General features: G+C 72.4%; 56 protein-coding genes (1 of these 56 only partly in view). 18 read left to right on the top strand and 38 right to left on the bottom strand.

Annotated elements, in window-relative coordinates; genetic code table 11:
- The 9 genes from ABZV00_RS29905 to ABZV00_RS29865 all read right to left on the bottom strand — a co-directional run.
- Positions 1–1,031: the 5' portion of a sigma-70 family RNA polymerase sigma factor gene (locus ABZV00_RS29905; RefSeq protein WP_355612236.1), read on the bottom strand. It extends 184 nt beyond the left edge of the window; only the first 1,031 of its 1,215 coding nucleotides appear in the window; the start codon lies at positions 1,029–1,031; its stop codon lies beyond the left edge, outside the window.
- 95 nt (positions 1,032–1,126) lie between these two features.
- On the bottom strand, positions 1,127–1,462 hold the full coding sequence (locus ABZV00_RS29900) for a YciI family protein (protein WP_355612218.1): 336 nt from the start codon (positions 1,460–1,462) through the stop codon (positions 1,127–1,129).
- 96 nt (positions 1,463–1,558) lie between these two features.
- Positions 1,559–2,170 (bottom strand): ATP/GTP-binding protein, encoded by a 612-nt coding sequence (locus tag ABZV00_RS29895; protein ID WP_328418715.1) that lies wholly within the window; start codon positions 2,168–2,170, stop codon positions 1,559–1,561.
- Positions 2,151–2,537 carry a DUF742 domain-containing protein gene (locus ABZV00_RS29890; protein ID WP_328418716.1) on the bottom strand — a complete coding sequence of 129 codons (387 nt, stop codon included), beginning with the start codon at positions 2,535–2,537 and terminating at the stop codon, positions 2,151–2,153. The genes ABZV00_RS29895 and ABZV00_RS29890 overlap by 20 nt, the downstream gene beginning before the upstream one ends.
- Positions 2,538–2,542: 5 nt before the next feature.
- On the bottom strand, positions 2,543–2,962 hold the full coding sequence (locus ABZV00_RS29885; protein WP_355612215.1) for a roadblock/LC7 domain-containing protein: 420 nt from the start codon (positions 2,960–2,962) through the stop codon (positions 2,543–2,545).
- An 89-nt stretch (positions 2,963–3,051) separates the two neighbouring features.
- Complete coding sequence (locus tag ABZV00_RS29880) at positions 3,052–5,628, bottom strand: nitrate- and nitrite sensing domain-containing protein (protein WP_355612212.1); 2,577 nt, start codon at positions 5,626–5,628, stop codon at positions 3,052–3,054.
- A gap of 124 nt (positions 5,629–5,752) precedes the next feature.
- On the bottom strand, positions 5,753–7,381 hold the full coding sequence (locus tag ABZV00_RS29875) for a prenyltransferase/squalene oxidase repeat-containing protein (protein ID WP_355612209.1): 1,629 nt from the start codon (positions 7,379–7,381) through the stop codon (positions 5,753–5,755).
- Positions 7,374–8,291 carry a terpene synthase family protein gene (locus ABZV00_RS29870; RefSeq protein ID WP_355612206.1) on the bottom strand — a complete coding sequence of 306 codons (918 nt, stop codon included), beginning with the start codon at positions 8,289–8,291 and terminating at the stop codon, positions 7,374–7,376. The genes ABZV00_RS29875 and ABZV00_RS29870 overlap by 8 nt, the downstream gene beginning before the upstream one ends.
- Complete coding sequence (locus ABZV00_RS29865; RefSeq protein ID WP_355612233.1) at positions 8,288–9,625, bottom strand: cytochrome P450; 1,338 nt, start codon at positions 9,623–9,625, stop codon at positions 8,288–8,290. Before ABZV00_RS29865 ends, ABZV00_RS29870 begins: the two co-directional genes overlap by 4 nt.
- 455 nt (positions 9,626–10,080) lie before the next feature.
- Here ABZV00_RS29865 and ABZV00_RS29860 point away from each other — a divergent pair, with 455 nt between their 5' ends.
- Positions 10,081–10,329 (top strand): DUF2630 family protein, encoded by a 249-nt coding sequence (locus ABZV00_RS29860; protein ID WP_355612203.1) that lies wholly within the window; start codon positions 10,081–10,083, stop codon positions 10,327–10,329.
- Between the two features lie 49 nt (positions 10,330–10,378).
- On the opposite strand, the gene ABZV00_RS29855 is transcribed toward ABZV00_RS29860, so the two are convergent.
- The 3 genes from ABZV00_RS29855 to ABZV00_RS29845 form a co-directional block, all read right to left on the bottom strand.
- Entirely contained in the window at positions 10,379–11,311 is a 933-nt protein-coding gene (locus ABZV00_RS29855; RefSeq protein ID WP_355612200.1) for an RIO1 family regulatory kinase/ATPase, read from the bottom strand.
- A gap of 220 nt (positions 11,312–11,531) precedes the next feature.
- Positions 11,532–12,176 (bottom strand): HAD family hydrolase, encoded by a 645-nt coding sequence (locus tag ABZV00_RS29850; protein WP_328418723.1) that lies wholly within the window; start codon positions 12,174–12,176, stop codon positions 11,532–11,534.
- A gap of 65 nt (positions 12,177–12,241) precedes the next feature.
- Positions 12,242–13,102: a carbon-nitrogen hydrolase family protein gene (locus ABZV00_RS29845; protein ID WP_328418724.1), complete on the bottom strand. Its 861-nt coding sequence runs from the start codon at positions 13,100–13,102 to the stop codon at positions 12,242–12,244.
- Positions 13,103–13,192: 90 nt separating this feature from the next.
- On the opposite strand from ABZV00_RS29845, the gene ABZV00_RS29840 reads away from it, so the two are divergent.
- The 6 genes from ABZV00_RS29840 (at position 13,193) to mug (ending at position 17,580) form a co-directional block, all read left to right on the top strand.
- A complete protein-coding gene (locus ABZV00_RS29840) occupies positions 13,193–13,765 on the top strand; it encodes a helix-turn-helix domain-containing protein (protein WP_328418725.1) in 573 nt (190 codons plus the stop codon).
- 87 nt (positions 13,766–13,852) lie between these two features.
- A complete protein-coding gene (locus tag ABZV00_RS29835) occupies positions 13,853–14,767 on the top strand; it encodes a TIGR04222 domain-containing membrane protein (RefSeq protein WP_355612195.1) in 915 nt (304 codons plus the stop codon).
- Positions 14,764–15,582, top strand: a complete 819-nt coding sequence (locus tag ABZV00_RS29830; protein ID WP_355612193.1) for a DUF692 domain-containing protein — start codon at positions 14,764–14,766, stop codon at positions 15,580–15,582. The genes ABZV00_RS29835 and ABZV00_RS29830 overlap by 4 nt, the downstream gene beginning before the upstream one ends.
- Complete coding sequence (locus tag ABZV00_RS29825; protein WP_355612190.1) at positions 15,579–16,166, top strand: hypothetical protein; 588 nt, start codon at positions 15,579–15,581, stop codon at positions 16,164–16,166. Before ABZV00_RS29830 ends, ABZV00_RS29825 begins: the two co-directional genes overlap by 4 nt.
- A complete protein-coding gene (locus tag ABZV00_RS29820; protein ID WP_355612187.1) occupies positions 16,151–16,912 on the top strand; it encodes an SDR family oxidoreductase in 762 nt (253 codons plus the stop codon). The genes ABZV00_RS29825 and ABZV00_RS29820 overlap by 16 nt, the downstream gene beginning before the upstream one ends.
- Before the next feature lie 62 nt (positions 16,913–16,974).
- On the top strand, positions 16,975–17,580 hold the full coding sequence (mug, locus tag ABZV00_RS29815) for a G/U mismatch-specific DNA glycosylase (protein WP_355612184.1): 606 nt from the start codon (positions 16,975–16,977) through the stop codon (positions 17,578–17,580).
- Between the two features lie 24 nt (positions 17,581–17,604).
- Here the strand turns inward: mug and ABZV00_RS29810 are convergent, their stop codons facing one another.
- From ABZV00_RS29810 to ABZV00_RS29800, 3 genes are all read right to left on the bottom strand, one after another.
- A complete protein-coding gene (locus ABZV00_RS29810; protein WP_355612230.1) occupies positions 17,605–19,581 on the bottom strand; it encodes an ABC transporter ATP-binding protein in 1,977 nt (658 codons plus the stop codon).
- A gap of 113 nt (positions 19,582–19,694) precedes the next feature.
- On the bottom strand, positions 19,695–20,462 hold the full coding sequence (locus ABZV00_RS29805; RefSeq protein ID WP_355612182.1) for an enoyl-CoA hydratase/isomerase family protein: 768 nt from the start codon (positions 20,460–20,462) through the stop codon (positions 19,695–19,697).
- Positions 20,463–20,508: 46 nt separating this feature from the next.
- The gene (locus ABZV00_RS29800) at positions 20,509–20,736 is read right to left on the bottom strand and encodes a helix-turn-helix domain-containing protein (protein WP_007462679.1); all 228 of its coding nucleotides are present in this window, start codon (positions 20,734–20,736) and stop codon (positions 20,509–20,511) included.
- A 219-nt stretch (positions 20,737–20,955) separates the two neighbouring features.
- On the opposite strand from ABZV00_RS29800, the gene ABZV00_RS29795 reads away from it, so the two are divergent.
- Complete coding sequence (locus ABZV00_RS29795; protein WP_355612179.1) at positions 20,956–21,555, top strand: cadmium resistance transporter; 600 nt, start codon at positions 20,956–20,958, stop codon at positions 21,553–21,555.
- A gap of 45 nt (positions 21,556–21,600) precedes the next feature.
- Here ABZV00_RS29795 and ABZV00_RS29790 read toward each other — a convergent pair whose 3' ends face one another.
- On the bottom strand, positions 21,601–23,205 hold the full coding sequence (locus ABZV00_RS29790) for an ABC-F family ATP-binding cassette domain-containing protein (protein ID WP_328418733.1): 1,605 nt from the start codon (positions 23,203–23,205) through the stop codon (positions 21,601–21,603).
- Between the two features lie 262 nt (positions 23,206–23,467).
- Between ABZV00_RS29790 and ABZV00_RS29785 the strand changes: the two genes are divergently transcribed.
- The gene (locus tag ABZV00_RS29785) at positions 23,468–24,388 is read left to right on the top strand and encodes a neutral zinc metallopeptidase (RefSeq protein ID WP_355612176.1); all 921 of its coding nucleotides are present in this window, start codon (positions 23,468–23,470) and stop codon (positions 24,386–24,388) included.
- 116 nt (positions 24,389–24,504) lie between these two features.
- Here the strand turns inward: ABZV00_RS29785 and ABZV00_RS29780 are convergent, their stop codons facing one another.
- The 11 genes from ABZV00_RS29780 to ABZV00_RS29730 all read right to left on the bottom strand — a co-directional run bounded on the left by ABZV00_RS29780 (position 24,505) and on the right by ABZV00_RS29730 (position 33,719).
- Positions 24,505–25,158, bottom strand: coding sequence for an acVLRF1 family peptidyl-tRNA hydrolase (locus ABZV00_RS29780; RefSeq protein WP_355612173.1), 654 nt, complete (start codon positions 25,156–25,158; stop codon positions 24,505–24,507).
- A gap of 52 nt (positions 25,159–25,210) precedes the next feature.
- Complete coding sequence (locus ABZV00_RS29775) at positions 25,211–25,843, bottom strand: LysE family transporter (protein WP_355612170.1); 633 nt, start codon at positions 25,841–25,843, stop codon at positions 25,211–25,213.
- 311 nt (positions 25,844–26,154) lie between these two features.
- Positions 26,155–26,754, bottom strand: coding sequence for a TIGR03086 family metal-binding protein (locus ABZV00_RS29770; RefSeq protein WP_355612167.1), 600 nt, complete (start codon positions 26,752–26,754; stop codon positions 26,155–26,157).
- A gap of 207 nt (positions 26,755–26,961) precedes the next feature.
- A complete protein-coding gene (locus ABZV00_RS29765; protein ID WP_355612164.1) occupies positions 26,962–27,438 on the bottom strand; it encodes a metal-sulfur cluster assembly factor in 477 nt (158 codons plus the stop codon).
- A complete protein-coding gene (gene sufU, locus ABZV00_RS29760; RefSeq protein ID WP_328418739.1) occupies positions 27,435–27,908 on the bottom strand; it encodes a Fe-S cluster assembly sulfur transfer protein SufU in 474 nt (157 codons plus the stop codon). Before sufU ends, ABZV00_RS29765 begins: the two co-directional genes overlap by 4 nt.
- On the bottom strand, positions 27,908–29,212 hold the full coding sequence (locus tag ABZV00_RS29755; RefSeq protein ID WP_328418740.1) for a cysteine desulfurase: 1,305 nt from the start codon (positions 29,210–29,212) through the stop codon (positions 27,908–27,910). Before ABZV00_RS29755 ends, sufU begins: the two co-directional genes overlap by 1 nt.
- 20 nt (positions 29,213–29,232) lie before the next feature.
- A complete protein-coding gene (gene sufC / locus ABZV00_RS29750) occupies positions 29,233–30,006 on the bottom strand; it encodes a Fe-S cluster assembly ATPase SufC (protein ID WP_328418741.1) in 774 nt (257 codons plus the stop codon).
- On the bottom strand, positions 30,006–30,332 hold the full coding sequence (locus tag ABZV00_RS29745; RefSeq protein ID WP_328418742.1) for a non-heme iron oxygenase ferredoxin subunit: 327 nt from the start codon (positions 30,330–30,332) through the stop codon (positions 30,006–30,008). Before ABZV00_RS29745 ends, sufC begins: the two co-directional genes overlap by 1 nt.
- Positions 30,332–31,474 (bottom strand): Fe-S cluster assembly protein SufD, encoded by a 1,143-nt coding sequence (gene sufD, locus ABZV00_RS29740; protein WP_355612159.1) that lies wholly within the window; start codon positions 31,472–31,474, stop codon positions 30,332–30,334. Before sufD ends, ABZV00_RS29745 begins: the two co-directional genes overlap by 1 nt.
- Before the next feature lie 95 nt (positions 31,475–31,569).
- Positions 31,570–33,000, bottom strand: a complete 1,431-nt coding sequence (gene sufB, locus ABZV00_RS29735; protein ID WP_007462707.1) for a Fe-S cluster assembly protein SufB — start codon at positions 32,998–33,000, stop codon at positions 31,570–31,572.
- Positions 32,997–33,719 carry an ArsR family transcriptional regulator gene (locus ABZV00_RS29730; RefSeq protein ID WP_355612227.1) on the bottom strand — a complete coding sequence of 241 codons (723 nt, stop codon included), beginning with the start codon at positions 33,717–33,719 and terminating at the stop codon, positions 32,997–32,999. The genes sufB and ABZV00_RS29730 overlap by 4 nt, the downstream gene beginning before the upstream one ends.
- Positions 33,720–33,895: 176 nt before the next feature.
- Here ABZV00_RS29730 and ABZV00_RS29725 point away from each other — a divergent pair, with 176 nt between their 5' ends.
- Positions 33,896–34,861, top strand: coding sequence for a COX15/CtaA family protein (locus tag ABZV00_RS29725; RefSeq protein ID WP_355612156.1), 966 nt, complete (start codon positions 33,896–33,898; stop codon positions 34,859–34,861).
- A gap of 581 nt (positions 34,862–35,442) precedes the next feature.
- On the opposite strand, the gene ABZV00_RS29720 is transcribed toward ABZV00_RS29725, so the two are convergent.
- From ABZV00_RS29720 to ABZV00_RS29710, 3 genes are all read right to left on the bottom strand, one after another.
- A complete protein-coding gene (locus ABZV00_RS29720) occupies positions 35,443–36,363 on the bottom strand; it encodes a hypothetical protein (protein ID WP_355612153.1) in 921 nt (306 codons plus the stop codon).
- 14 nt (positions 36,364–36,377) lie between these two features.
- Complete coding sequence (locus tag ABZV00_RS29715) at positions 36,378–36,713, bottom strand: hypothetical protein (protein ID WP_328418746.1); 336 nt, start codon at positions 36,711–36,713, stop codon at positions 36,378–36,380.
- Positions 36,714–37,024: 311 nt separating this feature from the next.
- Positions 37,025–37,978, bottom strand: a complete 954-nt coding sequence (locus ABZV00_RS29710) for a heme o synthase (protein ID WP_355612150.1) — start codon at positions 37,976–37,978, stop codon at positions 37,025–37,027.
- Between the two features lie 267 nt (positions 37,979–38,245).
- Here ABZV00_RS29710 and tkt point away from each other — a divergent pair, with 267 nt between their 5' ends.
- From tkt to pgl, 6 genes are all read left to right on the top strand, one after another.
- A complete protein-coding gene (gene tkt / locus ABZV00_RS29705; RefSeq protein ID WP_355612146.1) occupies positions 38,246–40,384 on the top strand; it encodes a transketolase in 2,139 nt (712 codons plus the stop codon).
- A 15-nt stretch (positions 40,385–40,399) separates the two neighbouring features.
- Positions 40,400–41,578 (top strand): transaldolase, encoded by a 1,179-nt coding sequence (gene tal, locus ABZV00_RS29700; RefSeq protein WP_328418749.1) that lies wholly within the window; start codon positions 40,400–40,402, stop codon positions 41,576–41,578.
- Positions 41,575–43,224 (top strand): glucose-6-phosphate isomerase, encoded by a 1,650-nt coding sequence (locus ABZV00_RS29695; protein ID WP_355612143.1) that lies wholly within the window; start codon positions 41,575–41,577, stop codon positions 43,222–43,224. The genes tal and ABZV00_RS29695 overlap by 4 nt, the downstream gene beginning before the upstream one ends.
- Before the next feature lie 2 nt (positions 43,225–43,226).
- Positions 43,227–44,777 carry a glucose-6-phosphate dehydrogenase gene (gene zwf, locus ABZV00_RS29690; RefSeq protein WP_355612141.1) on the top strand — a complete coding sequence of 517 codons (1,551 nt, stop codon included), beginning with the start codon at positions 43,227–43,229 and terminating at the stop codon, positions 44,775–44,777.
- 31 nt (positions 44,778–44,808) lie between these two features.
- Complete coding sequence (locus ABZV00_RS29685; protein WP_355612139.1) at positions 44,809–45,825, top strand: glucose-6-phosphate dehydrogenase assembly protein OpcA; 1,017 nt, start codon at positions 44,809–44,811, stop codon at positions 45,823–45,825.
- A gap of 154 nt (positions 45,826–45,979) precedes the next feature.
- Positions 45,980–46,750: a 6-phosphogluconolactonase gene (gene pgl / locus ABZV00_RS29680; protein WP_328418752.1), complete on the top strand. Its 771-nt coding sequence runs from the start codon at positions 45,980–45,982 to the stop codon at positions 46,748–46,750.
- A 48-nt stretch (positions 46,751–46,798) separates the two neighbouring features.
- Here pgl and ABZV00_RS29675 read toward each other — a convergent pair whose 3' ends face one another.
- The 8 genes from ABZV00_RS29675 to rapZ all read right to left on the bottom strand — a co-directional run bounded on the left by ABZV00_RS29675 (position 46,799) and on the right by rapZ (position 53,947).
- Positions 46,799–47,140, bottom strand: a complete 342-nt coding sequence (locus ABZV00_RS29675) for an RNA polymerase-binding protein RbpA (protein WP_328418753.1) — start codon at positions 47,138–47,140, stop codon at positions 46,799–46,801.
- Between the two features lie 137 nt (positions 47,141–47,277).
- Complete coding sequence (secG, locus tag ABZV00_RS29670) at positions 47,278–47,538, bottom strand: preprotein translocase subunit SecG (protein WP_252420214.1); 261 nt, start codon at positions 47,536–47,538, stop codon at positions 47,278–47,280.
- 95 nt (positions 47,539–47,633) lie between these two features.
- Entirely contained in the window at positions 47,634–48,425 is a 792-nt protein-coding gene (gene tpiA / locus ABZV00_RS29665) for a triose-phosphate isomerase (RefSeq protein ID WP_355612135.1), read from the bottom strand.
- Entirely contained in the window at positions 48,426–49,625 is a 1,200-nt protein-coding gene (locus ABZV00_RS29660) for a phosphoglycerate kinase (RefSeq protein ID WP_355612132.1), read from the bottom strand.
- Entirely contained in the window at positions 49,622–50,626 is a 1,005-nt protein-coding gene (gap, locus tag ABZV00_RS29655; RefSeq protein ID WP_328418756.1) for a type I glyceraldehyde-3-phosphate dehydrogenase, read from the bottom strand. Before gap ends, ABZV00_RS29660 begins: the two co-directional genes overlap by 4 nt.
- A gap of 262 nt (positions 50,627–50,888) precedes the next feature.
- A complete protein-coding gene (gene whiA / locus ABZV00_RS29650; protein ID WP_074312802.1) occupies positions 50,889–51,869 on the bottom strand; it encodes a DNA-binding protein WhiA in 981 nt (326 codons plus the stop codon).
- A 54-nt stretch (positions 51,870–51,923) separates the two neighbouring features.
- On the bottom strand, positions 51,924–53,048 hold the full coding sequence (locus tag ABZV00_RS29645; RefSeq protein ID WP_355612129.1) for a 2-phospho-L-lactate transferase CofD family protein: 1,125 nt from the start codon (positions 53,046–53,048) through the stop codon (positions 51,924–51,926).
- Positions 53,045–53,947, bottom strand: coding sequence for an RNase adapter RapZ (gene rapZ, locus ABZV00_RS29640; protein ID WP_355612224.1), 903 nt, complete (start codon positions 53,945–53,947; stop codon positions 53,045–53,047). Before rapZ ends, ABZV00_RS29645 begins: the two co-directional genes overlap by 4 nt.
- Before the next feature lie 253 nt (positions 53,948–54,200).
- Between rapZ and ABZV00_RS29635 the strand changes: the two genes are divergently transcribed.
- Both ABZV00_RS29635 and recQ read left to right on the top strand, forming a co-directional pair.
- Entirely contained in the window at positions 54,201–54,545 is a 345-nt protein-coding gene (locus tag ABZV00_RS29635) for a hypothetical protein (protein ID WP_355612126.1), read from the top strand.
- Positions 54,546–54,622: 77 nt separating this feature from the next.
- Complete coding sequence (gene recQ, locus ABZV00_RS29630) at positions 54,623–56,476, top strand: DNA helicase RecQ (RefSeq protein ID WP_355612123.1); 1,854 nt, start codon at positions 54,623–54,625, stop codon at positions 56,474–56,476.
- The last annotated feature ends 116 nt before the right edge of the window (positions 56,477–56,592 follow it).

Genomic DNA, 56,592 nt, shown 5'->3' with positions numbered 1-56,592 from the left:
TCGAGCACCGTCAACCCGGCGGCCGGACCGTGCGCGTAGCCATGCGCCACCGCGCGGTTCAGCGCGACCACCGGCGAGGGGCGGATCCCGGCCAGCGCGTCGTAGGCCCGCGCGATCGCCGGCCAGTCGGTGGCCTCGGCGGAACCGGCGGTGGCGTGGCAGGCGGCGATCCGCGCCTGCCACGCGTACGGCCCGTCGTGGCGTACCCGGGCCAGCGCGCCGAGCCCTTCGGCGATCGCGGTGTGGTCCCACCGGCGGCGGTCCTGCCGATCGAGGGTGAGCAGGTTGCCGGCGGCGTCGCGGCGGGCGTCCCGGCGGGAGTGCTGGAGCAGGAACAGAGCCAGCAGCGCGGCCACCTCGGACTGCTCCGGCATCAGCCGGTCGAGCAGCCGGGCCAGCCGGATCGCCTCGTCGGCGAAGGCCGGCTCGCCGTCGGCTTCGTAACCCCGGGTGAAGAGCAGGTACAGCACGGCGAGCACTCCGGGCAGCCGCTCGGCCAGCGCCGGCCCGTCCGGCACCCGGTACGGGATGCCGGCCTGCGCGATGCGGGTCCGGGCCCGGGTCAGCCGTCGGGTCATCGTCGACTCGCTGACCAGGAGGAGTCGGGCGATGGCGGCGGTCGGCACGCCGCAGACCGTGCGCAGCGTCAACGCCACTCGGGCCTCGATCGCGAGCGCCGGATGGCAGCAGGTGAAGATCAGTTTCAGCCGGTCGTCCACCACGTCCCCGCCCACGCTCGGCTCGGGCTGCCCATCGGCCGGCGTGAGCACCGCCAGGTCGTGCAGCTTGCGGCGCTCGACGGCGGCCCGACGCAGCACGTCGACCGCCCGGTTGCGGGCCACCGTCATCAGCCAGCCGCCCGGGTTGGCCGGCACGCCGTCGCCGGGCCAGCGCTCCAGGGCGACGGCCAGCGCCTCCTGGGCGCAGTCCTCGGCCAGCGCCCAGTCCCCGGTCACCCGGATCAGGGTCGCGACGATCCGGGGGTACGCCTCGGCGCTGGCGGCCGCGACGGCGTCCGCCGCCGCGACCACCCCCGTGCCGGTCACCCGGCCGGCGCTCACGTGCCGCTCACCGGTCGGCGCTTCCGATCCGGTCACCGGCCGTCGCTTCCGATCCCTTCACCTGGCTAGGCGGAGAGGTCGATGAGCGGGCGCAGTTCCAGCCGGCCGTGGCGGGCCATCGGGTGGGTGCGCGCCACCTCGATCGCCTCGTCCAGGTCGGCACAGTCGAGCAGGTCGAAGCCCACGATCACCTCCGTGGTCTCGGCGAACGGTCCGTCGGAGACGAGCAGTTCACCGCCGCGCACCCGGACCGTGGTGGCCGCCGTGGTCGGCGCCAGTTCGTTGCCCTGGAGGCGGCGACCACGGGCATCGTTCTCGGCTACCCACGCGTGGATGTCCGGTACGTCGGTCGGGTCGGTGTCCGGCTCGGTGTCGGTGCAGACGAACATCATGTACTTCATCTGGGCGCTCCCTGGGTGTGTCCGGGTATCGCCAGCATGACGAACGGCCGCGGCCGTTCCGGACACCGGGTGCCGGGAAATCTCGCCGGCCGTCGGTCAGTTCGCGCCGGCGGCGCGGCGGCGGGCCTCCCGGGTCTTCATGGCGTGCTCCATGAGCGTCACGAGCACCTCCTTGCTGGACTCGCGCTGGCGGGCGTCGCAGAGCAGCACCGGCACCCCCGGGTCCAGGTTCAGCGCGGCCTGGACCTCGTCGAGCCGGTACTGCCGGGCTCCCGCGAAGCAGTTCACCGCGACCACGAACGGGGTGCCCCGGCCCTCGAAGTAGTCGATCGACGGGAAGCAGTCGGCCAGCCGACGGGTGTCGGCCAGCACCACGGCGCCGATGGCACCCAGCGCCAGCTCGTCCCAGACGAACCAGAACCGGTCCTGCCCGGGCGTGCCGAACAGGTAGAGCACCAGATCGTCACTGATGGTGATCCGGCCGAAGTCCATCGCCACGGTGGTGGTGGTCTTGCCCTCCACCCCGGACAGGTCGTCGATGCCGACCCCGGACTCGGTCAGCACCTCCTCGGTGCGCAACGGTCGGGTCTCGCTCACCGCGCCGACCATGGTCGTCTTGCCCACACCGAAGCCACCGGCGACCAAGATCTTGATCGCGGTGGGCAGTGGGGGCGCTCCCGCCGGCCGGTCAGAGTGCCCGTAGTCCATTGATTACCGCCTCGAAGATGCTGTTGTCGGGAAGACCGGCCGTGGTCTGCGGCTCGCGGACCTGCACCAGGCTGCGAGCCGCCAGGTCACCGAGGAGCACCCGGATGGTGCCCACCGGCAGGTCGAGATGGGCGGCGATCTCGGCGACGGACTGAATGCGCTGACACAGTCCGACGATCGCCAGGTGCTCCGGACCGAGACCGACCTCCGGTGTGACGTCGGCTCGGGTCGCGGTGACCAGGGAGATGAGGTCGAACGTGCCGGTGATCGGGCGCGCCCGTCCACGCGTCACCGCGTACGGGCGCACCACCGGGCCCGCATGGTCATCCACCCACTGATGGTCCGCGGATTCTCCCTGCACCGTCATGGCCGCTACTTCTCGCCGGCCGGCTGATCGACGCGGGATGGTGAGGCCACGTACTTGCCGACCCGGGTGACCAGCATCGCCATCTCGTAGGCGATCAGGCCGACGTCGGCGTCCTCACTGGCCAGGACCGCCAGGCAGGCGTTGCGGCCGGCCGCGGTGACGAACAGGAAGGACGACTGCATCTCGATGATGGTCTGCTGCACCTGCCCGCCGCCGAAGCGCTTGCCGGCACCCCGGGCGAGGCTCTGGATGCCGGCCGCCATCGCCGCGAGGTGCTCGCCGTCGTCCCGGCTCAGCCCCTGCGAGGAGGCCATCAACAACCCGTCGGTCGAGAGTGCGACCGCATGCTCGGCCTGCTTCACCCGGCCCACCAGATCATCCAGCAACCACGTCAGGTCGGCACTCGAAGCCGTCTTCTGGCCCACTCGTCGTCCTCTTCTCCCCCGGCTGTTGTCGCCGTGCTCGTCTGGGGCTGACCGTCACACCGCGCGGAAACCCGCATCATCGGCGCCGGTCAGGTAGCTTGCGGTTCCTCGTCGGTCGGCTCGGGCGTCGCCGCCGGCGGCGCGCCGGACGCGCCGCCGAGCAGTCGCGCCGCGTCGGTCCGACCGCGCTGGGTGCCGGTCTGGTAGGAGCTCATCATCCGGCGCACCTGCTCGGGCGGACGCGCCACTTCCTCGTCGTCGGCGGTCTCCGTCGCCGCCGGGTCGTCGCGCAACTCGGGCACGATGTTCGCCTGCCGGATCCGGACCGGCAGGCCCGAGTCGGTCCGGTCCGTCTCGGCCCGGACCGGCGCCGGTCCCCCGTCGCCGTCCGCGCCCGGTGTGCCGGCGCTGTCCGCCGGCCCGGCGCGGTCGAGCGCGGGCAGGCCGGTGGGCATCGTCGGGCCCTCCAGGGCGGGCTGGCCCAAATCGCGGCGTGCCCGGCTGGGCAGCTCCGGCGTTGCGGTCGCGGGCGTCGTCCGCTGTCGGGTGGGCAGGGAGGCCACCTCGGTGCCGTCGGCCTGCACCGTCGGGGTGCTGGTGTCGGCCGCCCCCGGGGTGGCCGGGGTCACCGGCTCCGGTACGTCCGGCGTCGCTGGCGCGGCGGCCAACGCGATGGGCGCGACGAGGGCCGGGCGGCCGGTACCCGCAGGGCCGGCGGTCGGGGCGGAGGGCAGCGGGATGGCCGGTGACCCGGTCTGGAACGAGTCGGAGTCCTCCGGGCTCACGCCGTTCTCGGTGACCAGGTCCACCGGGATCAGCACGACCGCGGTGGTGCCGCCGTACGCCGACTCCTTGAGCCGTACCCGCACGCCGTGTCGTTCGGTCAGCCGGCTCACCACGTAGAGCCCGAGGCGGGCGGCGTTGGCGAGGTTCAGCTCGGACTGGTCGACGATCCGGTGGTTCGCCGCGGCCAGGTCCTCCTCGCTCATGCCGAGACCCCGGTCCTCGATCTCGATGGCGAACCCGTTGGCCACCAGCTGGCCGCGAACCTCCACTGTGGTGTGCGGTGGGGAGAACGACAGGCCGTTCTCGATCAGCTCGGCGAGCAGGTGGATGATGTCGCCGACCGCGCGGCCGGCGAGCGAGACCGGCCCGAGCGGCAGCACGTTGACCCGGGTGTAGTCCTCCACCTCGGCCACCGCGCCGCGCACCACGTCGACCATCGGCACGTTGCGCCGCCAGGCCCGGCCCGGGGTGGAGCCGGAGAGCACGATCAGGTTCTCCGCGTTGCGCCGCATCCGGGTGGCCAGGTGGTCGACCCGGAACAGGTCCTCCAACTCCTCGGCGTCGTGTTCGCGCCGCTCCATCGCGTCCAGCAGGGTGAGCTGGCGGTGCACCAGCGCCTGGGTGCGTCGGGCCAGGCTGAGGAAGACCTCGCGGACGTTGCGACGCAGGTCGGCCTGCTCGACGGCGGTACGCAGAGCGGTCTCCTGGACCGCGTTGAACGCCTTGCCGACCTGGCCGATCTCGTCGGTGCCGAACTCCAGCGGAGGCGCCTCGGTGGCCACGTCGACCTCCTCGCCACGGCCGATTCGCTCCACCACCCGGGGCAGCCGCTCGTCGGCGAGCTGCCAGGCGGCCTGGCGCAGCCGGTCCAGCTGGCGCAGCAGGGTCCGGGCCGTGGTGATCGAGACGACGACGGAGGCGATGACGGCGAGCAGGCCCAGGCCGGTGGCGAGCACCAGCCGGACGACGACCATCACGGCGACGCCGGTTGCCCGGCCCACGATGCCCTCACCGCCGGCGACCACCGCTTCGTTCACCTCGGCCAGCGCCGGCTCGACGGTGCCGCGCCACTGCTCGGCGCTGATCGGCAACTGGGTCGCGGGGCGTCCCTCGCGGATGATGCTGTCCTGCACGGCGCGCAGCCGGGTGAACGCCTCCCCGTCGACGAGCTGCTGGTAGCGGCGCTGGTCGGCGTCGCCGAGCCGGGCCCGGGTCTCCTCGCCGAGGAAGCGCTCGGCGCCGACCAGGGCGACGTACCGGGCGTACTCCGGTCCGCTCATCCGGCCGTTACCGAACAGGCCGCTGAGCAGAGCGTCCTCCTGGGAGATCAGCTCCTTCGTCCGGTTGAGCTGGATCAGGGCGGCGGCTTCGCCAGCGATCGTCTTGTCGTCCAGGCTGCCGGTCACGTCGTAGATCTTGAAGATCGACTCGATCGCGTCGGTGTAGGCGGCGGCGGCGGCGATCCGGTCGATCTTGCGGCCCAGCACCTCGGCGCGGGTCTGCTCAAGCGCGTCGATCCGGGCGATCGACGTGGCGAGCTGGGCGTCGAGCGCCGAGCTGCCGGCCACGTCGACCTGCCAGTTGCGGGCCGAGGCGGCGAAGTCTCCCGCCAGCTGCGCGGTCTTGCGCTGCTCGGCCTCCAGCGCCGCCCGCTGTTCGGCGTCGGGGTTGCTCAGGTACGCCTGGGTCAACCGCCGCTCCAACTGGAGCTCCTGGAGCAGCGGTTCACTCGGCGCATAGACCTTGCTGTTGAGCAACTGGACACCGAGCAGGTTGAAGCCGTCACGCAGGGTCACCCACGCCGCGAACATCCAGAGCGCGACAAGGGAGAGGAGCAGGGCGACGACCTTGGTGCGGATACTCGTACCGCGAGAACGCATTGAACCGTCCCAGGCAGGGCGTTGACTCAGCTCATCAACGGGTGATCATGGAGGGCGATGTCCCACCGCAGCGGGGCATACGGGGCTGAGGCTCTGCGTACGCTAGCAGTGTCCACACAACCCCTCAAGTTGTTGTTTTTGTTGCCCGGTAACCACAATCCACCACCGAATGACCGAGACCCGTGGCGCGGATGGCGGCCAGCCGGCAGGCGGCCAACACCGCCGAGCGGACGATGGCGGTAGGACAGTAGAGCTCCTTGCCGTACCACAGTGGAGGGTGCTCCCGGGTGGCCGGTTCGTGCAGGTAGGAGTGCCCACGGGCCAGCGCGTCGTCGACCCGCGGCACCGCCGTCGGTGCCGCCAGCAGGACCTGCAGGGCGTACGCCGTCTCCTCGGCGGTGCCGACCCACCGCCCCCACGAGCCGTCGGCGCGCTGGGTGTCCAGCACCCACCGGGCCGCTCGGTCCACCGCCTCGGCCGCCGCCGCGCCCCGGCCGAACTCCACCAGTGCCTGCACGCAGCAGGCGGTGGCGTAGTACGGCGAGGCGTGCCATCGGTCCTGCCAGCCGCCATCGGCGCGCTGGCGCCCGGGCAGCACGACACTGAGCCGGTCGACCGCCCTCCGGTACCGCGCCTCGGCGTCCGGGTGCGCGGCCAGGTGCTGGCCGAAGGCGTCCAGCACGTGCGCGTTGGTGGTGACCGAGAAGCCGTCCTCACCCGGCCAGGTGCAGAAGCCGTCCGCCGTCTCGTACGCCCACAGGCTGGCCGGATCGGCCGGGCGGCCGAGCCGGGCCAGCGCGTCCAGCGCCACCGAGGTGGTGTCGGCGTCGGTCGGCAGGCCGGCACCGGTGGCGATGCCCTCGGCGCCGGCGGCCCCGGTCAGGCTCTCCAGCACGGCGGCCGGCGGGTTGACCGCGACACCGGCGCGACACAGTCCACTGAGCACCCAGGCCCGCTCGAACACGGTGATCGGGGCCGGGCAGGGCACCGGGCCGCCACCGTCGCGGATCAGCTCCCGCAGGAAGGCGTGCGCGGCGGGGCCGGCGTCCGGGCCGGCCGTGGTCAGCCAGGCCGCGGTCGCGGCGGGTGACGCGCCCACGGCGGTGAGGCTGGGCCCGGCGTCGGTCGGCGTCGCGTCCAGCACCTCGTAGAAGTGGGCCAGTTTCGGCGGCAGCGGCGCACCGGCGGCCACCGCCGTTCGCACCGCGAGCAGTCGGTCCGGGCCCAGCCCGGCGGGCAGCCCCAGCGGTGGGCGGGGCAGCCGATCCGCGGTCGCCCGGTCCAGCCCGGCCAGCCGCTCGTTGATCGAGTCGACCAGCGCCGGGACGATGAGGTCCAGCGCCGGGGTGTCCGGCAGGACCCGGGCGTCGCTAGCGAGCAGGGTGCGGGTGAGCGCGCCCAGCCCACGCGCCACCGGGGCGAGCAGGTCCGTTCCGGCCCGGCCGTCGGCCAGCGCGGCGAGCAGCGCGTCGGTGGCGCTCAGGGTGGGCACCAGGGCGTACCCCTCGGGTGGGCCCCACGCGCCGTCCGGGCGCTGGCCGCGCAGCAGGAACCCGATCCGCTGGTGGTGCCCCGCCAGCCAGGGGGCGTCGGCGACCAGCCGGCCGGTCTCGTACACCGAGGAGGCGACCTGCCCCCAGGGCCGCAGCGCCAGGCCGGCGATCAGCTCGCGGGCGGCGTCCGTGGCCGGGTCTGCCGCCGGATCGCCGCCAGTGGCCCGGTCGTCCAGCACGCGGTACGCGCCGTCACTCATCGCGCACCCCCCAGAAGTCCGACACCTGGTAGAAGCCGCCGGTGAAGGAGATCTGCCGGTGCAGGTAGTCCGCCTGGCGCGGGCAACGCTCGCCGAGGGTGGCCAGTTCCGCCCGGGACCGGGTGGTCAGCTCGGCCAGCCGGGTGTGCACCTGCGCCGGGTCGGCGACCAGCAGCAGCGCGTTCAGGTCACCCCACTCGGTGTCCCGGCCGTGCGTGGCCAGGTCGTTGACCAGCCGCAGTACCTGCTGCACGCCGCGCCCGACGGCCAGCAGGTCGGTCAGCTGGGCGAGGGTCTCGTCGTCGCCGGTGGCGATCCAGTGGGTGACGTTGACGAAGGAGCAGGCGAGGTTGTCGGCATTGTCCAGGTAACCGTCCAGGTCCGGCAGGCGCTGCCCGGTGGCCGGGTCGGTCGGCAGCTTCTTCCAGTCCCACTCGCGGGCCACGGCGGCGAGCATCCGGGCCAGTTCGTCGCGCCAGACCGGGCGCAGCCGGGCGAAGGCCGGCACGGCGGCAAGCTCGTCGCGCAGGTCGGCCAGCAGCCGCGCCAGGTGCCGTCCCGGTGGTGGGGTGCCGCCGTCGGCCACCGCCAGGCAGTCGGTCACCACCGCCCGGACGTCGTCCGCGGACTTGGCGAGGTAGTCGACCTGCCAGTCGGCGGCGAAGACCCAGAGCAGGGTACGGGTGGTGATCCGCAGCTCGGCGGCGGTGTGCCAGGGCGCGGTGAAGGCGATCGCGGTGGCCACCGAGCTGAGTAGCGCCGGGTCGAACGGCCCGGCCTCGAACAGCTCGGGGTGGGCGGCGGTGACGTCCTGCAGGTCGCGTACGCCCCGCACGGCGAGGGCGCTCACCCTGCCCTGCTCGGCGACGGCGTCCAGGTCGGCCCGCACCGGCCGCGGCGCCCCCGTCACGATACGACCGGGCGCTCGACCGGGGTCAGGATCAGCTCGGCTCGCTGCTTGGGTTGCAGGGAGGCGCCCATCCGGGGCGTCAGGTCGACCGGGTGGCGCAGCCGGAAGCGGTAGCGGCTCAGCACGGTGCTGACGATGAGCTGCGCCTCCAGCAGGAACAGGTACTGCCCGAGGCACTGGTGCGGGCCGCCGCCGAACGGGAAGTAGGAGTAGCGATAGGGCCGCCGGGGCCGCTCCGGGTCGAACCGCTCCGGGTCGAAGAGCTCCGGGTCGTCCCAGAACGTCGACATCCGCTGGGTGACGTACGGGCTGACCAGCACGGTCCCACCGGCCTTGATCCGCACCCCGCCCAGCACGTCGTCGCCGACCGCGGTCCGCGGGATCATCCAACCGGCCGGGTAGAGCCGCAGCATCTCGTCGAGCACCATCCGGCCGTAGCGCAGCTCGGGCAGGTGCTCGCGGCGGACCTGGTCGCCGCCGACCACCCGCTCGATCTCGTCGGTCATCAGTTCGGCCACGTCGGGCCGGGACGACAGCACCGGCCAGAGCCAGGAGAGCAGGGCGATGGTGGTCTCGGTGGCGGTGGAGAACATCGCCACCACGTCGCCGCGGATCGCGTACTCGTCGGGGACCTGGCCGTCCGCCCGGGGCCGGCAGAGGGTGGAGATGATGTCGTCGCCGTCGGTGGGCCGGGCCCGGGCTTCCCGGATGATCGGCAGCACCACCTCGTCGATGGTCCGCACCGCCTCGCGGAACGGCCGGTCGCCGGGCATCGGCACCGAGTACGGCACGAAGGGCACCAGCAGGCGCGGGAGCATCGCGGTGGTGACGGTGTCCAGTGCGGCGCTGATGCGCAGCGCGTCCGGCACCGAGATCCGGTCGGCGAAGAGCACCCGCATGGTGGTGCGCAGCACGATCCGGGTCAGCTCGGCGCCGCCGTCGATCGGGCGCCCGTCCCGGGCCGGCTCCAGCCACTCGTCGACCGCCTCGTTGATCGCCTCGGCCATCTTGTCGACGAGCGTCTCGGCGCGCTTGGCGGTGAACAGCGGTTGCAGCGCGCCCCGGCTGGACTCCCAGACCTCGCCCTCGGCGACCAGGATGGCGTCGCCGACGATCCGGCGGACCGGCCGCCAGAGCAGGCCGTCCCCGTCGCGGGTGTAGTTGGCAACGTTGTCCCGCAGCACCCTCTGCAGGTGCTCCGGGTGACTGACCAGGTAGGGGCGAAACGAGCCGAGGTTCAGTCGGACGACTTCGCCGCCAGCGGCGTCCGCGAAGCCGACCAGTGCGCCGAGCGGGTCGCGGACCATCGCAGGCAGGACGCGGCGCAGCGGGATCGTCCGGGGTTCGGTGCTGACGGGGGCGGGGCCGGCATCGGACACCTGGGACATCGAAACCACGTCTCCTCGTCGTACCGCCGGCCGCAGCGGTCCACTTCGGCCGGTCGGGACTGTGGAACTTTCACCTTCTGGGCGACGGAAGCATCTCACCAAAAGCGGGGCACCTCCAGACCTGCGGCCAGTGAGATTCCACCGCCACGCCAGACCTCCGTCGATGGCACAGCCCTCGGTCAGTCCTGAGTGGATAGTCAGGAGAGGCTCCGGCGCAGGTCGGGACGTGACCCACCCTGGCGGCCTGGTCGCGCCGGTCCGGTCGCCCCGCACCGCCGGGCGACCACGACACCGGGACGGCGGCACGACGTCGCACCGGCCGTGCCCGCGCCGGTGAGCGGGGACGCACCGGTACCCCCGAATCCGGGCGATGCCGGGCACCCTGTGCCAGGCTCTGTGGCATGGACGACAAGACCATCCTGAACCGGATCTCCGAGCTGGTCGACGAGGAACACAAGCTGCGCGCGGCGGCCCAGGCCCACGAGTCGGGCACCGAGGGCGAGGCCAGCGAGCGGCTGCGCAACCTGGAAGAGTCCCTCGACCAGTGCTGGGACCTGCTGCGCCGCCGCCGGGCCGCCCGGCAGACCCACGGCGACCCGGATTCCCAGGGAGAACGCCCCAAGCCCGCGGTGGAGCGCTACCTGCAGTGACCCGCGCGGGCGGGTCGGACGGCCGACCCGGCCGTCCGACCCATCCCGGTCAGCGGACGCCCGCCTCGCGCAGCAGCTCCCCGGTCAGCACGCCGGGATCGGCCTGCTCAGCCGGCAGCCCACGGGCCACGAACCAGGCGCCCACGACCCGCACGTCGCGGGCCAGGAACTCAGGCCCCTGCGGGTTCGCCACCACGTCGACCACCTGCGGCAGGTCGATCACGACCAGCCGGCCCCGGTGCACGAGCAGGTTGTACGGCGACAGGTCGCCGTGCGCGTAGCCGGCCCGGGCCAGCACCCGCAGCGCCTCCACCAGTTGGGCCCAGAGGTCGCGCAGCTCGGCCGGGCCGGGCCGCAGCTGAGCCAGCCGGGGCGCGGCCTGCCCCGACTCGGCGTCGCCGACGAACTCCAGCATCAGCTCGGTGCCGCGTAGCTGCACCGGGTACGGCACGGCGATCCGGTCGTGCCCGGCGCCGATCTCCCAGAGCCGGGCCAGCGCGGCGAACTCGGCCGCCGCCCACTGCCCGGCGATCATCTGTCGGCCGAACGCCGTCCGGCCGGCCATCGCCCGGTTCTCCCGGGAACGGCGCACCCGGCGGCCCTCCAGGTAGCCGGCATCCCGGTGGAACAGCCGGTGCTCGGCGTCCCGGTACCGCTTGACCGCCAGCAGGCAGGAACGGTCGGTATCGGGCACCGCCCGGCGGACCAGGTGTACGTCCGCTTCCTTGCCGGTCTTCAGCACACCCAACTCGATGTCCTTGGCGGCCAACTCGGTGATCAGCCAGTCCGGGTACGGCTGCGGACCGTGCACGGCGTCGTCCCAGGACGACCAGCGCTCGCCGGTGTCCGGGTCAGGTTCGCCGTCCGGGTCGACGGGCGGCTCGGCTGGCCGCCCGCGCTTCAGAAACTGCGGTTCGTCGTCGTCAAAGCGGCTCTTGCCGCGGCTCCGGCGCTCCAGCGCCGGAAGGTCATGATCGCGCACTGTGGTGAGGTTCCCTTGGTCGAGGCTGATGAAGGCAGCTGGAAGCGACCTGCGAAGACGGCCATGACCGACCCCCTCTCCTCGACCGGGCGCACGCCCGGGTGCACGATGCGCCGACAATGCTCGCTGCCGCCCCGGCAGCCGGTCAACCGAATTATTCGAGCGCCGCTGCCGGCCGGCGCGGTCCCGAGCGGCGGCAGAACGCGCGGCCGGCGACCCGTCAGCCGGCGAGCACGGTGGCCACCGCGGCGATCAGCCCGTCCACGGTGCGGCTCGGCGCGAACCTGACGTCCGTCCAGGTACGCCCCCGGTGCAGCCAGACGCTGGGCAGCCCGACCGCGGCGGCACCGCCGATGTCCGCCTCCGGACTGTCACCGACCACCCAGGCGCCACGCAGCGGCATCCGGACCCGCTGCGCGGCGAGCGCGAAGATCCGCGGGTTGGGCTTGCTGACCCCGGCCTCCTCGGAGATCACCCAGTCGGCGACGTAGCGGTCCAGGCCGGTCTGGCGGATCTTGGCGTCCTCCACCCGTACCGTGCCGTTGCAGACCACCACCGGCACCCAGCCGGCGTCGTCGGCGATCCGCAGCGCGCAGGCGGTCAGCGGATCGAGCCGGGTCTGCGCCACCACCCCGTCGTGCAGCTCCTCCACCAGGTCGATCGAGGGGATGCGCAGCTCGTAGCGGTCCCGGATGGCGTCGGCCAGATCCCAGCGATCGGTCAGCCCGTCGGCGTCGATCGAGATCAGCCAGTCGATGTCGGTGGAGGGCGCGCCGACGCCGTCCAGGAAGCGCTGACCCCAGCGGCGGAACGGCCCGGCCCGATCCAGCAGGGTGTTGTCCAGATCCAGCAGGAGCAGTGGCACTCGGGCACCCTACGGGACCCACGTGTCCGCCAACAGATCCGGCCGGTATCGACCTGACGACGGGCTCAACCGGGCAGCGACACCCGCGGGCCGCCCTGGTGCGGCAGCCGATCGGCGAGCATCGAATGAGCCGCCCGGGTGGCCGCGAGCTCGGCCGGGTCCAGGGTCGCCACCAGTACCGAGGTGCCCTCGTCGGCACCCCGGGCCAGCACCCGTCCCTGCGGGTCGTAGATCGCCGCGCCGCCGTTGAACCGCCACGGGTCGGCGCCCCCGACCGCGTTGGCGAAGACCACGAACATGGTGTTGTCCAGGGCACGAGCGGCGTAGTACAGGTCCCGGCGGTGCGCGGAGCCGGCCAGGTAGCCGCTGGGGCACAGGTAACCGTGTGCGCCATCGAGGGCGGCGGCGCGGGCGTGCTCGGGGAAGCAGCCGTCGTAGCAGATGCCCAGGCCGAGCCGCCAGTCGTCGACGAGCAGCGTGGCACCCCGCCCGCCGGGGCTGAACAGCTCGCGTTCGTCGCCCCACAGCTGCTGCTTGTCGTACCCGACGCGGACCGCGCCGGCACGGTCGACCACCAGCGCGGCGATGGTCCGCCGGCCGTCCGGGTGCCGGGCCGCGGCGCCGACCAGCACGGTGACGCCGGCCTCGCGCGCCGCGGCGCGCAGCGGGTCGAGCCGGGGGTCGGCGACCATTCCGGCCGGGTCGACCGCGACGTCGGTGCCGGCCGGGTCGGCGGCGAGGGCCGGCGGGTGGTACGCGCAGAGGTACAGCTCGGGCAGGACGGCCACCCGGGCGCCCTGCCCACCGGCCCGGCGGACCAGGTCGGCGGCGGCGATCGCGTTGCCGGCGACGTCGCCGGGCGTCGGCGTTGCCTGGACGGTGGCCACGGTCAGCGGAGCGGCGGGCACGGTGCGGGGCGGGGTCACCGGGCGATGGTAGCGGTGACCCGCACCGGCCGGTATACCAAGCCGTACGTACGGTTTGCATCACCGGGGGTGACCTGCAACGATCGACGCGTGCCCAGAGTAAGCCAGGATCAGCTCGACGCGCGCCGGCAGGAGATCCTCGCCGCCGCGCGCGCGTGTTTCGCCCGGCACGGTTACGAGGGGGCGACCGTACGCCGCCTCGAGGAGGCCACCGGGCTCTCCCGGGGCGCCATCTTCCACCACTTCCGGGACAAGGACTCGCTCTTCCTCGCCGTCGCCGAGGACGACGCGGCGGCCATGGTGGAGACGGTGGCCCGCAACGGTCTGGTGCAGGTGATGCGCGACCTGCTGGCCGGCGCGGTCTCCCCGGACACCACCGGCTGGCTCGGCAGCCAGTTGGAGGTCTCCCGCCGGCTGCGCACCGACCCGGCGTTCGCCAAGCGCTGGGCGGAGCGGTCCGCCGCGATCGCCGAGGCGACCCGGGACCGGCTGGCCCGCCAGCGCGACGCCGGGGTGCTGCGCGAGGACGTACCGATCGACGTGCTGGCCCAGTTCCTGGAGCTGGCCTACGACGGCCTGGTGCTGCACCTGGCGATGGGCCGGCCGGCCGGCGACCTGGGGCCCGTGCTTGACCTGGTCGAGGAGGCGGTCCGCCGCCGCTGAGCGGTCCCGCCGCAACACCGGGGCGCCGACCGTGGCGGCGCTGCTCCACAATGGGGCCGCCGATCCCTCCGGCGACAGGAGCAGCCGATGACCAACCTCGCCGCGTCGGGCGACACCTGGGGCATCCCCGGCCCGACCTTCCTCCGGCTCTACCTCGTGGCGACCGCCGTCATGATCGCGCTCGCGGTGTGGCACCGGGTCCGCCGGCCAGCCAACGCCCCGGACACGGTGTCAGGGCCGCTCAGTCCCCAGGAGGCCGCATACCTCAACGGTGGTCCCCGCCTCGCGGTGCACGCCGCGGTCGGTGGCCTGCGCGGTGCTGGGGCGATCGGCGTCGGCCCGGACCGCCGGCTGCTCGCCACCGGCTCGGCGCCGACCGGCCTCACCCCGCTGGACCAGGCGGTGTACTGGGCCGTCCATCAGCGCGCCCGAGCCGGTGAGCTGCCCCAGGACCAGCGGGTCCGTACCGCGCTCAACCAGCTCCGCACCGGTCTCGAACAGCGTGGACTGCTGCTCAGCGACGAGCGGCGGGCCGCCTCCCGGCACTGGACCCTGGGCCTCGTCGGCCTGCTGGCGATCGGCGGGTACCGGCTCTTCGCCGGGCTGTCCAACGGGCGCGCGGTGGGCTACCTGGTGCTCACCATGGTCGCGATGCTGCCGGTGCTGCTGGTGCTGTGGCGGGCGCCGGTACGTACCCGGGCTGGTCGCGCCGCGCTGCGCGACCTGCGCCGCCAACACACCCACCTGGGCCCCGCCTCGTCCCCCGCGTACGCCACCTATGGCGCGGCCGGCGCCGCGATGGGCGTGGCCCTGTTCGGCACCGCCTCGCTCTGGGCACTCGACCCGGGCTTCGCCGAGCAGGCCGAGATCCAGCGCCAGGCGGCGTCCGGCAGTGGCTGGTCGTCCGGCTCCAGCGGCGGGGATGGCGGCGGGGACAGCTCCGGCGGCGGCAGCTCCTGCGGGGGTGGCGGGTGCGGTGGTGGCGGCGGGTGCGGCGGATGACCGGCCCGTCCGGCGTCGGCATCGGCTGGCGTCCGGAGATCGCAGGCTTCGTGGCCGAGCTGCCCGGGCTGCGCTTCGTCGAGGTGGTGGCCGAGTCGGTTTCCGCGACCGGGCCCCTCCCGCCGGGCCTGGCGCAGCTGCGCGAGCGCGCGGTGACGGTCGTACCCCACGGGGTGCGGCTCTCCCTCGGCGGCACCGAGCCGGTCGACCCCGCCCGGGTCGCCCACCTGGCCGCGGTGGCGCAGCGGGTCGACGCCCCGCTGGTCAGCGAGCACATCGCCTTCGTCCGGGCCGGCGGCCTGGAGGCCGGGCACCTGCTTCCGCTGCCGCGCAGCCGGGAGGCGGTCGACGTGGTCTGTGCCAACGTGGCCCGAGCGCAGGCCGAGCTGCCGGTGCCGATCGCCCTGGAACCGATCGCCGCGCTGGTCGACTGGCCCGACGACGAGCTGGACGAGGGGGACTTCCTCACCGAGATCCTGGACCGGACCGGGGCGCTGCTGCTGCTGGACGTCGCCAACGTGTACGCCAACGCCCGCAACCGGGGCACCGACCCGCTCGCGCTGCTGGACCGGCTGCCACTGGACCGGGTCGGATACGCGCACGTGGCCGGCGGCGCCGAACACGGCGGTTTCTACCACGACACGCACACCGACGCGGTGCCCCCGGCGGTGCTGGAACTGGTCGGCGCGCTCTGTGCCCGGCGGCGACCGCCGGCGCTGCTGCTGGAGCGCGACGGCGGGTACCCACCGGCAGCGGAGCTCCGCGCCGAGCTGGACGCCCTGGCCGCCGCTGCGGGCTTCCCGGCCGTGACATGACCGGCGCGTCCTCGCCCGCCGACACCGGTCCGTCGGTGGCCGGTGACCGCGCGAGCGACGCGCGCGCCGGCCGGCTCGCCGAGCGACAGGCGGAGCTGGTCGCGGCGCTGGTCGCCGGAGGTCCGTCGCCGGAGGGGTTCGCGCCGGCGCCGTTGGCCGCCACCCGGGCGGCGCTGCTGCGTAAGCGGGCTGGCGAGGTGGCCCGGCACTGGCCGCTGCTCGCCGCCGGCCTCGGCGCCGGGTGGTCGTCGACCTTCGCCGGCTGGGCCGCCGGCCGCCCCACCGCTGGCTCGCTGCGGGATGGTTGGGACCTGGCCCGGGCGCTGCGCGAGCGCGGCGCGCTGCCCCCGGCGGGCGCCGAGGAGCTGGCTGCCCGGGAAGCCCGTCTGCGCTATGACGGGCGCCGGGCGCCGAGTCCGCGCCGGCTGCCGGCGATGGCCCGCGCCGGCGGCGCCGTGGCGGTGCAGATCGCCGGCCGGGTACGCCTGCTGCGCCCCGCCCCGCGTCCACCGGCGGCACAGCCCGCCGCCGATGGCGACGGCGCACCGGATGCGGCAGGATCGGCGGCATGGATCTCGGACTGACCGACCGGGTGTACGTGCTCACCGGCGCCTCCCGCGGCCTGGGCTACGCGACGGCGCAGTGCCTGGTCGCCGACGGGGCCCGGGTGGTGCTCTCGGCCCGGGACGCCGACGGGGTGGCCGCCGCCGCACAGCGGCTGGGTGGACCGGAGCGGGCGGTCGGGCTGACCGCCGACCTGGCCGACCCGGAAACCCCCGATCAGCTCGTCGCGGCGGCCCGGGAGCACTTCGGTCGGCTCGACGGCGCACTCATCTCGGTCGGCGGCCCGCCGCCCGGCAAAGCCGCGTCGGTCACCGACGAGCAGTGGCGGCACTCCTTCGAGACCGTCTTCCTGGGCACCGTCCGCGCGGTACGCACGGTCGCCGGCGCGCTGCCCGAGGGCGGCGCGATCGGGCTGGTGCTCTCCACCTCGGCCCGCGGGCCGGTGCCCGGCCTCGGCATCTCCAACGGCCTTCGGCCCGGTCTGGTCGGGGTCGCCAAGGACATCGCCGACGACTACGGCCCACGCGGCGTACGGGTGGTCGGCCTGCTGCCCGGCCGGATCCTGACCGATCGCAACCGCGAACTCTTCGCCGCCACCGGCGACCCGGAACGGGCCCGCGCCGAGGCGGAGGCCAGCATCCCGTTGCGGCGCATCGGCGACCCGGCCGAGTTCGGCCGGGTGGCCGCGTTCGTGCTCTCCCCCGCCGCGAGCTACCTGACCGGCCTCACCGTGCCGGTCGACGGTGGCGCGCTGCGCGGGCTGTGACAACCGGCGCGGGCCGCCGGGCCCCGGCCGTGCCGCCCGACGCCGCCCGAGAAGCCCGTGCGGTGACGCCCGGCCCGGACCGGCGAGCCAGCGACGTTGCCGGACATCCCCGGCCGACGCGGGCGGAGCTGGCCGCTGCTGCGGACCGGACCATCCCCGATGTGCTCGCGCCGGGCCTGGCGGTGCTCTTCGTCGGCATCAACCCGGGCCTCTGGTCGGCCGCCACGGGCTGGCACTTCGCCCGGCCCGGCAACCGGTTCTGGCCGGCGCTGCACCGAGGCGGGTTCACCCCCCGGCTGCTGCACCCGAGCGAGCAGGACGAGCTACCCGCCCTCGGCCTCGGCATCACCAACATGGCCGCCCGGGCCAGCGCCCGTGCCGACGAACTGACCACCGAGGAGTTGCTCGACGGGGCTCGGCTGCTGACCGCCGCCGTGGCCCGGTACCGGCCGCGCTGGGTGGCGGTGGTGGGGGTGACCGCGTACCGGATCGGTTTCGGTCGGCCGAAGGCCACCTTCGGGCCACAGCCGGAGCCGCTGGCCGGGGCGCGGCTGTGGGTGCTGCCCAACCCGAGCGGCCTGAACGCGCACTTCACGCCGGTCACCCTGGGCGCCGCGTTCGCTGAGCTACGCGTCGCGACCGGCCTGCCGGACCGCCGCCCGGGCTGAGTCGGTGGCGCTGCGGCGGGTAGGTCAGTTGGCCGCGGCCGGTGGCAGCGCCTCGTCGGCGATGTAGGTGCCCAGCGGCATGACCACCGGCTCGGGGCCGGTCGCATCCACGTACGGGGTGGGCGAGTCGGCGACCGCGAACTGGGTCCGGTACAGCTCGGCGTAGAGCCCGCCGACCGCCACCAACTCGTCGTGCCGTCCTCGCTCGACGATCCGCCCGCCGTCCAGGACCAGGATCTGGTCGGCGTCGCGGACCGTGGAGAGCCGGTGCGCGATCACCAGCGCCGTCCGCCCGGCCAGCGCCACCGACAGCGCCCGCTGCACCGCCGCCTCACTCTCCGAGTCGAGGTGCGCGGTCGCCTCGTCGAGGATCACGATCGACGGGGCCTTGAGCAGCAGCCGGGCGATGGCGATGCGCTGCTTCTCGCCGCCGGAGAACCGGTAGCCGCGCTCCCCCACCGTGGTGTCCAAGCCGTCGGGCAGCGACCGGACCAGGTCGGCGACCTGAGCGCCGGCCAGCGCGGCCCAGATCTCGTCGTCGGTGGCGTCCGGCTTGGCGTAGCGCAGGTTCTCGGCGATCGTCTCGTGGAACAGGTGCGAATCCTGGGTGACCACGCCGATCTCGTCGCGCAGGGAGGCGAGCGTCGCGTCGCGCACGTCCACCCCGCCGACCAGCACCTGCCCGTCGGTGACGTCGTAGATCCGGGAGATCAGCATGGACAGCGTCGACTTGCCGGCGCCGGACGGGCCGACCAGGGCGACCATCTGGCCCGGCTCGACGCTGAACGAGACACCCTTGAGCACCGGCTCGTTGACGGTCCGATCGAGCGTGGCGACCTCTTCCAGCGAGGCGAGGGAGATCTCGGCGGCGCTCGGGTAGCGGAACCGCACGTCCCGGAAGTCGACCCGGCCGGTGCCCCGGGGCACCGGCACCGCGTCGGGCTTCTCCACGATGCCCGGCTTGAGGTCGAGCACCTCGAAGACCCGGTCGAAGGAGACCAGCGCGCTCATCACGTCCACCCGGACGTTGGAGAGCGCGGTGAGCGGGCCGTACAGGCGGGTGAGCAGCAGCGCGAGGGTCACCACCGTGCCCGCCGTGACGCCGCCGGTCACCGCGAGCCACCCGCCGAGGCCGTAGGTGAGGGCCTGGGCCAGCGAGGCGACCAGCAGCATCGCCACGAAGAAGGTGCGCGAGTACATGGCGGACTGGATGCCGATGTCCCGTACCCGCTCGGCCCGGCCGGCGAACCGGCTGGCCTCGATCTCGGGCTGGCCGAAGAGCTTCACCAGCAGCGCGCCGGCCACCCCGAACCGCTCGGTCATGGTCGCGTTCATCTTGGCGTCGAGGTTGTACGACTCGCGGGTGATGTCGGCCAGCCGGCGGCCGACGCGGCGGGCCGGGATGATGAAGATCGGCAGCAGCACCAGCGAGAGCGCGGTGATCTGCCAGGAGAGGGTGAACATCACCGCGGCGGTGAGCACCAGTTGGATGACGTTGCTGACCACGCCGGACAGGGTGGAGGTGAACGCCCGCTGGGCGCCGAGCACGTCGTTGTTGAGCCGGCTGACCAGCGCGCCGGTCTGGGTGCGGGTGAAGAACTGCAACGGCATCCGCTGCACGTGGTTGTAGACCCGGGTGCGCAGGTTGAGGATGATGCCCTCGCCGATGCGGGCCGAATACCACCGCTGGGCCAGTGAGAGCAGCGCGTCGGCGACCGCCAGGCCGGCGATGAACAGGGCCAGCCGGATCACCAGCCGGCCAGCCTCGGTGCCGCCCCGGTTGATCGCGTTGATCACGTCACCGGCGAGCACCGGGGTGGCCACGCCGATGATGGCGGCCAGCACCACGGTGGCCAGGAAGACGCCGATGTCGCGCCGGTAGGGGTGGGCGAAGGCCACGATCCGCCGGGCCACCCCGTGCTTCAGCCGGTGGGTGGAGACCTCGTCGCGGTTGCGCATCGACCGGAGCATGCTCCACCCCGCCATGCCACCGCCGGACATCGGGTTGGACACCGCTCACCTCCGGGTTGTCGGGCAGACCGCACCGTCAGGTCAATTCTCCCGACGACTCTGACAACCTCGGTCGTAACCCGGATCTTCCCGAATGGTCCTTACTATTCTCCCCGGCCGGCGAGGTCACGCAGCCGGCGGGTCTGCGCCTCCCGCTCGGCGCGCTGCTGGTCGGCATGCGACCGCCCGGACGCGCCGGCGATCAACGCCTTGATCTCCACCACGGCGTCGCGGGCACCGGCGAGCAGGCCGGCGGTCAGGTCACGGACCGCACCGTCCAACTCGGCGGGTGGTACGACCAGATTGGCCAGCCCGATCCGGTCCGCCTCGGCGGCGTCCAGCCGACGGCCGGTCGCGCAGATCTCCAGCGCCCGGGCATAGCCCACAAGCTCGACGAGGCGCTTGGTGCCGGCCAGGTCGGGCACCAGGCCAAGGGTCACCTCGGCCATCGACAGCTTCGCGTCGGCGGCCAGGACCCGCAGATCACAGGCGAGCGCGAGCTGGAAACCAGCGCCGATGGCGTGGCCGTGCACGGCCGCCACGGAAATGATGTCCGGCCGGTGCAGCCAGGTGAAGGCAGCCTGGAACTCGGCGATGTGGTCAGCGCAGTCCTGCTCGGGCAGCGTGGCCAACTCGGCGAAGGACCCCGGGCCGGAAGCGCCGGCCACCGCGAGGTCGAGGCCGGCGGAGAACGCACGCCCCTCACCCCGGACCACCACCACCCGCACGTCGCCGGGCAGGTCGCGGGAGAACTCGCTCATCGCGCGCCACATGGCGGGCGTCTGAGCGTTGAGCACGTCGGGCCGGCACAACGTCACCGTGGCAACCGGCCCGTCGCAGCTCAGCCGGACCCCGGTCGCCTCGGCGGTCACCGGGCGGCCCGGGGTGCGGCGCTGGTCGACGACGCTGGGGGGCAGGTCACGCCTTCTTGCGGCGCCGGGCGCCGCCGCGCTGGCGCAGTTGCACCCCGGACTCGGTGAGCACTCGGTGGATGAACCCGTAGGAACGGCCCGTCGAGGCCGCCAGGGCGCGGATGCTCTCCCCCGAGGTGTACCGCTTTACCAGGTCCTTGGCGAGCGTCTGACGCTCGGCTCCGACGATCCGGCGACCCTTCTCAGTGCTGGTGGCTGTGCCAGTGGCTGCCATGCTGTGTCCTCACGTCCCAGACTGTGCGGTTCGGATACGGTCCCACCTATTAGACCGCCTCGGACGATCATGCGCCAGATATCAACTCTTCGCCAACCGACACGCTATGCAATGTCAGCTTCCCGATAGCGTGATGCTGGCAACCGGCCCCGTCACACCGGCCGGGCGTACCAACGCGGCCGCTCGGCAGCGCCCGTCGACGACCCGTACCCTGCGGTCGTGATCGACCTGTTGGGCACGGCGGCCGGGGCGGCCGTGGTCTTCGCCGCCACCGACATCGACGACATCGTCATCCTGACCCTGTTCTTCGTCACCGCCCGCCGCACCGGCCGACCGCGGCCATGGCAGATCGTCGCCGGGCAGTACCTCGGCATCGGGACGCTGGCGGTGGCCAGCGCGGTGGTCGCCGCCGGCCTGCTGGTGGTGCCCGACCCGTGGACCGGGCTGCTCGGGCTGCTGCCGATCGCGCTCGGGGTCCGCGCCCTCGTGCGGCGCGACGACGACGAGGCACCCGCCGTGGTGGCCTCCACGCTCGGGGTGGCCGGGGTGACGATCGCGAACGGCGCCGACAACGTGGCCGTCTACGTACCCGTGTTCCGGGCCCTCGGCCCCGCCGACAGCGCGGTCTTCCTGCTGGTCTTCGTGCTGCTCATCGCGGTGTGGTGCGCCGGCGGAGCCTGGCTGGGCGGGCACCGGAGGGTGGTCCGGCTGGTCGAGCGCGCGGGCCACTGGCTGGTGCCGGCGCTCTTCGTCGGCATTGGGGTGGTGATCCTGGTCAGCTCCGGCGTACTCGGCCGGCTGGTCGACCAGCTCGGCTGAGAACGGCCCGGTCGGACCGCCCGCAGGGCACGTCGACCGGGGCGGTCAGGCCAGCTCGACCAGCTCGAGCAGGTCGTCGCTCCAGGCGTCCTCGTCGCCGTCGGGCAGCAGGATGGCGCGGTCCGGCTTGAGCGCAAGCACCGCCCCCGGGTCGTGGGTGACCAGCACGATCGCGCCCGGGTAGTTGGCGATCGCGTCGAGCACCTGCTCCCGGCTGACCGGGTCGAGGTTGTTCGTCGGCTCGTCGAGCAGCAGCACGTTGGCACCGGAGCAGACCAGGGTCGACAGGGCCAGCCGGGTCTTCTCGCCGCCGGAGAGCACCCCCGCCGGCTTGTTCACGTCGTCGCCGGAGAAGAGGAACGCGCCGAGAATCTTGCGCAGGTCGGTGTCGGACTGCTCAACGGCGGCGGCGCGCATGTTCTCCAGTACCGTCCGCTGCACGTCCAGCGTCTCGTGCTCCTGGGCGTAGTAGCCCAGCCGCAGCCCGTGCCCGGCGTGCACCTCGCCGGTGTCCGGCGTGAGCAGCCCACCGAGCATCCGCAGCAGCGTCGTCTTGCCGGCGCCGTTGAGCCCGAGGATGGCCACGCGGGAGCCGCGGTCCACCGCCACGTTGACGTCGGTGAAGATCTCCAGCGAGCCGTACGACTTGGACAGGCCGGTCGCGGTCAGCGGGGTCTTGCCGCACGGCGCGGGGTTGGGGAAGCGCACCTTGGCCACCCGGTCGGAGACCCGCACCTCCTCCAGGCCGGAGATCAGCTTCTCGGCCCGGCGGGCCATGTTCTGCGCGGCGACTGTCTTGGTGGCCTTGGCCCGCATCTTGTCGGCCTGCGCCATCAACGCGCCGGCCTTCTTCTCCGCGTTGGCCCGCTCCCGGCGGCGGCGCCGCTCGTCGGTCTCGCGCGCCTCCAGGTACGCCTTCCAGCCCAGGTTGTACACGTCGACCACGGAACGGGTGGCGTCCAGGAACCAGACCTTGTTGACCACCGACTCCAGCAGTGCGCCATCGTGGGAGATCACGATCAGACCGCCCTTGTGGTTGGCGAGGAAGCCGCGCAGCCAGGTGATCGAGTCGGCGTCGAGGTGGTTGGTCGGCTCGTCGAGCAGCAGGATGCCGCCGCCGTTCTCACCGGCGTCGCGGAACAGGATCCGGGCCAGCTCGATGCGCCGGCGCTGACCGCCGGAGAGGGTGCCGATGGTCTGTGCGAGCGCGCGGTCCGGCAGGCCGAGGTTGGCGCAGATCCGGGCGGCCTCGGCCTCGGCGGCGTACCCGCCCAGGGCGGCGAACTGGTCCTCCAACGCGCCGTAGCGACGGACCAGTTTCTCGTCGGTGTCCTCGGCGAGCTGGGCCTCGAGCTGCTGCATCTGGGCCATCAGCACGTCCAGGCCGCGGGCGGAGAGCACCCGGTCGCGGCCGGTCGCCTGCAGGTCGCCGGTACGCGGGTCCTGCGGCAGGTAGCCGATGGCGCTGCGCTGGTCGATCTGCCCGGCGTACGGCTGCCCCTCACCGGCGAGCACCTTCAGCGTGGTGGTCTTGCCGGCACCGTTGCGGCCGACGAGACCGATCCGGTCACCGGGCTGCACCCGCAGGGTGGTGTCGGACAGCAGGATCCGTGAGCCGGCACGGAGTTCCAGGCCGGTGGCAGTGATCATTTCTTCGGGCTCGCTCTCGGGGAGTGGAAGGCTGACTCGGGGCACGCGAAACGGCCGGCGGGCCCAGTGGCCCGGCGGCGCGGGGCGGTTCAGCCTTCGCAGCGCAGCACCTGACAAGTGTACCGGGCGCTCCCGGGCGGCCCGCCGCGATTACCACTCAAGATCATCGGGTACCGGAACGGTTGTCCGGACCCGGTCCGGCATTGAGGCGACACGGCGACATCGAAACGACACTGACGGACATACGGCGATCGGGGTCAGCATGGAACTCAACGAGCGGGCCGAACTCGACACCTCCCAGGTCAACGACCGGGGCCGAGGCGGCGGGGCAGGCGGCGGACTCGGCATTCCGCTGCCCGGCGGCGGTGGTCGCGGCGGGCTGATCGGCATCGTGGTGGCCGTGCTGGTCGCCCTGCTGGGCGGCGGGTTCGGCCTGAACGCGATGACCAACGGCGACGAGGGCGGGCAGGCCGGCGGCACCGACCTGGAGCAGCTGTGCTCGCGCGACAACCCCCAGCGCTTCGACGACGCCCGCTGCCGCAACCTGCTCTTCGTCAACAGCATCCAGGCCTACTGGCAGCAGGCGTACCCGGAGCTGGGCAACGGGAAGTACGAGCCGACCGACACCAACTTCTTCCAGGCCGCCGTGAACACCGGCTGCGGGCAGGCCGACTCGGGTGTCGGCCCGTTCTACTGCCCGGCCGACCGGCAGGTGTACATCGACCTGAGCTTCTACGACGAGCTGGCGTCCCGGTTCGGCGCCAAGGGCGAGTTCGCCCAGCCCTACGTGCTCGCCCACGAGTACGGACACCACATCCAGAACCTGCTCGGCACCAACGAGCGGGCCGGCCAGGGTGACCAGAGCGGCCCCCGCTCCGCCTCCGTACGGCTGGAGTTGCAGGCCGACTGCTACGCCGGCGCCTGGGCCAAGCACGCCACCGAGAGCAAGGACAAGACCGGCCAGGAACCGCTGTTCAAGTCGATCACCCCGACCGACATCAGCGAGGCTGTGCAGGCCGCCGAGGCGATTGGCGACGACAGCATCCAGGAACGCTCCGGTGGGCAGGTCAACCCGGACCAGTTCACCCACGGCACCTCCGCGCAGCGGCAGCGCTGGTTCCAGCAGGGCTTCGACCGTGGTGACCCGAAGACCTGCGACACCTTCGGCACCGACCAGCTCTGACCTCCCCTCCCCTCCCCCGACGAGGTCTCCGCCCGGCGGGGGGGGTGGGGCGGGGGGCCGGGGCTCGCCAGGAACCCGGCCTTTCCCTCTCTCAGCACCACCGTCGACCGCTGAGGTCAGTCGGGTGCCGGGTCGCGCAGCCGGATCCGCACCGCACGGGCCGCAGCCACCGCAGCGACGAGCACCGCGTGTCGAGGCTCCGGAACGTCGAGCAACCGCTCGGCCCGCAGCGGCACGAGCGGGGCCAACCGCCGATCGGCCAGCACCAAGTCCACCGCCCGCCGGTCACCACCGCAGACCACCGCGGTCAGCGCCGCCGCCTCCGGCAACAGCAGCCGTACGGCCAGCTCCGCCGCATCACCCAGCGCCGCCTTGGCCTGGTTGTCGCGCCGCCGGGCGAACCGCTGCTGTGACCATCCCCCCGCGGCGGTGCGCCCCTGCACGTACCGGGTGTCCACCTTGGAGACGACGAGGTCGGCGCCCTCGGCCACACCGACGGCCGCCGCGCCCTTGCGGGCCAGGAGCAGGCCGATCCGGCGGGGCGCGACGGCGGCGGCAACGAACCCGGCGACGTCGCCGCTGGCCGGCGACCCGGGCGGGGCGTACAGCTCGGCGGTGGTCCCGTCGGGGGCGGTGAGCAGCAGACCGTACTCCCGCGCGGTGATGGTGTGCGGGCCGTGCCGGTCGGCGAAGCCCTCCACCCAGCGGCCGACGCGGGCCGGGTCGACCTCCACCCACCGGCCTCCCCCGGCTGCGGGTCGACTGGTCACCGCCCGACGGTACGGCACGACGAGGCAGATCGGGCGGTCAGGCGGGGACCGCTCAGCCCGGCAGCAGCGCGACCACCGCCAGCGCGGCGATCAGCGCGCTGGAGACCAGGCCGGTGACCAGCCGCCCGCGCGGGCTGCTCAGCGCCCGGCCGACCACGGTGCCACCGCCAGCGATGAGCATCTGCCAACTCGCCGACGCCAGGAACACGCCCGCCACGAAGAGCGCCGCGTCGCCCGTCTCCGCGTCGGCGGTGTCCCGACGACCGAGCACCAGCGCGGTGAAGTACAGCACCGTCGCCGGGTTCAGCAGGGTCAGCCCGAGCAACGCCGCGTAGGCCCGCCCGGGAGTGCTCATACCCCGACCGACGGGTGCCGTCGGGGTCTGCCGCGAGCGATGGGCGGACCAGGTCCGCCACAGGCCATGCGCGGCGAGACCCAGCAGGACGACGGCCGCGACCACCCGCAGCGGCCCGGCGACCGGCGCGATGACCCCGGCCAGGCCGGCGCCACCGAGCGCCGCGACCGCCGCATAGAGCCCGTCGGCCGTCGCCACCGCGAGCGCCGCGGCCGCGCCGACCCGAAACGAGGTACGAGCACTCAGGCCCAGGATGAGGATCGCGATCGCGCCGACGGGAATGGCGACGCCGTAGCCGGCCACCAGACCGGCCAGGAACGCCCCGCTCACGGACGTCGGTGTCGGGCCGAGGCTCGTCGCCGGACCGGCCGCTGTCGACGCACGGCAGTCGCCGCACGAACAAGGACCTGCATCGGGTACGCCTCAGTCACACGCGCATCCTGCGCGCCGAAGCCACACCCCCGCCACCGGATTTCCGCGCCCCGCGCCCCGCGCCCGACGCCCGACGCCCGACGCCCGACGCCCGACGCCCGACGCCCGAGATCGTGCTCGATCCAGGAAGTAGTGGGCTCACCAACTGGCGGCAGGCACTCTTTCCGGGATCGAGCACGATCATGGGGCTGACTGGGCCGCCAGGCCGATCAGGGCTTTCCGACGGGCCAGTGGGGGTGGCGACCGAGGTAGGAGAGCAGGACGCTGACCTCGTCGGCCTCCGGACCGGGGTCGATCGCCGGGTCGTACGCGCCATAGGCCCGCAGCGGCTCGACGATCTGCCGAGCGACCACCAGCAGGGGACGGGCCAGTTCGTCGCCGAGCGGGGACGGCTGGCCGGTGGCCGTCGCGATGTCCCAGGCGTGCACCGCCGCGTCGAGGGCGCACGCGACGGCACCAACCTGGGCAGGCAGCTTGCCCTGGGGCAGCGGCGTGGGCACCTGCGGGTCGTCGTCGGCGACACCCGCCCAGGCTCGGGCGGACGCGTCGAGGGCGGCGCGTAGGCCGACCAGCTTGTCGCCGTCGATCCGACCGGAGGGTGCGAACGGGTCCTCTGCCGGCCCCGGCCCGCCGACGATCGCCGCCGCGTAGGCGATCTGGTCGCCGGTCGCGTGCTGAAGCACCTGGGTGACCGTCCACCGCTCGCACGGGGTGGGCCGATCCCAGGCGTCGGCCGGGACCCCCTCGACGGCCGTCCGGAGCGCCTTGTACGCCTCGTCGAGCACGGTCCGCCACTGTCCAGCTGCCATCTCGCTCATCGTCCTGACCCCTCCGCCGACCCCGTCAAACGGGCGACTCCGCTCGCTTTCGGAGCGGAATGTTCCGCTCCGTTGCTCTGGGATCAGCTTAGCAGACCGGAACGATCCGTTCCACTATTTGGTTCGCGCTGGTCCACAACGCATCGAGCGCGGCACCCAAACGGGCGCCGCGCTCGACGAAGGTGGAACGGAGTCGGGTCAGACGTTGAAGCCGAGGGAACGGAGCTGGTCCCGACCCTCGTCGGTGATCTTGTCCGGGCCCCACGGCGGGAGCCAGACCCAGTTGATCCGGATGTCGTTGACCAGACCGCCGCCGGGGCCGGTGGTCAGCGCCTGCCGGGCCTGGTCCTCGATCACGTCGGTCAACGGGCAGGCCGCCGAGGTGAGCGTCATGTCCAGGGTCGCGACGTTCTCGTCGTCGACGTGCACGCCGTACACCAGGCCCAGGTCGACCACGTTGATGCCGAGCTCCGGGTCGACGACGTCCTTCATCGCCTCCTCGATGTCGGCGATCATGGCCTTGCTGACGCCGGTCGCCGGAGTGGCGGCGTCGCCGGCACCCTGCGTCGCGGCGTCGGTCGTCGCGGCGGCGTCGGTCGTCACGGCGTCGGTCTGCGGCGTCGCGGTGGCGTCACCGGCCTCCGGCGTCGCTGCGGTAGCGGTGTTCTCGCTCATGCCTTCACCTCCGGGCTCGCGCCCACCCCGGCGCGTGCCGCGGCGTCCTTGAACGCCATCCACGGCAGCAGCGCACACTTGACCCGAGCGGGGTAGCGGGCAACGCCCGCGAAAGCCACCCCGTCACCGAGCACGTCCTCATCCGGCGTGACCTGGCCACGGCCGGACATCAACTCGACGAACGCCTGGTGTACCGCGAACGCCTCCCCCGCACCCCGACCGCGCAGCAACTCGTGCAGCACGCTCGCCGAGGCCTGGCTGATCGAGCAGCCCATCCCGTCGTACGAGATGTCGTGCAGCACGGCGCCGTCGGTGGCCACCCGGACGGTGACCTCGTCGCCGCAGGTCGGGTTGACGTGGTGCGCCTCCGCGACCTGGTCGCCCGAGTCTTCGGCAGCGCGCAGGCCACGCCCGTGCGGGTGCTTGTAGTGGTCCAGGATGATCTCCTGGTAGAGCTGGTCGAGCTGCATCAGTCGAACACCTTCCGCACCTGCTCCAGACCGGCCACCAGAGCGTCGATCTCCTCCGTGGTGGTGTAGAGGTAGAACGAGGCCCGGGTCGTGGCCGGGACGCCGAACCGGTTGCACACCGGCTTGGCACAGTGGTGGCCCACCCGCACCTGCACGCCGAGCGAGTCGAGCACCTGACCCACGTCGTGCGGGTGCACGTCACCCAGCGCGAACGAGATGGTGCCGCCCCGGCCCACCGGCACGGTCGGGCCGAAGATCCGCAGGTCACGCACCGAGTCGAGGGCCTCCAGCGCGTACGCCGTCAGCTCCTTCTCGTGCCACTGGATGGCCTGCATCCCGATCCCGGTGAGGTAGTCCACCGCCGCGCCGAGCGCGACCGCCTCGGCGATCGGCGGGGTGCCCGCCTCGAACCGGGCCGGCGGCGCGGCGAACGTCGACCGGGCCATGGTGACCGTCTCGATCATCGAGCCGCCGCCGAACACCGGCGGCATCGCCGCCAGCAGTTCGCCCCGGCCCCAGAGCACACCGATGCCGGTCGGGCCGCACATCTTGTGCCCGGTGAAGACGATGTAGTCGGCATCGAGGTCGACCACGTCGATGGGCAGGTGCGGCACCGACTGCGAGCAGTCCAGCAGCAGCAGCGCGCCCACCTCACGGACCCGCGCGGTGATCCGGGAGGTGGCGTTGATCGTGCCGAGGATGTTCGACATGTGCACCAGCGAGACGATCTTCGTCCGCTCGTTGACCAGGTCGTTCAGGCCGGACTCGTCGAGCCGGCCGCCGTCGGTGACCGGGAACCAGCGCAGGGTCGCGCCGGTCCGCTCGCAGAGCAACTGCCACGGGACGATGTTCGAGTGGTGCTCCATCTCGGAGATCACCACCTCGTCGCCCGGGCCCAGCCGGAACCGCGGGTCGGCGTCCGCACGCAGCGAGGCGTTGGAGAACGCGTACGCCACGATGTTGATCGCCTCGGTGGAGTTCTTGGTGAACACCACCTCGTCGGGGCTCGGCGCGTTGATGAACGCGGCGATCTTCGCCCGCGCCCCCTCGTACGCCTCGGTGGCCTCGGTGCCCAGGGTGTGCACCGAGCGCGACACGTTGGCGTTGTGCAGGGCGTAGTGCTCCCCGAGCACGTCGAGCACCTGCCGGGGTTTGTGCGAGGTGTTGGCGCTGTCGAGGTAGACCAGCGGGTGCCCGTTGATCTCCCGGTCCAGGATCGGGAAGTCGGCGCGCACCCGGGCCACGTCGAAACGCGGCACGTCGTCGTACTGCGGCATCCCGGACGGGATCGCGATGCTGGTCATCTCGGCAGCGCCTCTCTCGCTCAGGCCCGGGCCGTGCCGGCCCCGGCGGCGTACCGCTCGTAGCCCTCGGCCTCAAGCTTGTCGGCCAGCTCCGGGCCGCCCTGCTCGACGATCCGGCCGGCCACGAAGACGTGCACGAAGTCCGGCTTGATGTAGCGCAGGATCCGCGTGTAGTGGGTGATCAGCAGCATGCCGGTGTCGCCGTTGTCGCGGACCCGGTTGACGCCCTCGCTGACCACGCGCAGCGCGTCCACGTCGAGGCCGGAGTCGGTCTCGTCGAGGATGGCGATCTTCGGCTTGAGCAGCTCCAGCTGGACGATCTCGTGGCGCTTCTTCTCACCGCCGGAGAAGCCCTCGTTGACGTTGCGCTGGGCGAACGCCGGGTCCATCTGGAGGCGCTCCATGGCGCCGCGCAGCTCGCCGCCCCAGGTGCGCAGCTTCGGCGCCTCACCGTCGATGGCGGTCTTCGCGGTACGCAGGAAGTTCGCCACCGAGACGCCGGGCACCTCGACCGGGTACTGCATGGCCAGGAAGAGGCCGGCGCGGGCCCGCTCGTCGACGGACATGGCCAGCACGTCCTCGCCATCGAGGGTCACCGAACCGCCGGTGATCTCGTACTTGGGGTGACCGGCGATCGAGTACGCCAGGGTCGACTTGCCGGAGCCGTTCGGGCCCATGATCGCGTGGGTCTCACCGGAGCGGACGGTCAGGTCGACACCGGCCAGGATCGGCTTGAGCTCACCCTCGGGCAGCTTGACCGACACCTTCAGGTCGCGGATCTCCAGGGTGCTCATTATCGGGTCACTCCATTACTCGGCGTCAGGCTGAGGTAGATGTCGCCGTCGCGGACGTCGACGGGGTAGACGGGTACGGGTTCGGTAGCCGGCAGCCCGGTGGGCTGCCCGGTGCGCAGGTCGAAGCGCGAGCCGTGCAGCCAGCACTCGAGCGTGCAGCCGTCGACCTCACCCTCGGAGAGGGCGACCGAGGCGTGCGAGCACTCGTCGTAGGCGGCGTAGAACTCGCCATCCTCGCCGTGCACCAGCGCGATCGGGGTGCCGTCGACGTCCGCGCTGATCGCGGTCCCCTTCGGCACGTCCTCGGTGGAACAGATCCGGATCATCAGGCGCCGGCCTTGGTCAGCCGGGCCTCGATCGCGTCGCCGAGGCGCTCGCGCAGCGGCTCCACCGGGATCTTGTTGATCAGCTCGGCGAAGAAGCCGCGGACCACCAGGCGGCGGGCCTCGCCCTCCGGAATGCCCCGGGCCATCAGGTAGAACAACTGCTCGTCGTCGAAGCGGCCGGTCGCGCTGGCGTGGCCGGCGCCGGCGATCTCGCCGGTCTCGATCTCCAGATTGGGTACGGAGTCTGCCCGCGCGCCGTCGGTGAGCAGCAGGTTCCGGTTGATCTCGTACGTGTCGGTGCCGGTCGCCTCGGCCCGGATCAGCACGTCGCCCACCCAGACGGTGTGCGCGTCCTCGCCCTGCAGAGCGCCCCGGTAGCCGACGTAGCTGCGGCAGTCCGGCACGCTGTGGTCAATCAACTGCCGGTGCTCCAGGTGCTGGCCGGAGTCGGCGAAGTAGACGCCGTACAGCTCCGCCTCGCCGCCGCGGCCGGTGTACTCCACCGAGGTGAACTGCCGGACCAGGTCACCACCGAGGCTGACCTGGACGTGCGTCACCCGGGCGTCCCGACCCAGCTTGATCTTGAGGTGCTGCGCCTGCACCGCGTCGGCCGCCCAGTCGGCCACGGTGACCAGGGTCAGCTTCGCCCCGTCGGCCACGGAGACCTCGACGTTGTCGGCCAGGGTCGCCGAGCCGACGTGCTCCAGCACCAGGGTCATCTCAGCGAACCGGCCCACCTCGACGAAGGTGTGCCCGAAGGCCAGACCCTCGGCACCGTCGCCGACCACCCGCACGCTCACCGGCGAACCCACCACGACGTCGCTGGCCACCGTGAGCAGCAGCGCCTGGCCGGCACCGCCGTACGCGAGCGCGCTGATCCGGTCGACCGGGGTGAGCACGCTGCCCACCCGCGGATCGTCCATGCCGATCCGCTCGACGGCCACGCCCTCGGGCAGGTCGCCGTACTCGTGCCGGACCGTGCCGGTGGGGCCCTGCGGCTCACCGGCGAGGCCGCGCAGCCGCTTGAGCGGGGTGAAACGCCACTCCTCCTCCAGGCCGGTGAGGGCCGGGAAGTCGGCGACGTCGTACGAGCGCAGCGCCTGCGACTTGGTGCTGGGCGGCGCGGAAGCCTGGGTAGTCATTTCTTCCTTGGTCTGTTCTGCGGTTAATCGGAGGGTCGGTCGGGCTGGTCGAGGCGCGGCGGGTCGAGGCCGACGCGAGAGTCAGCCGGCCGGCGTCAGCCGACCGCGCCCTCCATCTGGAGTTCGATCAGCCGGTTGAGCTCCAGGGCGTACTCCATCGGGAGCTCCTTGGCGATCGGCTCGATGAAGCCGCGCACGATCATGGCCATCGCCTCGTCCTCGCTCAGGCCCCGGCTCATCAGGTAGAAGAGCTGGTCGTCACTGATCTTGGAGACGGTCGCCTCGTGCCCCATCGACACGTCGTCCTCACGGATGTCGACGTACGGGTAGGTGTCCGAGCGGGAGATGGTGTCGACCAACAGCGCGTCGCACTTGACCGTGCTCCGGCTGTGGTGCGAACCCTCCAGCACCTGCACCAGACCACGGTACGAGGTACGGCCGCCGCCCCGGGCGATCGACTTGGAGATGATGGTGGAGGAGGTGTGCGGCGCGGCGTGCACCATCTTGGCGCCGGCGTCCTGGTGCTGGCCCTCGCCGGCCATCGCCACCGAGAGCACCTCGCCCTTGGCGTGCTCGCCGGTCATGTAGACCGCCGGGTACTTCATGGTGACCTTGGAGCCGATGTTGCCGTCGACCCACTCCATGGTCGCGCCCTCGTGGCAGACGGCGCGCTTGGTGACCAGGTTGTAGACGTTGTTCGACCAGTTCTGGATGGTCGTGTAGCGGCAGCGCGCGTTCTTCTTGACGATGATCTCCACGACCGCGCTGTGCAGCGAGTCGGAGGAGTAGAGCGGCGCGGTGCAGCCCTCGACGTAGTGCACGTACGCACCCTCGTCGACGATGATCAGCGTCCGCTCGAACTGGCCCATGTTCTCCGTGTTGATCCGGAAGTAGGCCTGCAGCGGGATCTCCACGTGCACACCCTTCGGCACGTAGATGAACGAGCCACCGGACCACACGGAGGTGTTCAGGGCGGCGAACTTGTTGTCGCCGACCGGGATCACCGTGCCGAAGTACTCCTTGAAGACGTCCTCGTGCTCGCGCAGCGCGGTGTCGGTGTCCAGGAAGAGGACGCCCTGCTCCTCAAGGTCCTCACGGATCTTGTGGTAGACGACCTCGGACTCGTACTGCGCCGCGACGCCGGCGACCAGCCGCTGCTTCTCCGCCTCCGGGATGCCCAGCCGGTCGTACGTGTTCTTGATGTCCTCGGGCAGGTCCTCCCAGCTGGTGGCCTGCTTCTCGGTGGACCGCACGAAGTACTTGATGTTGTCGAAGTCGATCCCGGTGAGGTCCGCGCCCCAGGCCGGCATCGGCTTGCGGCCGAACAGCCGGAGACCCTTCAGACGCAGGTCGAGCATCCACGCCGGCTCGTTCTTCTTGGCCGAGATGTCCCGCACCACCGCCTCGTTGATGCCGCGCTGGGCAACCGCCCCGGCGGCGTCCGGGTCGGACCAGCCGTACTCGTAGCGACCCAGGGCGGCAAGCTGCTCTTCCTGGGTCAGGGGCTGGACGATCTGCTCGGTCATTTATCTGTCCTCACAGTGGTGACGGGATTACTGGATTGGGCGCGTACCTGCTGGGCTGGAATGTGCGTGGTGCACACCCCGTCGCCGTGCGCGATGGTGGCCAGGCGCTGCACGTGGGTGCCGACCAGACGGGAGATCACCGCGGTCTCGGCCTCGCACAGCTGGGGAAACTCGCCGGCCACGTGCGCCACCGGGCAGTGGTGCTGGCAGAGCTGGCCGCCGGAGGCGATCGTGGTGGCGTTGGCAGCGTAACCCTCGGCGGTGAGCGCGTCGGCGAGTGCCTCCGCCCGCGCGAGGGGGTCGTCGCCGGCGTCCTCCATGGCGGCCTGACAGCGGGACTCCAGGGCGGCCACCTGCTCGGTGGCGAACGCCTCGACCGCCTCGGAGCCGCCGCTGCGGGCGATCCAGCGCAGCGCGGCGGTGGCCATGTTGTCGTAGTGATGGGTGCCACAGCGGACCCGGGCCGCCTCGGTCAGCAGGAACACCTTGGCCGGGCGCCCCCGCCCGCGGCTGCCCTGCACGGTCTGCTCCCGGGCGAACACGTCACCCTCGGCGAGCATCGCGTCGAGGTGCCGGCGGATCGCCGCCGGGCTGAGCCCGAGCGCCGAACCGAGCTGCGCGGCGGTGGTGGCCCCCCGCTCCAGCAGCAGCTGGGTGACCCGGTCCCGGGTGGAGACCTCGGTCGCCGCAGCGCCGCCGAGCGCGGCCGACGTGGTCACGACAAGCGCGGACGCGGACGCACCGACGGCCGGAGAGGCCGTCGGCTGCTGCCCGGAGAGCGCCGCCGTGTTTTTCACAACGCCAACGTTACGTAATTACTCGGAGGGTCGCAAACCCGGGCCCCGGTGATCCGAACCACCGAGCCGACGGAGTCGGACAAACCTCGATCACTACGGTGCGTAGGATTTGCGCCGTGAACCGATTCGCCCGTCCGGTCTCCGGCACCCTGCTGCGTAGCCTCGCGCTCACCTCGATCATCGCGAACGTGGGCATCGTCGTCACCGGCGGGGCCGTCCGGTTGACCGCCTCGGGCCTCGGCTGTCCCACCTGGCCCCGGTGCACCGACGCGTCGTACGTCGCCACGTCCGAGATGGGCCTGCACGGGGTGATCGAGTTCGGCAACCGGATGCTGACCTTCGCGGTGGGCCTGATCGCGCTGGCCACCCTGCTGGCCGTGCTGGCGCACCGGCCGCGCCGGCCCGGGCTGCTGCCGCTGGCCGTCGCGGTCTTCCTGGGCATTCCCGCCCAGGCGGTGGTCGGTGGCATCACCGTGCTCACCAATCTGAACCCGTGGGTGGTCGGGCTGCACTTCCTGGCCTCGATGGCGGTGATCGCCGCCGCGTACGCCCTCTGGCGGCGGGTGGCCGAGCCTGACGGCCCGACGGTGGCCGTGGTGCCGGCGCCGCTGCGCGCGCTGGCCCGGGTCACCACCGGCGTGAGCGTCGCGGTGCTGGTCATCGGCACCTGGGTCACCGGCAGCGGCCCGCACGCCGGCGACCAGGGCGCTGCCCGCAATGGGCTGGACCCGGAGTCGATCTCCCAGGTGCACGCCGACAGCGTCTTCCTGCTGCTCGGCCTCTCGGTAGCGCTGATCTTCGCGTTCCGCGCGGTCGGCGCACGGCGGGCCACCCGGGCCGCGGTCGTCCTGCTCGCGGTGGAGCTGGGCCAGGGCCTGATCGGCTTCGTGCAGTACTTCACCCACGTGCCGGCGGTGCTGGTCGGCGCGCACATGCTCGGCTCCTGCCTGGTGCTGCTCGCCACCCTCTCGGTGCAGTGGTCCACCCGCGAACGCCGCCCGGTCGCCCCCGCGCCCCAGGCAACCACCCCCGCCGAAGCAGAAGCCGTCCCGGTCACCGCCTGACCTCGCGCGGCCCCGCGCCCCGCGCCCCGCGCCCCGCGCCCCGCGCCCCGCGCCCCGCGCCCCGCGCCCCGCGCCCCGCGCCCCGCGCCCCGCGCCCCGCGCCCCGCGCCAAGATCGTGCTCGATCCTGGATGTAGGGGCTTCGGACACGCGGGATGCCACTAGATCCAGGATGTTGCGCGATCTGGACGGCCGAGGTCCCCCTCCGCGACCCGTGCCGACTCAAGATCCGCGCAACTTCAGGGAAAGTGTGGGGTCGCGACGCGCTGAGGCCACAACTTCACTGAACTTGCGCGGCTCTTGGAAGCGGCGGACACCACCGGGCGGGCCCGGAGAGCAGCGGACGCCCCCGGGCGGGCCTTGAGAACGGCAGACGTCCCCGGCCGGCCCGGAGAGCGGCGGACGCCCCGGGTGGGCCTTGAGAACGACAGACATCCCCAGACGGGCCCGGAGAGCGGCAGACGCCCCAGGGCCCGGAGAACGGCGGACGCCCCCAGGCGGGCCTTGAGAGCCGCAGACGCCCCCGGGCCGGGCCCGGAGAGCAGCGAACGCCCCCGGGCGGGCCTGGGAACGGTTGGGGGGTCAGCCGCGGCGGGCCAGGTGGGTGGTGATGGCCTCGGCTAGGCGGTCGGGGGCACCCTCGGCGTGGCCGATGAACAGCGACGGCTCGGTCAGCTCCAGCTCGACCAGCACCGGGGCGCCGTCCGGGCCGGGGATCAGGTCGACCCGGGCGTAGAGCAGCTGCCCCGTCCCGCCCGGCACCGTGCCCAGCGTCCGCTCGGCCACCGCCAGCTGTTCTGGTTGCGCCGTGCGGGCGGTGATCTCCTCGGCCTTGTAGAGCCCGTCCGGGCCGAGGTCCGGGCCGGTCAGCATCGGGCCCTTGCGGATCGCGTGGCTGAACGTGAGCCCGTCCGGGCCGGCCAGGAAGAGCAGTGCCGTCTCGCCCTCGGTGTCGACGGCGGTCAGGTATGGCTGGATCATGGTCAGCCGGCCGGCGCTGGACAGCCGGCGCACGTGCGCTCCGGCCAGCTCCCGGTGCTCCGGGTCGGCCAGGTCGTACCGGCCGGTGTCCTGGCTGCCCGCGCTGACCGCCGGCTTGATCACGTACTCGCCGGTGTCGGCCGGTGGACGCCAGCTCTCCCCCGGCTCGATCCAGGACGTCGGCACGGTGGGCACGCCGGCCGCGCTCAGCTCGGCGAGGTAGCGCTTGTCGGTGTTCCAGCGCACCACGGCGGCCGGGTTGACCAGCGCCGGGACGGTGGCGGCCCAGGCGACGAACTCGTCGCGGCGCAGCGCGTAGTCCCACGGTGAGCGGAGCACGACCAGGTCGTAGGAGGACCAGTCGACGCCGGGGTCGTCCCAGACGACCGCCTCGGCGGCGACCCCCCGGGTAGCGAGCGGGGCGAGGACCAGCCGGTCGTCCGGGTCGAGGTCCACGAGTTCGGCACAGGTGACGAGAGCGACCCGGGGTTTCCCCCGGGTCGACTTGTGGTGGTCGGTCAATTCAGGTGTCTATCTCAGCGGGCCATCGTGCGCCGGGCCATCGACCGCCAGAGGTCGTTGCTCGGACGCATCTGGTCCATCAGTTCACGCTCCCAGGCGTTCTCGACGGTGACTCCCGCCTTGGCGCACGCCTCCCGCGCGGTGACGGTGTCGTCGGCGAACTGGTCGCCCCACTCACCGTCGGAACCCACGAGGACGATTCGCGCGCCACGCTTGCCGACGTACTCGATGACCGCCTTCGCCCCGCCGTGTCCGGCGGCGAACGACTTGAGGCCCGCGACCAGACCGTGAGGCGTCTGCTCGCCGGCGGTCTGCTCGGCCGTCAGCGTCGTATCGGAACCATCTGCCATGACGCGAAGCCTAAGCAGAAGTCCACTCAGACGGGCGAGAACCATGAAGCTTTTGTGATGCCAATTACCTATAGGTTTAAGGAAGACCACAGGTTGCTTGCCCGGATTTATCCGTACTTTTACCTTCAAAGCACGTGGGCAAATCAGGGCTCAAACGTCGCAGGTTGAGCCGATCCGACTCAGGCCGAAAGTTACTCTGATGTGATCTGAAAGCCGGACAACTCATCCATGATGGTGATTAGTCGAGAGAGATCGCCAGTGGCGGGACGGCCATGCGGGTGAGACTGGCGAGACTTCGCGGCGTGAACGGGTCAGATCAGCGCGTCGAGCGCGACAGCCAGGAAGACGATGGTCAGGTACGTCGTCGACCAGTGGAACAGCCGCATCGGCTTGACCGCCTCGCCACGCGCCGCCCGACGGCAGAGCCGGTGCGCCTCGACCAGGAAGATGGCGCCCACGACCAGCGTCGGTACGCCGTAGATCGCGCTGAGCCCCAACGGCCAGACAGCCAGGGACGTGAGCACGGTGAGCCAGGCGAAGATCAGGATCTCGGCGTTCACCCGGCGGGTGGAGGCCACCACCGGCAGCATCGGGATGCCGGCCCTGGCGTAGTCGTCCTTGTACTTCATGGCCAGGGGGTAGAAGTGCGGCATCTGCCAGAAGAAGACCACCGCGAACAGCCCCCAGGCGGCCGGCGCCAACGAGCCGGTCACCGCCGCCCACCCGATCAGCACCGGAGCCGCCCCGCAGGCCCCGCCCCAGAACGTGTTCGCCGGGGTGGAGCGCTTGAGCCACAGGGTGTAGACGAGGTCGTAGTAGGCGATCGCGGCGAGCGTCAGCCCGGCAGCCAGCAGGTTGGTGAACGCCGCCATCAGGACGACCGAGACCGCCGCGAGCACCAGACCGAAGACCAGCGCGTTGCGCGGCGTCACGGTGTGCGTCGGCAGCGGGCGACGCTTGGTACGCCGCATCAACTGGTCGATGTCCCGGTCGATGTAGCAGTTCAGCACGCTGGCCGCGCCAGCGGCGAGCGAGCCGCCGATCAGCACCACGGCCATCAGCCACAGCGACGGCAGACCGCCGTCGGCGAGCATCATCGCCGGGATGGTGGTGACCAGTAGCAGCTCCACGATCCGCGGCTTGGTGAGCGACACGTACGCCGAGAGGATCGCGCGTACGTCCCGCCGGGCCACCGGGCCCTCGGCCGCCCGCGCCGGGGGCGGCCCGGCAGGGTTGCTCGCGGGGCGCTCGGTGATCATGCTCACGGATTGCCACCTTCCGGCGTCGGGCACGGGGAGATCGGTTCGGCCGCGCCCGGTCGGGGGCAGCACACCGACCCACACACTACGCGTTGTCGTTTTGGCTGCCCGGCCGACCCGACAACGGTGCGGGCCGTCACACCACCGGGTTGAACGACGCAGCCCGTCGCCACGTACCGAACACCATGCACAGATCCCTGGGCGGACGTTTAGGCACGCTCGATAGGGTCACCAGTGAGGGTTCCGCCCATCTGCCGAGGAGCACAAACCATCGTGGCTGCCAACCGACCCGAGCACTCCGCACTCAACTGGTCCGAACTCGACCGCCGGGCCGTCGATACCGTCCGCGTGCTGGCCATGGATGCCGTGGAGAAATCCGGCAACGGCCACCCGGGCACCGCGATGAGCCTGGCGCCCGCGGCCTACCTCCTCTTCAACCGGGTCATGCGGCACAACCCCGCCGACCCGAACTGGCCCGGCCGGGACCGGTTCGTGCTCTCCGCCGGGCACTCCAGCCTGACCCTCTACATCCAGCTGTTCCTGTCCGGCTACCCGATGAGCCTGTCCGACCTGCAGTCGCTGCGGCAGTGGGGCTCGCTCACCCCGGGTCACCCCGAGCACGGGCACACCCCGGGCGTGGAGACCACCACCGGCCCGCTCGGCCAGGGCCTGGGCAACGCGGTCGGCATGGCCATGGCGTCCCGCCGCGAGCGTGGTCTGTTCGACCCGGAGGCCGAGCCCGGCGCCTCGGTCTTCGACCACGACATCTGGTGCATCGTCTCCGACGGTGACATCGAGGAGGGCATCAGCCACGAGGCCAGTGCCCTCGCCGGGCACCAGCAGCTGGGCAACCTCACGGTGATCTACGACGACAACGAGATCTCCATCGAGGACGACACCCGGATCGCCAAGAGCGAGGACGTGGCGGCGCGCTACAAGGCGTACGGCTGGCACGTCCAGACCGTCGACTGGCGCACCGGCGACGCCGACCAGGGCGACTACCACGAGGACGCCGAGGCGCTCCACCAGGCGCTGCTGGCCGCCAAGGCGGAGACCGCGCGTCCCTCCTTCATCGCGCTGCGCACCATCATCGGCTGGCCCGCGCCCAACAAGAAGAACACCGGCAAGATCCACGGTTCGGCGCTCGGCGCCGACGAGGTGAAGGCCACCAAGCGGATCCTCGGCTTCGACCCGGAGCAGACCTTCGAGGTCGACGAGGAGGTGCTCAGCCACGCCCGGAAGGTGATGGGTCGCGGCTCCGCCGCCGAAGAGGAGTGGACGACCGCGTTCGACGCCTGGAAGAAGGCCAACCCGGAGCGCGCCGCGCTCTACGAGCGGATGGCCGGTCGGGTGCTGCCGGAGGGCTGGGCCGACGCGCTGCCCACCTTCCCCGCCGACGCCAAGGGTGTGGCCACCCGGGCCGCCTCCGGCAAGGTGCTGGAGGCGCTCGCGCCGGTGCTGCCGGAGCTGTGGGGCGGCTCGGCCGACCTCGCCGAGAGCAACAACACCACCATGAAGGGCGAGCCGTCCTTCATCCCGTCCGCGCACGCCACCAAGGACTTCCCCGGCCACGAGTACGGCCGCACGCTGCACTTCGGCATCCGCGAGCACGCCATGGGAGCGATCCTCAACGGCATCGCCCTGCACGGCGGCACCCGCCCATACGGCGGCACGTTCCTGGTGTTCAGCGACTACATGCGCCCCTCGGTGCGGCTGGCCGCGCTGATGAAGCTGCCGGTGACCTACGTCTGGACGCATGACTCGATCGGCCTCGGCGAGGACGGCCCGACCCACCAGCCGGTGGAGCACCTGACCGCGCTGCGTGCCATCCCGGGCCTGGACGTGGTCCGCCCGGCGGACGCCAACGAGACCGCCTGGGCCTGGCGGCTGGCGCTGGAGCACACCGACCGGCCGACCGCGATGGCGCTGAGCCGCCAGCCGCTGCCGACCTTCGACCGCGACGTCCTGGGCGGCGCCGACGGGGTGGCCAAGGGCGGCTACGTGCTGGCCGAGGCGTCCAGCGGCAAGCCGCAGGTGATCATCGTCGGTACCGGCTCCGAGGTGCAGCTCTGCCTGACCGCCCGGGAGCGGCTGGAGGCCGACGGCACCCCGACCCGAGTGGTCTCGATGCCCTGCCAGGAGTGGTTCTACGAGCAGGACGAGGCGTACCGGGAGTCGGTGCTCCCTCGCGGGGTAAAGGCACGGGTGAGCGTGGAGGCGGGCATCGCGATGTCCTGGCGCGGCGTCGTCGGCGACCTCGGCGAGAGCGTCAGCCTGGAGCACTACGGCGCGAGTGCCCCGCACACCGTGCTCTTCGAGCAGTTCGGGTTCACCCCCGACCGGATCGTGGCGGCGGCACACGCCTCGCTGGCCCGGGTGGGCGACATCACCGGTTTCACGACCGGCAACTGAGGGAGCGTGGACGGCATGACGGACAGGCTGAGTGAGCTCACCGCCGCAGGCGTGGCGATCTGGCTCGACGATCTTTCCCGGGTACGACTGAGCTCCGGTGGGCTGGACCAGCTCCGCCGGGAGAAGCACGTGGCCGGGGTGACCACCAACCCGACGATCTTCGCGAAGGCGCTGAGCGACGCCGACGAGTACAACTGGCAGTTGCAGGATCTCGCCATGCGTGGGGTGGACGTCGAAGAGGCGGTACGCATGCTCACCACGTACGACGTGCGGTGGGCCTGCGACGTGATGCACCCGTCGTACGACAAGAGCGCCGGCGTGGACGGGCGCGTCTCCATCGAGGTGGACCCGCGGCTGGCGCACGAGAGCGACCGGACGGTCGCCGAGGCCAAGGCGCTGTGGTGGCTGGTTGACCGGCCCAACCTCTTCATCAAGATCCCGGCCACCGAGGCGGGCCTGCCGGCGATCACCGCCACCCTGGCCGAGGGGATCAGCGTCAACGTGACGCTGATCTTCGGACTGGACCGCTACTCGGCGGTGATGGAGGCGTTCCTGGCCGGTCTGGAGCAGGCCAAGGCGAACGGGCACGACCTGTCCACCATCGGCTCGGTGGCGTCGTTCTTCGTCTCCCGGGTCGACTCCGAGGTCGACAAGCGGCTCGAGAAGGTCGGCTCCGACCAGGCGAAGGCGCTGAAGGGCAAGGCCGCCATCGCCAACGCCCAGCTGGCGTACGAGCGGTACGGCGAGGTGTTCTCCTCCGACCGCTGGCAGGCGCTCGCCGACGCCGGCGCGCACCCGCAGCGGCCGCTGTGGGCCTCCACCTCGACGAAGAACCCGGACTACCGGGACGTCATCTACGTCGAGGAGCTGATCGCCCCCGGCACGGTCAACACCATGCCGGAGTCGGTCATCCACGCGTACGCCGACCACGGCGAGACCCGCAGCGACACCATCACCGGCTCCTACGACGCGGCCCGCAAGGTCTTCGCTGACCTGGAGTCGGCCGGGGTGGACATGGCCGACGTGATCGCCACCCTGGAGCGCGAGGGCGTGGAGAAGTTCGAGGCCAGCTGGCAGGAGCTGATCGACGGCGTCCGCAAGTCGCTGGAGGCGGCGGCCACCGGCAAGGGTGCGCCGAACAAGGCCGCCAAGGGCAACGCCAAGGCCGCCGCGAAGGCCGGTGGTAACGCATGAGCGACCTTCTCGCCGGGCCGGTGGAGGCCGCCGCCGGGCTCGCGGTGTACGGCGCGGACGCGGTCGACAAGTCCGCTCCCGCCTCGACCCGGGACGCGCTGGTCCGGGCCGAGGTCCCCGGCCGGCTGGCGGCCAGGGACGCGAGCCTGTGGGGCCCCGACGCCGAGGCCGAGGCCAAGATCCGGCTCGGCTGGGTGGACACCCACCAGCGCAGCCGGGAGCTGCTGGTGCAGCTGGCCGAACTGACCGCTGAGCTGGCCGACCTGGACCACGTGGTGCTCGCCGGCATGGGCGGCTCGTCGCTGGCCCCCGAGGTGATCGCCCAGACCCTGGGCCGGCCGCTGACCGTGCTGGACACCACCGACCCGGGCCAGGTCCGGGCGGCGCTGCGTGACCGGCTGGAGCGCACCGTGGTGGTGGTGGCCAGCAAGTCCGGCTCGACGGTGGAGACCGACAGCCACCGGCGCGCGTACTGGCAGGCGTTCCTGGACGCCGGGATGACCGAGGCGGAGGCCGGCCGGCACTTCGTCATCGTCACCGACCCGGGCTCGCCGCTGGAGACCACCGCGACCGAGATGGGCGCGTTCACCGTGCTGGCCGACCCGAACGTGGGCGGCCGGTACTCGGCGCTGACCGCGTTCGGGCTGGTGCCCTCGGCGCTGGCCGGGGTGCAGGTGGCGGAGCTGATCGACCAGGCCGACTCGCTGGCCTCGTCGCTCGGCAGCGACCGGGACAATCCGGCGCTGGCGCTGGGCGCCGCGCTCGGCGCGGCCGCCACGTTGGCCCGGGACAAGGTCGCGCTGGTCTCCGACGGCACCGGCATCGACGGGCTCGGCGACTGGGCCGAGCAGCTGATCGCCGAGTCGACCGGCAAGGCCGGGGTGGGCATCCTGCCCGTCGTGGTGGAGTCCCCGCAGAGCCCCGGCGCCACCGGCCCGGACGTGCTGACCATCAGCTACGGCGGCGCGCTGGCCCCCGGCGACGTGCCGGGCGGCGGCGCCGACCCGGACGTGGCGGTCAACGGCCCGCTCGGCGCGCAGTTCCTGGCCTGGGAGTACGCCACCGCGGTGGCCGGCGTGGTGCTCGGCATCGACCCGTTCAACCAGCCGAACGTCACCGAGTCGAAGGAGAACACCAACAAGATCCTGGCCTCGGGCCTGCCGGCGGAGACGCCGTCGTTCACCGAGGGCGCGATCGAGGTGTACGCGCCGCAGGGCGCCCCCGGTGACCTGACCGGCGTGCTGCGCTGGCTGCTCGACGGGCTGGGCGACGACGGCTACCTCGCCGTGATGGCGTACCTGGACCGGTTCGCCGATGCCGACACGGCCCGCCTGCGGTCGCTGCTGGCCGAAGCGTCCGGCCGCCCGGTCACCTTCGGCTGGGGGCCGCGGTTCCTGCACTCCACCGGCCAGTACCACAAGGGCGGCCCGCAGGTCGGCAGCTTCCTCCAGGTGACCGGCGCGGTCGCCGAGGACCTGGAGGTGCCGGGCAAGCCGTACACCTTCGGTGAGTTGCAGGCGGCGCAGGCCGCCGGCGACCGGCAGGCGCTGGCCGGCCGGGAGCGGCCGCTGCTGCGGTTGCACCTGACCGACCGGGCCGCCGGTGTCGCCCAACTGCTCGACGCGGTCGGTGAGCTCCGGGCGTGAGGATGGACGACGTGACGCAAGCGGAGCGAGGAGGCGGCGTGAACCCGCTGCGCGACCCCCAGGACCGCCGGTTGCCACGGATCCCCGAGCCGTGCGCTCTGGTGATCTTCGGGGTGACCGGCGACCTGGCCCGCAAGAAGCTGCTCCCCGCGGTCTACGACCTGGCCAACCGGGGGCTGCTGCCGCCCGGTTTCGTGGTCCTGGGCTTCGCCCGCCGCGACTGGGGTGACGGCGACTTCGAGACGCTGGCCTGCGAGGCGGCCCGCAAACACGCCCGTACCCCCTGGCGGGACGAGGTCTGGGCGCGGCTGGCCGGCAACATCAAGTTCGTCGGCGGGTCGTTCGACGACGACGCCGCCTTCGACCAGCTCGCCACGACGCTCGATGAGCTGCGGCAGACCCACGGCATCGCCGGCAACGCGGCGTTCTACTTCTCCATCCCCCCGGCCGCGTTCCCCGTCGTGCTCAAGCAGCTGGCCCGCACCGGGCTGGCCGACAACGAGAAGTCCGGCGGCTGGCGCCGGGTCGTGGTGGAGAAGCCGTTCGGTAACGACCTGCCCTCGGCGAAGGCGCTCAACGACCTCGTCGACGACGTCTTCACCCGCCAGGACGTCTTCCGGATCGACCACTACCTGGGCAAGGAGACGGTCCAGAACATCCTTGCCCTGCGGTTCGCCAACAACCTGTTCGAGCCGCTGTGGAACTCCAAGTACGTCGACTCGGTGCAGATCACCATGGCCGAGGACGTCGGCATCGGCAGCCGAGCCGGCTTCTACGACACCGTCGGCACGGCCCGGGACGTACTCCAGAACCACCTGCTCCAGCTCCTCGCCCTGGTGGCGATGGAGGAGCCGACCAGCTTCGACGCCGACGAGATCCGGACCGAGAAGCTGAAGGTACTCAAGGCGATCACCCTGCCCAGGGACGTGGCCCGGGACACCGTACGCGGCCAGTACCTGCCCGGCTGGGTCGGCGGCGAGCGTGCGGTCGGCTACCTGGAGGAGCAGGGCGTCCCGCCCGACTCCACCACCGAGACGTACGTGGCGGTGCGGCTCGGCATCCAGAACCGCCGCTGGGCCGGCGTGCCGTTCTACATCCGGGCCGGCAAGCGCCTCCCCCGGCGGGTCACCGAGGTGGCCATCATGTTCAAGAAGGCGCCGCACCTGCCGTTCAACGACGCCGACATGGAGTCACTGGGCAACAACCAGTTGGTCATCCGGGTGCAGCCGGACGAGGGCGTGGTGCTCAAGTTCGGCTCGAAGGTGCCGGGCACCACGATGGAGGTCCGCGACATCGCGATGGACTTCCAGTACGGCGAGGCGTTCACCGAGTCCAGCCCGGAGGCGTACGAGCGGCTGGTGCTGGACGTGCTGATCGGCGACCGCACCCTGTTCCCGGACGCGGCGGAGGTCGAGCAGAGCTGGCAGGTCATCGACCCGCTGGAGCATGCCTGGGTGGGCACCAAGCCGGAGCCGTACCGCGCTGGCGAGTGGGGGCCGCGGGCGTCCGACGAGATGCTGGGCCGCGAGGACCGCGCGTGGCGACGCGCGTGACCGAGCGCAACGAGCGAACCAGGAGGCTCCAGTGATCGGGCTGTGGGACACCACCGGCAGTGAGGTGGTCAAGGCGCTCGCCGCCGAGCGGCGAAGCGCCGGCGGGGTGGCCAGCGGCATGGCGCTCACCCTCATCGTCGTGGTGGACGAGAAGCGGGTCCGCGAGGCGGAGGCGGCGGCGACCATCGCCGCCGCCGCCCACCCGTGCCGGCTGGTGGTGGTGGTCCGCTCCGAGATCGAGCGGGACCGCAACCGGCTGGACGCGGAGATCGTCGTCGGTGGCCGGCTCGGCCCGTGCGAGGCGGTGGTCACCCGGATGTACGGGCGGCTGGCCCTGCACGCCGAGTCGGTGGTGATGCCGCTGCTGGTCCCGGACGTGCCGGTGGTCACCTGGTGGCACGGCGAGCCGCCGGCCGAGATCGCCACCGACTTCCTCGGCGTGGTCGCCGATCGGCGGATCACCGACACGGCGCAGGCCACGGACCCGGTGGAGGCGCTGCGGCTGCGTGCCCGGGACTACGCCCCGGGCGACACCGACCTGGCGTGGACCCGGATCACCCCGTGGCGGACCCTGGTCGCCGGGGCGTTCGACACCACCGAGGAGCGGGTCACCGAGGCGACCGTGGTCGCGCCGCCCAGCGACCCGACGGCGGCGCTGATGGTCGGTTGGCTGGCCAGCCGGCTCGGCATCACCCCCCGTCGGGTGGACAGCACGGAGTTCCCGCGGATGCGTGAGGTGCAGTTGAGCTGCGCCAACGGCGACCAGTTGACGCTGACCCGCGAGGACAGCATGGCGGTGTTCCGGCGGACCGGCCAGGACGACCGCGCCCTGCCGCTGGTCCGTCGGCCGCTCGGTGACGAGCTGGCCGAGGAGCTGCGCCGGCTGGACGCCGACCAGGTGTACGCGGAGGCGCTGGGCGCCACCGCCGGGCTGCGCGGGCTGGAGCAGCGGTCCCCGCAGCGGGTGCACGTCTGGAAGGATCCGGCCACCGCTCAGCGCGCCGAGGCCGGTGTCACCGCGCACTCCGGCACCAGCGGCGAGCTCTGAGCCCGGCGCCGTCCGATCATGGGGGCAGGGCCTGGGTGACCCCGGCCCCTGCCCCGGCACCTCCGGGGCATCCCGCCCCGCCACCTCCGGGCGTACCGGCCCGGGCACGACGCGACAGCGACCGCTCCGCGGTCGGGAAACGAAGGCACAACCGATGAGTGAGGCGAGTGTCGCCGTACACGCCGATGCCGACCTGCTGGCGCAGGCCGTGGCGGCCCGGCTGCTGGTGAAGCTGCTCGACGCACAGGCCGACCGCGGCGAGGCCTCGGTGGTGCTCACCGGTGGCCGGGTCGCCGCCGCCGTGTACCGGGCGGTGGCGCAGCTACCGGCCCGCGACGCGGTGGACTGGTCCCGGGTCGACGTGTGGTGGGGCGACGAGCGGTTCCTGCCCGCCGGCGATCCGGAGCGCAACGAGACCCAGGCGCGGGCCGCCCTGCTGGACGTGGTGCCGCTGGACCCGGCCCGGGTGCACCCGATGCCGGCCTCCGATGGCCCGGCCGGCAACGACCCGGAGAGAGCCGCCGCCGGGTACGCCGAGGAGTTGGCGCGCGCCGCCCGCCCCGGGCATGCCGCGCTGCCGCACTTCGACGTGCTGATGCTGGGCGTCGGGGAGGACGGGCACGTCGCCTCGGTCTTCCCGGAGCACCCGGTGCACTACGAGAGCCGGACGGTCAGCGCGGTGCGGGGCAGCCCCAAGCCGCCGCCGGTGCGGACCACGCTCACCCTGCCGGCGATCAACACCGCGGAGGAGGTCTGGCTGGTGGCCGGCGGCGGGGACAAGGCTCGGGCGGTGGGCATGGCGCTGGCCGGCGCCGGGCCGGTGCAGTTGCCGGCCGCCGGGGTGCACGGCGTGGACCGTACCCGCTGGCTGTTGGACCGGGCTGCGGCGGCCGACGTGCCCGCCCGCCTGCGCAGCCTGCGCTGAGAGGAAGGACCCGTCGTCAACGCCTGGCGTTGCTGACGGGCCCTTCCTTCACTCGCCTCGGCGGCGGCGCAGCGCGGCCAGTGCCTCGGCCAGCAGCGCCTCGCCCTCCTCGGCGGTGCGCCGCTCCTTCACGTACGCCAGGTGGCTCTTGTAGGGCTCGGCGCGGGTCCGGCCGGGCGGGTTCTGCGCGTCCTGGCCCGCGGGCAGGCCGCAGCGGGGGCAGTCCCACAGCGGCGGCGCGGCGGCGTCCGCAGCGATCCGGATGTTGATCCGGTGGTCGTTGCGGCACCAGTAGGTGACGTCCTGTCGGGGGGCGGGATGGTGCCGCTCGTCCGGGCGGACGGGCCCGGACCCGACCCGGGCGCCGCGGATGACGTTGCCACTCGGCACGGCTGCTCGCTCCTGTCGTCGGAGGGACCCGCCGCCGGAGGGGGTAGGGCGGCGGGCGACGCGGTGCAGCGGAGAAAAGCCTGCGCGCGGCCCGTCGTAACGGACCGCGCGCAGATTGTACGACTTGACGGGCCTGCTCAGGCGCCGCTGTTCATCTGGAGGCGGAGCCAGAGCCCCAGCCCGACGATGGCAGCGAACCAGACAATACTCACCAGAACGGTGTAGCGGTCCAGGTTCTTCTCCGCCACGGACGAGCCGGCGAGGCTGGAGCTGACGCCACCGCCGAACATGCTCGACAGACCGCCGCCCTTGCCGCGGTGCAGCAGGATGAGCAAGGTGAGCAGAACGCTCGTGATGATCAGCAACACGATCAACGTGTATGCGAACCAGATCGGCATGGCTGGGGTCAGTCCTCTCGTAGCGATCCTCGCCCGGTCTGATCGGGCACGGCGGCACCGACCGGCGGACGGGCGGGGTCAAGGATACCGAGCGGTCAGCGGGTGATGTGCTCCGGGAACCGGCAGATCTGCGCGAATTCCTCCGCGTCCAGGCTGGCGCCCCCCACCAGGCCGCCGTCCACGTCCGGCTGGGCCATGATCGAGGCAATGTTGGACGCCTTGACCGAGCCGCCGTAGAGGACCCGGACCTGGTCGGCGGTGTCCTGGTCGAAGCGCTCCGCCAGCCGCTGGCGAACCGCCCCGCAGACCTCCTGGGCGTCCTCCGGCGTCGCGGTCTTGCCGGTACCGATCGCCCACACCGGCTCGTACGCGATCACCACCTGGCGGACCTGCTCGGCGGTGAGCCCGGCGAGGCCCCCGGCGAGCTGCTCCGAGCAGTGCGCCACGTGGGTGCCCTGCTCGCGCACGTCCAGCCCCTCCCCCACACAGAGGATCGGGGTCAGGCCGTGCGTCAGCGCCGCCTTCACCTTGGCGTTGACCAGCGCGTCGTCCTCGTGGTGGTAGGCCCGCCGCTCGGAGTGCCCGACCACCACGTACGTGCAGCCGAGCTTGGCCAGCATCTGGCCGGAGATATCCCCGGTGTACGCGCCTGCGGCGTGCGGGGAGAGGTCCTGCCCGCCGTAGCCGATCAGCAGCTTGTCCCCGTCCACGGCGGTCTGCACCGTGCGCAGGTCGGTGAAGGGCGGCAACACGACCGTCTCCACCGCGGTGAGCTGCTTCTCGGTGAGGCTCGCGGCCAGCTTCTGCATGAGCAGGTTGGCCTCGAGGTGGTTGAGGTTCATCTTCCAGTTGCCGGCCATCAGGGGCCGACGGGTGGTGCTCGCCATTCAGTTCTCCAGGGCCGCGATGCCGGGGAGGGTCTTGCCCTCGAGGTATTCCAGGGAGGCGCCACCGCCGGTGGAGATGTGCCCGAAGGACGACTCGTCCAGCCCCAACGCACGCACTGCCGCCGCCGAGTCGCCGCCACCGACGACGGTGAACGCGTCGGTCTTGGTGATCGCCTCGGCGACGCCGCGGGTGCCGTTGGCGAACGCCGCCATCTCGAACACGCCCATCGGTCCGTTCCAGAAGATCGTCTTCGCCTGGGACAGCGCGGCGGCGAAACCGGCCACCGTCTCCGGGCCGATGTCCAACCCGAGCCGGTGACTCGGGATGCCGTCGACGCGGACCGTGTCGTGCGCGGCGTCCGGGGCGAACGCGTCCGCGACCACCACGTCGACCGGGAGCAGAATCTTGCCCGCAGCCCGCTCCAGCAGGTTGCCGCAGGTCTCGACCATGTCCTTCTCCAGCAGCGAGGTGCCCACCTCCAGGCCCTGGGCCTTGAGGAAGGTGAAGCACATCCCGCCACCGATGAGCAGTCGGTCGACCGTGGGCAGCAGGGCCTCGATCACCGCCAGCTTGTCGGAGACCTTGGACCCGCCGAGCACCACCACGTACGGCCGCTCGGGGTCGCTGGTGAGCCTGGAGAGGACCTCGACCTCGCGCAGCACCAGCCGGCCGGCCACGTGCGGCAGCCGGGCTGGCACGTCGTAGACGCTGGCGTGCTTGCGGTGCACGGCACCGAACGCGTCGTCCACGTACGCGTCGCCGAACGCGACGAGCTGGTCGGCGAAGGCACCCCGCTCGGCGTCGTCCTTGCTGGTCTCACCGGCGTTGAAGCGCAGGTTCTCCAGCAGGGCGACCTGACCGTCGGCCAGGCCCGCGACGGTGGACCGGGCGGAGTCACCGACGGTGTCGGTGGCGAAGTGCACCGGCGCGCCGAGCAGCTCACCGAGCCGCCCGGCTACCGGGCGGAGGCTGAACTGCGGGGCCGGCGCGCCCTTCGGGCGGCCCAGGTGCGAGCAGACGACCACCTTGGCGCCGGCCTCGACCAGCGCACCGAGCGTCGGCAGCACCGCGCGGATCCGGCCGTCATCCGTGATGTCGCCGGTCTGCTTGTCGAGCGGGACGTTCAGGTCGGCGCGCACCAGCACGCGCCGACCCGACACCCCCTCGGCGAGCAGGTCGTCGAGGGTCCGGATGCTCACAGCGACGAACCGACCAGCTTGACCAGGTCGACCAGGCGGTTGGAGTAGCCCCACTCGTTGTCGTACCAGCCGACGACCTTGACCTGGTTGCCGACCACCTTGGTCAGCGGCGCGTCGAAGATGCACGACGCCGGGTCGGTGACGATGTCGGTGGAGACGATCGGGTCCTCGTTGTAGACGAGGATGCCCTTGAGCGGGCCGTCCGCGGCGGCCTTCAGCGCGGCGTTGACCTCGTCCACGGTGGTCTCGCGACCCACGTTGACGGTGAGGTCGGTGACCGAGCCGGTCGGGATCGGCACCCGCAGGGCGTACCCGTCGAGCTTGCCCTTGAGCTCCGGCAGCACCAGGCCGATGGCCTTGGCCGCACCGGTCGAGGTCGGCACGATGTTCAGCGCGGCGGCCCGGGCCCGGCGGAGGTCCTTGTGCGGGGCGTCCTGAAGGTTCTGGTCCTGGGTGTACGCGTGGATCGTCGTCATCAGGCCGTGCTGGATGCCGAACGTGTCGTGCAGGACCTTCGCCATCGGGGCGAGGCAGTTGGTGGTGCACGAAGCGTTGGAGATGATGGTGTGCTTCGCCGGGTCGTACTGGTCGTGGTTGACGCCCATGACGACCGTGACGTCCTCGTTCTTCGCCGGGGCGGAGATGATGACCTTCTTGGCCCCGCCGGCGACGTGCGCCTTGGCCTTGGTGGCGTCGGTGAAGAAGCCGGTCGACTCGATGACGACGTCGGCACCGACCTCGCCCCACGGCAGCGACGCCGGGTCCTTCTCCGCGTACGCCTTGATGGTCTTGCCCCCGACGGTGATCTCGTCGGCGGTGGCCTTGACCTCGTAGGGCAGGCGACCCAGGATGCTGTCGTACTTGAGCAGGTGGGCGAGCGTGGCGTTGTCGGTCAGGTCGTTCACCGCCACGACCTCGATGTCGGCGTCGGACGCCAGCACTGCCCGGAAGAAGTTACGGCCGATCCGGCCGAAGCCGTTGATGCCAACCCGGATGGTCACAGGTCCCATCTCCTCGCGTTCTGGTCCGCCGGCTTCAGACAACGGGCCGGCGGAGTGGTGTGCGCCGACCGTTGGAGCCGGCCGTTGACGGTTCATCTCGGCCACCCCGCCGCGGTCTGAGGACCTGACCGCCCGAGGCGGTGGCACGACGAGGTGTGCCTGTGTCGGCCCCCTTGCCGTACGCAGCGACCATATCCGAGCGTGCGAGGCCACGCTGCGCCGGGTCGTGCTCCCGGGCGCACCGTGCGGCCTTACCGTCCTATCAGACCACGAGCATGTCGGGCGTGACGGCTGCTTCGGTATCCGGGATGCCGAGGTCCCGGGCACGCTTGTCGGCCAGTGCCAGCAGCCGGCGGATCCGCCCGGCGATGGCGTCCTTGGTCAGCGGCGGCTCGGCCAGGGCGCCCAGCTCCTCCAGCGACGCCTGCCGGTGCTCCAGGCGCAGCCGACCGGCGTCGGTCAGGTGGTTGGGCGCCTCGTCGGCGAGGATCTCCAGCGCCCGGGTCACCCGGGCCGCGGCGGCCACGGCCGCGCGCGCCGAGCGGCGCAGGTTGGCGTCGTCGAAGTTCGCCAGCCGGTTGGCGGTGGCTCGCACCTCGCGGCGGACCCGGCGCTCCTCCCAGGCCAGCACGCTGGAGTGCGCCCCGATCCGGGTGAGCAGCGCGGCGATCGCGTCGCCGTCCTTGACCACCACCCGGTCCACCCCGCGCACCTCGCGGTTCTTGGCGGTGATGCCGATCCGGCGGGCCGCGCCGACCAGCGCCAGCGCCGACTCCGGCCCCGGACAGGTGATCTCCAGGGCGCTGGACCGGCCCGGCTCGGTGAGCGAGCCGTGCGCCATGAACGCGCCCCGCCAGGCCGAGACCGCGCAGCAGACGTTCGCCGCCACCACGTGCGGGGGCAGCCCGCGCACCGGGCGACCGCGCACGTCCAGCAGGCCGGTCTGCCGGGCCAGGGCCTCGCCGTCCTTCACCACCCGGACGATGAAGTGGCTGCCCTTGCGCAGGCCGCCGGAGGCCAGCACGTGGATCTCACTGGGGTACCCGTAGACCTCTGCGATCTCCCGGCGCAGCCGGCGGGCCACCGCCCCGGTGTCCAACTCCGCCTCCACCACCACGCGGCCGGAGACGATGTGCAGGCCGCCGGCGAAGCGCAGCAGCGCGGCCATCTCCGCCCGCCGACAGCAGGGCTTGGGCACGTCGACCCGACTCAGCTCGTCCTTGACCGCAGCCGTCATCGCCATTGTGCGTCCCCTCACGGACCGGTTCCGGCGTGTCGCCGGAGATTACGTACGTGTCTAACGATCGGCACCCAGTACAGGCACCAGCGCGGCGCCCAGGGCAGCCGGATCATGGCGGGGAGTCCCGTCAGTGATGGCGACGGGGGCGAGGACCAGGCGGGCACCCAGCGATTCTGCCGCACGTTCGACCGGTTCGGGGTCACCCACCGCCTTGGCGTCAGCCAGCACGAGATCCACCTTGAGCTCGGGAAGGTACCAGTGCAGCGCCGCGAGGTGATCGGCGACGGAGAGCTGGAGGGTCTCCTTCTCCGCGGCGAGGTTCAGGGTGACCAGTCGCCGGGCCGGGCTGGACACGATCGCGTCGGCCAACTGCGGCACCAGCAGGTGCGGCAGCACGCTGGTGTACCAGCTGCCCGGCCCGAAGATCAACCAGTCCGCCGCGCCGATCGCCGCGAGGGCCTCGGCGCAGGCCGCCGGGGCGGCCGGGGTGAGCCGCAGCGACTCGACCCGCCCGGTGGTGACCGCCACCTGGTGCTGACCGCGCACCGTGCGCACCTCGTCCGGAGCGGCCGGGTCGACGCCACGCACCTGCGCCTCGATGCCCACCGGCTGGCGAGACATGGGCAGCACCCGGCCGACCGCGCCGAGCATCGCCCCGGCGTGCTCCAGCGCGGCCACCGGGTCGCCGAGCAGCTCCATCAGGCCGCAGAGCACCAGGTTGCCCACCGCGTGCCCGGCCAGCCCGTCGGGGCGGGCCGCCGCCGGGCCAGCACCCCCGGCCGGGCCGCCGGTCGGGCCGCCGGTCGGGCCGCCGGTCGCCAGGCCGGCACCACCGGCCGGGCCGCCCGCCGCCGGGCCAGTGCCACCGTCCGGGCCGCCCGATGCCGGGTCCGTGTACTGCGCCGCGTCCGCGGGCGGCGTGGCGAAGCGGTGCTGGAACAGCCCGGCGCTGCGGCGCGTGGCCGGGTGGTCCCCGGCCAGCGCGACCAGGGCCTGCCGCAGATCGCCGGGGGGCAGGCCGCCCCGCTCGGCGCGCAGCCGGCCGCTGGAGCCGCCGTCGTCGCCGACCGTGACCACGGCGGTGATGTCCAGGTCGAGTTCGGGAGCGCAGTGGCGCAGCGCACGCAGCGAGGCGGACAGGCCGTGCCCACCGCCGAACGCCACCACCCGGCGGGACGTCATTCGCGCCCCAGGTCGCGGTGCTGGGCGTTGGCCGCCAGCCCGGACTGGCGCAGTCGCCCGGCCAGCTCCTCGGCGATGGCCACGCTGCGGTGCTTGCCGCCGGTGCAGCCCACGGCGACCGTCAGGTATCGCTTGCCCTCCCGCTCGAAGCCGGCGGTGGTGGCGTTGACCAGGTCGGCGTACGAGGCGACGAAGGCATCCGCGCCCTCCTGGCCCAGCACGTACGCGCTGACCGCCTCCTCCCGTCCGGTGTGCTCGCGCAGCTCCGGCACCCAGTACGGATTGGGCAGGAAGCGGGCGTCCAGCACGAAGTCGGCGTCCGGCGGCAGGCCGTACTTGAAGCCGAACGACAGCACGGTGACCCGCAGCCGGCGGGCGTCCTCCCCGCCGAACAGCTCCTCGATGCGCCGGCGGAGCTGGTTGACGTTCAGGTGGCTGGTGTCGATGATCACGTCGGCCTGATCGCGGGCCTCCTCGAGCAGCCCGCGCTCCACGGCGATGCCGTCGGCCAGCCGCCCGTCACCCTGCAACGGGTGCGAGCGCCGGACGCTCTCGAACCGCCGGATCAGCACCTCGTCGTCGGCATCGACGAAGACCACCCGGGGCGAGAAACCGCGCTCCTTGAGCTCCCGGATCGCCCCGACGAGGTCGGTGGAGAAGGCGCGCGAGCGCACGTCCAGCACCATCGCGGTACGCCGGGCCGCGCCGCCGGCCTTGAACGCCAGCTCGGCCATGTCGAGCATCAGCGCCTGCGGCAGGTTGTCCACCACGTAGTAGCCGACGTTCTCCAGCGCCCGGGCGACCGTGCTGCGGCCGCCACCGGAGAGCCCGGTGACCACCACGAGCGTGGTCTCCGACTCCGCCGCCGGTGGCCCGTCGGTGGCCGCCGGGACGTCGATCCCGTCGCCGGCTGTGCGCGCCTCGCTCACCCGTACCCCCAAGCCGTGGCGCCGCGGCCGCCCTCGGCCGCGATTGGTCAATCAGCGACTCTATCCCGCCGCCCGGCCAAGGTCCGGGACCCGTCGCGCCTCGGCGGGCGATCCACGGTCGCGGGTCGCCCTCCCGACAGTCGCCGCCCTTGATGACGATCTGTAGTTGTAAATACGCTCATCGTGATCACCGCAGGTCAAGGCCGACATCTGGGAGGGTGCGATGCACGATCTGGCGGACAAGAACAAGTACATCGGCTTCCTGTTCATGCGGATCAGCCCGGAGTACTTCGCCCTCGGCCGGGAGGGCATCCACGAGGTCTCCGCCGAGCACGCTCGGGACCTGGGCCGCTTCGCCAAACAGCTCACCCACGTCGTGTGCACCGGGGTGAACGGCAAGTACGACCAGGTCACCATGGTCGAGGGCGACACCCTGGAGGAGATCAACGCGGCCGCAACCGCGTTCCGGATGGGCAACAAGGCCCGCTACATCGAGATCGTCGACATCGTGGTGGGGATGAAGGCACCGCCCCGCGGGCTGGCCAACCGGTCCAGCCAGCCCGGCTGACCGCGCCGCCCGTCCGGCACACCCGGCCGCGGGTGCGCCGGGCGGGCGCTGTCGGGGATGGCTCGTAGACTCCGCGGATGGCTTCCCCCACCGACCTGCGTACCGAGGACGCGCTGCCAGTGCTGCGCCGGGTGTTCGGCTACGACGCCTTCCGCGGCTTCCAGCAGGAGGTGATCGACCACGTTGTCGCCGGCGGTGACGCGCTGGTGCTGATGCCCACCGGTGGCGGCAAGTCGCTGTGCTACCAGATCCCGGCCCTGGTCCGCGACGGTGTCGCGGTCGTCGTGTCCCCGCTGATCGCGCTCATGCAGGACCAGGTGGACGCGCTCACCGCAGTCGGCGTACGGGCCGGCTTCCTCAACTCGACCCAGACGCTCGACGCTCGGCGCCGGGTCGAGGCAGCCTTTCTGGCCGGCGAACTGGATCTGCTCTACCTGGCCCCGGAGGCGCTCGGCGTCCGGTCCACCCTCGCCCTGCTGGACCGTGGCCGGATCGGCCTGTTCGCGATCGACGAGGCGCACTGCGTGTCCCAGTGGGGGCACGACTTCCGCCCCGACTACCTGGCGCTGTCGATGCTGCACGAGAGGTGGCCGCAGGTCCCCCGGATCGCGCTGACCGCCACCGCGACCAGCGCCACCCGCACCGAGATCGCCACCCGGCTCAAGCTCGACGACGCCCGGCACTTCGTGGCCAGCTTCGACCGGCCCAACATCCAGTACCGGATCGTGCCCAAGCACGAGCCGCGCAAGCAACTGCTGGCCCTCCTGCGCGACGAGCACCCCGGCGACGCCGGGATCGTCTACTGCCTGTCCCGGGCCTCGGTGGACAAGACGGCCGAGTTCCTCACCGCCAACGGGGTCGCCGCGCTGCCCTACCACGCAGGGCTGGACGCGAGGACCCGCGCCGCCAACCAGCAGCGCTTCCTGCGCGAGGACGGCCTGGTGATGGTGGCCACCATCGCCTTCGGGATGGGCATCGACAAGCCCGACGTCCGCTTCGTCGCCCACCTCGACCTGCCCAAGTCCGTCGAGGGCTACTACCAGGAGACCGGCCGCGCCGGCCGGGACGGCCTGCCGTCCACCGCCTGGCTGGCGTACGGGCTCCAGGACGTGGTCCAGCAGCGCAAGATGATCGAGACGTCCGACGGCGACCTCGCGCACCGCCGCAACCTCGCCGCGCACCTGGACGCGATGCTCGCACTCTGCGAGACGGTGCGCTGCCGGCGGGTCCAGCTGCTCGAATACTTCGGCGAGACGACGGCGACGGCGTGCGGCAACTGCGATACCTGCCTCACTCCGCCGGAGTCCTGGGACGGCACGGTGGCCGCGCAGAAGCTGCTCTCCGCCATCTTCCGCCTCGACCGCGAACGCAACCAGCGGTTCGGAGCCGGGCACTGCATCGACATCCTGCTCGGCAAGCAGACCGACAAGATCAGCCAGTACGGCCACGACTCGCTGACCGTCTTCGGCATCGGCACCGAACTGCGTGAAGCCGAGTGGCGGGGCGTGGTCCGGCAACTGCTCGCCGAAGGACTGCTCGCCGTGGAGGGCGACTACGGCACGCTGGCACTGACCGAGGCGAGCGCCGAAGTGCTGGGCCGCCGGCGCACCGTCACGATGCGCCGCGAGCCGGAGAGGCCGGCGTCGAGCCGGTCGGCAAAGCCACGCGGCTCGGCCACCGTGGTCGCCGAGCTCGCCCCGGCCGCCGCGTCGGTCTTCGAGCGGCTGCGCGGCTGGCGGGCGGCCACCGCCAAGGAACAGGGCGTCCCGGCGTACGTCATCTTCCACGACGCGACGCTGCGGCAGATCGCCAGCGACGCGCCCGGCTCGCTGGCCGAGCTGTCCCGGGTCAGCGGGGTCGGCGAGAACAAGCTCGCCAAGTACGGCGAGCAGATCCTGGCCGTCCTCGGCACCGACACCGCCCCGGCCTGACCGCCTCCCTGCCTTGGGCGTGACGAAGGGCCGGACCCCTGGTGGGGGTCCGGCCCTTCGTTGTTGGTTGCTTCAGGTCAGCTGGTGGCGTAGCCGCGGGTGGCGATCCAGTCGGC

This window comes from Micromonospora sp. NPDC005173, assembly GCF_040608515.1.
Classification (GTDB): Bacteria; Actinomycetota; Actinomycetes; order Mycobacteriales; family Micromonosporaceae; genus Micromonospora.
This window is presented reverse-complemented; position numbering and strand designations above follow the sequence as displayed.

Excerpts from the sequence above, each read along its gene's own strand:
- ABZV00_RS29825 (WP_355612190.1), top strand. The coding sequence starts at position 15,579 with ATGACCGGCGCGTCCTCGCCCGCCGACACCGGTCCGTCGGTGGCCGGT.
- ABZV00_RS29770 (WP_355612167.1), bottom strand. The coding sequence starts at position 26,754 with ATGGCAGCTGGACAGTGGCGGACCGTGCTCGACGAGGCGTACAAGGCG.
- sufB (WP_007462707.1), bottom strand. The coding sequence starts at position 33,000 with ATGACCGAGCAGATCGTCCAGCCCCTGACCCAGGAAGAGCAGCTTGCC.
- ABZV00_RS29820 (WP_355612187.1), top strand. The coding sequence starts at position 16,151 with ATGGATCTCGGACTGACCGACCGGGTGTACGTGCTCACCGGCGCCTCC.
- ABZV00_RS29810 (WP_355612230.1), bottom strand. The coding sequence starts at position 19,581 with ATGTCCGGCGGTGGCATGGCGGGGTGGAGCATGCTCCGGTCGATGCGC.
- ABZV00_RS29785 (WP_355612176.1), top strand. The coding sequence starts at position 23,468 with ATGGAACTCAACGAGCGGGCCGAACTCGACACCTCCCAGGTCAACGAC.
- ABZV00_RS29895 (WP_328418715.1), bottom strand. The coding sequence starts at position 2,170 with ATGGACTACGGGCACTCTGACCGGCCGGCGGGAGCGCCCCCACTGCCC.
- ABZV00_RS29695 (WP_355612143.1), top strand. The coding sequence starts at position 41,575 with ATGAGCGACCTTCTCGCCGGGCCGGTGGAGGCCGCCGCCGGGCTCGCG.
- recQ (WP_355612123.1), top strand. The coding sequence starts at position 54,623 with ATGGCTTCCCCCACCGACCTGCGTACCGAGGACGCGCTGCCAGTGCTG.
- sufU (WP_328418739.1), bottom strand. The coding sequence starts at position 27,908 with ATGCAGCTCGACCAGCTCTACCAGGAGATCATCCTGGACCACTACAAG.
- pgl (WP_328418752.1), top strand. The coding sequence starts at position 45,980 with ATGAGTGAGGCGAGTGTCGCCGTACACGCCGATGCCGACCTGCTGGCG.
- ABZV00_RS29900 (WP_355612218.1), bottom strand. The coding sequence starts at position 1,462 with ATGAAGTACATGATGTTCGTCTGCACCGACACCGAGCCGGACACCGAC.
- zwf (WP_355612141.1), top strand. The coding sequence starts at position 43,227 with ATGGACGACGTGACGCAAGCGGAGCGAGGAGGCGGCGTGAACCCGCTG.
- tal (WP_328418749.1), top strand. The coding sequence starts at position 40,400 with ATGACGGACAGGCTGAGTGAGCTCACCGCCGCAGGCGTGGCGATCTGG.
- ABZV00_RS29860 (WP_355612203.1), top strand. The coding sequence starts at position 10,081 with ATGGACGACAAGACCATCCTGAACCGGATCTCCGAGCTGGTCGACGAG.
- secG (WP_252420214.1), bottom strand. The coding sequence starts at position 47,538 with ATGCCGATCTGGTTCGCATACACGTTGATCGTGTTGCTGATCATCACG.
- ABZV00_RS29635 (WP_355612126.1), top strand. The coding sequence starts at position 54,201 with ATGCACGATCTGGCGGACAAGAACAAGTACATCGGCTTCCTGTTCATG.
- ABZV00_RS29835 (WP_355612195.1), top strand. The coding sequence starts at position 13,853 with ATGACCAACCTCGCCGCGTCGGGCGACACCTGGGGCATCCCCGGCCCG.
- sufC (WP_328418741.1), bottom strand. The coding sequence starts at position 30,006 with ATGAGCACCCTGGAGATCCGCGACCTGAAGGTGTCGGTCAAGCTGCCC.
- ABZV00_RS29880 (WP_355612212.1), bottom strand. The coding sequence starts at position 5,628 with ATGCGTTCTCGCGGTACGAGTATCCGCACCAAGGTCGTCGCCCTGCTC.
- whiA (WP_074312802.1), bottom strand. The coding sequence starts at position 51,869 with ATGGCGATGACGGCTGCGGTCAAGGACGAGCTGAGTCGGGTCGACGTG.
- ABZV00_RS29800 (WP_007462679.1), bottom strand. The coding sequence starts at position 20,736 with ATGGCAGCCACTGGCACAGCCACCAGCACTGAGAAGGGTCGCCGGATC.
- sufD (WP_355612159.1), bottom strand. The coding sequence starts at position 31,474 with ATGACTACCCAGGCTTCCGCGCCGCCCAGCACCAAGTCGCAGGCGCTG.
- tpiA (WP_355612135.1), bottom strand. The coding sequence starts at position 48,425 with ATGGCGAGCACCACCCGTCGGCCCCTGATGGCCGGCAACTGGAAGATG.
- ABZV00_RS29790 (WP_328418733.1), bottom strand. The coding sequence starts at position 23,205 with ATGATCACTGCCACCGGCCTGGAACTCCGTGCCGGCTCACGGATCCTG.
- ABZV00_RS29645 (WP_355612129.1), bottom strand. The coding sequence starts at position 53,048 with ATGACGTCCCGCCGGGTGGTGGCGTTCGGCGGTGGGCACGGCCTGTCC.
- ABZV00_RS29875 (WP_355612209.1), bottom strand. The coding sequence starts at position 7,381 with ATGAGTGACGGCGCGTACCGCGTGCTGGACGACCGGGCCACTGGCGGC.
- ABZV00_RS29745 (WP_328418742.1), bottom strand. The coding sequence starts at position 30,332 with ATGATCCGGATCTGTTCCACCGAGGACGTGCCGAAGGGGACCGCGATC.
- ABZV00_RS29765 (WP_355612164.1), bottom strand. The coding sequence starts at position 27,438 with ATGAGCGAGAACACCGCTACCGCAGCGACGCCGGAGGCCGGTGACGCC.
- ABZV00_RS29755 (WP_328418740.1), bottom strand. The coding sequence starts at position 29,212 with ATGACCAGCATCGCGATCCCGTCCGGGATGCCGCAGTACGACGACGTG.
- ABZV00_RS29830 (WP_355612193.1), top strand. The coding sequence starts at position 14,764 with ATGACCGGCCCGTCCGGCGTCGGCATCGGCTGGCGTCCGGAGATCGCA.
- ABZV00_RS29890 (WP_328418716.1), bottom strand. The coding sequence starts at position 2,537 with ATGACGGTGCAGGGAGAATCCGCGGACCATCAGTGGGTGGATGACCAT.
- ABZV00_RS29715 (WP_328418746.1), bottom strand. The coding sequence starts at position 36,713 with ATGGCAGATGGTTCCGATACGACGCTGACGGCCGAGCAGACCGCCGGC.